The 46,932-nt window shown below is 58.5% G+C and carries 42 protein-coding genes and 3 tRNA genes; 29 read left to right on the plus strand and 16 right to left on the minus strand.

Going from position 1 to position 46,932, the window contains the following annotated elements; genetic code table 11:
- Nucleotides 1-113 precede the first annotated feature (113 nt).
- From cls to ACYQ1A_RS19390, 7 genes are all read left to right on the plus strand, one after another.
- Complete coding sequence (cls, locus tag ACYQ1A_RS19360) at nt 114-1,511, plus strand: cardiolipin synthase (RefSeq protein ID WP_499364780.1); 1,398 nt, start codon at nt 114-116, stop codon at nt 1,509-1,511.
- A gap of 225 nt (nt 1,512-1,736) precedes the next feature.
- Entirely contained in the window at nt 1,737-2,576 is an 840-nt protein-coding gene (locus tag ACYQ1A_RS19365; RefSeq protein ID WP_499364782.1) for a ferritin family protein, read from the plus strand.
- A 1-nt stretch (nt 2,577) separates the two neighbouring features.
- Nucleotides 2,578-3,084 (plus strand): D-glycero-beta-D-manno-heptose 1-phosphate adenylyltransferase, encoded by a 507-nt coding sequence (gene rfaE2, locus ACYQ1A_RS19370; RefSeq protein ID WP_062223137.1) that lies wholly within the window; start codon nt 2,578-2,580, stop codon nt 3,082-3,084.
- Nucleotides 3,068-4,417, plus strand: a complete 1,350-nt coding sequence (locus ACYQ1A_RS19375; RefSeq protein WP_499364787.1) for a mechanosensitive ion channel family protein — start codon at nt 3,068-3,070, stop codon at nt 4,415-4,417. Before rfaE2 ends, ACYQ1A_RS19375 begins: the two co-directional genes overlap by 17 nt.
- 144 nt (nt 4,418-4,561) lie before the next feature.
- Nucleotides 4,562-5,734, plus strand: a complete 1,173-nt coding sequence (locus ACYQ1A_RS19380) for a DesA family fatty acid desaturase (RefSeq protein ID WP_499364790.1) — start codon at nt 4,562-4,564, stop codon at nt 5,732-5,734.
- Between the two features lie 124 nt (nt 5,735-5,858).
- Nucleotides 5,859-6,209, plus strand: coding sequence for a RidA family protein (locus ACYQ1A_RS19385; RefSeq protein ID WP_062223133.1), 351 nt, complete (start codon nt 5,859-5,861; stop codon nt 6,207-6,209).
- A gap of 156 nt (nt 6,210-6,365) precedes the next feature.
- Nucleotides 6,366-7,439 (plus strand): glycoside hydrolase family 18 protein, encoded by a 1,074-nt coding sequence (locus ACYQ1A_RS19390; protein ID WP_062223131.1) that lies wholly within the window; start codon nt 6,366-6,368, stop codon nt 7,437-7,439.
- A gap of 31 nt (nt 7,440-7,470) precedes the next feature.
- On the opposite strand, the gene panS is transcribed toward ACYQ1A_RS19390, so the two are convergent.
- From panS to ACYQ1A_RS19410, 4 genes are all read right to left on the minus strand, one after another.
- Complete coding sequence (gene panS / locus ACYQ1A_RS19395; RefSeq protein ID WP_499364795.1) at nt 7,471-8,400, minus strand: ketopantoate/pantoate/pantothenate transporter PanS; 930 nt, start codon at nt 8,398-8,400, stop codon at nt 7,471-7,473.
- Nucleotides 8,401-8,450: 50 nt separating this feature from the next.
- The gene (sbcB, locus tag ACYQ1A_RS19400) at nt 8,451-9,872 is read right to left on the minus strand and encodes an exodeoxyribonuclease I (RefSeq protein ID WP_499364798.1); all 1,422 of its coding nucleotides are present in this window, start codon (nt 9,870-9,872) and stop codon (nt 8,451-8,453) included.
- A gap of 117 nt (nt 9,873-9,989) precedes the next feature.
- Entirely contained in the window at nt 9,990-10,868 is an 879-nt protein-coding gene (locus ACYQ1A_RS19405) for a pirin family protein (RefSeq protein WP_499364800.1), read from the minus strand.
- A 70-nt stretch (nt 10,869-10,938) separates the two neighbouring features.
- The gene (locus ACYQ1A_RS19410) at nt 10,939-11,805 is read right to left on the minus strand and encodes a pirin family protein (RefSeq protein WP_499364803.1); all 867 of its coding nucleotides are present in this window, start codon (nt 11,803-11,805) and stop codon (nt 10,939-10,941) included.
- A 130-nt stretch (nt 11,806-11,935) separates the two neighbouring features.
- Between ACYQ1A_RS19410 and ACYQ1A_RS19415 the strand changes: the two genes are divergently transcribed.
- Entirely contained in the window at nt 11,936-12,853 is a 918-nt protein-coding gene (locus ACYQ1A_RS19415; protein WP_499364805.1) for a LysR family transcriptional regulator, read from the plus strand.
- Here ACYQ1A_RS19415 and ACYQ1A_RS19420 read toward each other — a convergent pair.
- On the minus strand, nt 12,850-13,920 hold the full coding sequence (locus ACYQ1A_RS19420; RefSeq protein ID WP_499364808.1) for an acyltransferase family protein: 1,071 nt from the start codon (nt 13,918-13,920) through the stop codon (nt 12,850-12,852). The genes ACYQ1A_RS19415 and ACYQ1A_RS19420 overlap by 4 nt on opposite strands.
- 151 nt (nt 13,921-14,071) lie before the next feature.
- Between ACYQ1A_RS19420 and ACYQ1A_RS19425 the strand changes: the two genes are divergently transcribed.
- Nucleotides 14,072-14,488: an SRPBCC family protein gene (locus tag ACYQ1A_RS19425; protein WP_499364810.1), complete on the plus strand. Its 417-nt coding sequence runs from the start codon at nt 14,072-14,074 to the stop codon at nt 14,486-14,488.
- A gap of 41 nt (nt 14,489-14,529) precedes the next feature.
- The gene (locus ACYQ1A_RS19430) at nt 14,530-15,312 is read left to right on the plus strand and encodes a sulfite exporter TauE/SafE family protein (protein ID WP_499364812.1); all 783 of its coding nucleotides are present in this window, start codon (nt 14,530-14,532) and stop codon (nt 15,310-15,312) included.
- 17 nt (nt 15,313-15,329) lie between these two features.
- On the opposite strand, the gene ACYQ1A_RS19435 is transcribed toward ACYQ1A_RS19430, so the two are convergent.
- Nucleotides 15,330-16,421, minus strand: coding sequence for a DUF748 domain-containing protein (locus tag ACYQ1A_RS19435; RefSeq protein WP_499364814.1), 1,092 nt, complete (start codon nt 16,419-16,421; stop codon nt 15,330-15,332).
- Nucleotides 16,422-16,670: 249 nt separating this feature from the next.
- Here ACYQ1A_RS19435 and ACYQ1A_RS19440 point away from each other — a divergent pair, with 249 nt between their 5' ends.
- Both ACYQ1A_RS19440 and ACYQ1A_RS19445 read left to right on the plus strand, forming a co-directional pair.
- Entirely contained in the window at nt 16,671-18,143 is a 1,473-nt protein-coding gene (locus ACYQ1A_RS19440; RefSeq protein WP_062223401.1) for a serine hydrolase domain-containing protein, read from the plus strand.
- Between the two features lie 141 nt (nt 18,144-18,284).
- Entirely contained in the window at nt 18,285-19,952 is a 1,668-nt protein-coding gene (locus ACYQ1A_RS19445) for an aspartyl protease family protein (protein ID WP_499364818.1), read from the plus strand.
- Between the two features lie 6 nt (nt 19,953-19,958).
- On the opposite strand, the gene ACYQ1A_RS19450 is transcribed toward ACYQ1A_RS19445, so the two are convergent.
- Nucleotides 19,959-20,771: a helix-turn-helix transcriptional regulator gene (locus tag ACYQ1A_RS19450; RefSeq protein ID WP_499364821.1), complete on the minus strand. Its 813-nt coding sequence runs from the start codon at nt 20,769-20,771 to the stop codon at nt 19,959-19,961.
- Between the two features lie 209 nt (nt 20,772-20,980).
- On the opposite strand from ACYQ1A_RS19450, the gene ACYQ1A_RS19455 reads away from it, so the two are divergent.
- Genes ACYQ1A_RS19455 through ACYQ1A_RS19470 form a run of 4 tightly spaced genes read left to right on the plus strand, consistent with a single transcriptional unit; the run spans nt 20,981 to nt 26,063 of the window.
- Nucleotides 20,981-22,225: an ABC transporter substrate-binding protein gene (locus tag ACYQ1A_RS19455; RefSeq protein WP_499364823.1), complete on the plus strand. Its 1,245-nt coding sequence runs from the start codon at nt 20,981-20,983 to the stop codon at nt 22,223-22,225.
- Between the two features lie 53 nt (nt 22,226-22,278).
- Entirely contained in the window at nt 22,279-23,163 is an 885-nt protein-coding gene (locus tag ACYQ1A_RS19460; protein ID WP_499364825.1) for a carbohydrate ABC transporter permease, read from the plus strand.
- 17 nt (nt 23,164-23,180) lie between these two features.
- Nucleotides 23,181-24,107: a carbohydrate ABC transporter permease gene (locus ACYQ1A_RS19465; protein WP_499364827.1), complete on the plus strand. Its 927-nt coding sequence runs from the start codon at nt 23,181-23,183 to the stop codon at nt 24,105-24,107.
- A 21-nt stretch (nt 24,108-24,128) separates the two neighbouring features.
- Nucleotides 24,129-26,063, plus strand: coding sequence for a glycoside hydrolase family 127 protein (locus ACYQ1A_RS19470; RefSeq protein ID WP_499364830.1), 1,935 nt, complete (start codon nt 24,129-24,131; stop codon nt 26,061-26,063).
- On the opposite strand, the gene ACYQ1A_RS19475 is transcribed toward ACYQ1A_RS19470, so the two are convergent.
- Entirely contained in the window at nt 26,060-26,956 is an 897-nt protein-coding gene (locus tag ACYQ1A_RS19475) for a LysR substrate-binding domain-containing protein (RefSeq protein WP_499364831.1), read from the minus strand. The two genes, ACYQ1A_RS19470 and ACYQ1A_RS19475, sit on opposite strands and share 4 nt — an antisense overlap.
- Nucleotides 26,957-27,063: 107 nt before the next feature.
- On the opposite strand from ACYQ1A_RS19475, the gene ACYQ1A_RS19480 reads away from it, so the two are divergent.
- The 3 genes from ACYQ1A_RS19480 to ACYQ1A_RS19490 all read left to right on the plus strand — a co-directional run bounded on the left by ACYQ1A_RS19480 (nt 27,064) and on the right by ACYQ1A_RS19490 (nt 31,181).
- The gene (locus tag ACYQ1A_RS19480) at nt 27,064-27,660 is read left to right on the plus strand and encodes a short chain dehydrogenase (RefSeq protein ID WP_499364833.1); all 597 of its coding nucleotides are present in this window, start codon (nt 27,064-27,066) and stop codon (nt 27,658-27,660) included.
- Between the two features lie 721 nt (nt 27,661-28,381).
- Nucleotides 28,382-29,563 (plus strand): glycosyltransferase family 2 protein, encoded by a 1,182-nt coding sequence (locus ACYQ1A_RS19485; protein ID WP_499364835.1) that lies wholly within the window; start codon nt 28,382-28,384, stop codon nt 29,561-29,563.
- Between the two features lie 91 nt (nt 29,564-29,654).
- Nucleotides 29,655-31,181 carry an erythromycin esterase family protein gene (locus ACYQ1A_RS19490; protein ID WP_499364838.1) on the plus strand — a complete coding sequence of 509 codons (1,527 nt, stop codon included), beginning with the start codon at nt 29,655-29,657 and terminating at the stop codon, nt 31,179-31,181.
- 54 nt (nt 31,182-31,235) lie between these two features.
- Here ACYQ1A_RS19490 and ACYQ1A_RS19495 read toward each other — a convergent pair.
- The 3 genes from ACYQ1A_RS19495 to ACYQ1A_RS19505 all read right to left on the minus strand — a co-directional run bounded on the left by ACYQ1A_RS19495 (nt 31,236) and on the right by ACYQ1A_RS19505 (nt 31,590).
- Nucleotides 31,236-31,311, minus strand: a tRNA-His gene (locus tag ACYQ1A_RS19495).
- Nucleotides 31,312-31,385: 74 nt separating this feature from the next.
- A tRNA-Arg gene (locus tag ACYQ1A_RS19500) sits at nt 31,386-31,462 on the minus strand.
- A gap of 54 nt (nt 31,463-31,516) precedes the next feature.
- A tRNA-Pro gene (locus ACYQ1A_RS19505) sits at nt 31,517-31,590 on the minus strand.
- Between the two features lie 117 nt (nt 31,591-31,707).
- On the opposite strand from ACYQ1A_RS19505, the gene folD reads away from it, so the two are divergent.
- From folD to ACYQ1A_RS19555, 10 genes are all read left to right on the plus strand, one after another.
- Nucleotides 31,708-32,562 (plus strand): bifunctional methylenetetrahydrofolate dehydrogenase/methenyltetrahydrofolate cyclohydrolase FolD, encoded by an 855-nt coding sequence (folD, locus tag ACYQ1A_RS19510; RefSeq protein ID WP_499364840.1) that lies wholly within the window; start codon nt 31,708-31,710, stop codon nt 32,560-32,562.
- A 65-nt stretch (nt 32,563-32,627) separates the two neighbouring features.
- Nucleotides 32,628-33,653, plus strand: a complete 1,026-nt coding sequence (locus ACYQ1A_RS19515; RefSeq protein WP_499364844.1) for a quinone-dependent dihydroorotate dehydrogenase — start codon at nt 32,628-32,630, stop codon at nt 33,651-33,653.
- Between the two features lie 194 nt (nt 33,654-33,847).
- The gene (gene rsxA / locus ACYQ1A_RS19520) at nt 33,848-34,429 is read left to right on the plus strand and encodes an electron transport complex subunit RsxA (protein WP_053937652.1); all 582 of its coding nucleotides are present in this window, start codon (nt 33,848-33,850) and stop codon (nt 34,427-34,429) included.
- Nucleotides 34,430-34,439: 10 nt separating this feature from the next.
- A complete protein-coding gene (gene rsxB / locus ACYQ1A_RS19525) occupies nt 34,440-35,012 on the plus strand; it encodes an electron transport complex subunit RsxB (RefSeq protein ID WP_499364854.1) in 573 nt (190 codons plus the stop codon).
- A complete protein-coding gene (gene rsxC, locus ACYQ1A_RS19530) occupies nt 35,009-36,889 on the plus strand; it encodes an electron transport complex subunit RsxC (RefSeq protein ID WP_499364859.1) in 1,881 nt (626 codons plus the stop codon). The genes rsxB and rsxC overlap by 4 nt, the downstream gene beginning before the upstream one ends.
- Before the next feature lie 69 nt (nt 36,890-36,958).
- Nucleotides 36,959-38,002 (plus strand): RnfABCDGE type electron transport complex subunit D, encoded by a 1,044-nt coding sequence (locus ACYQ1A_RS19535; RefSeq protein ID WP_499364861.1) that lies wholly within the window; start codon nt 36,959-36,961, stop codon nt 38,000-38,002.
- Complete coding sequence (rsxG, locus tag ACYQ1A_RS19540; protein WP_499364866.1) at nt 37,999-38,631, plus strand: electron transport complex subunit RsxG; 633 nt, start codon at nt 37,999-38,001, stop codon at nt 38,629-38,631. The genes ACYQ1A_RS19535 and rsxG overlap by 4 nt, the downstream gene beginning before the upstream one ends.
- A complete protein-coding gene (locus ACYQ1A_RS19545; RefSeq protein ID WP_499364871.1) occupies nt 38,628-39,335 on the plus strand; it encodes an electron transport complex subunit E in 708 nt (235 codons plus the stop codon). Before rsxG ends, ACYQ1A_RS19545 begins: the two co-directional genes overlap by 4 nt.
- A gap of 6 nt (nt 39,336-39,341) precedes the next feature.
- A complete protein-coding gene (locus ACYQ1A_RS19550; RefSeq protein ID WP_499364875.1) occupies nt 39,342-39,695 on the plus strand; it encodes a CidA/LrgA family protein in 354 nt (117 codons plus the stop codon).
- Nucleotides 39,692-40,399, plus strand: a complete 708-nt coding sequence (locus ACYQ1A_RS19555) for an LrgB family protein (RefSeq protein WP_499364878.1) — start codon at nt 39,692-39,694, stop codon at nt 40,397-40,399. Before ACYQ1A_RS19550 ends, ACYQ1A_RS19555 begins: the two co-directional genes overlap by 4 nt.
- Nucleotides 40,400-40,405: 6 nt before the next feature.
- On the opposite strand, the gene ACYQ1A_RS19560 is transcribed toward ACYQ1A_RS19555, so the two are convergent.
- The 5 genes from ACYQ1A_RS19560 to recQ all read right to left on the minus strand — a co-directional run bounded on the left by ACYQ1A_RS19560 (nt 40,406) and on the right by recQ (nt 46,720).
- Nucleotides 40,406-41,050, minus strand: coding sequence for a putative metalloprotease CJM1_0395 family protein (locus ACYQ1A_RS19560; protein WP_499364880.1), 645 nt, complete (start codon nt 41,048-41,050; stop codon nt 40,406-40,408).
- A 129-nt stretch (nt 41,051-41,179) separates the two neighbouring features.
- Nucleotides 41,180-43,204, minus strand: a complete 2,025-nt coding sequence (recG, locus tag ACYQ1A_RS19565) for an ATP-dependent DNA helicase RecG (protein WP_499364882.1) — start codon at nt 43,202-43,204, stop codon at nt 41,180-41,182.
- 86 nt (nt 43,205-43,290) lie between these two features.
- On the minus strand, nt 43,291-44,220 hold the full coding sequence (locus ACYQ1A_RS19570; RefSeq protein WP_062224966.1) for a patatin-like phospholipase family protein: 930 nt from the start codon (nt 44,218-44,220) through the stop codon (nt 43,291-43,293).
- The gene (tsaA, locus tag ACYQ1A_RS19575; protein ID WP_062224967.1) at nt 44,217-44,924 is read right to left on the minus strand and encodes a tRNA (N6-threonylcarbamoyladenosine(37)-N6)-methyltransferase TrmO; all 708 of its coding nucleotides are present in this window, start codon (nt 44,922-44,924) and stop codon (nt 44,217-44,219) included. Before tsaA ends, ACYQ1A_RS19570 begins: the two co-directional genes overlap by 4 nt.
- Before the next feature lie 5 nt (nt 44,925-44,929).
- The gene (gene recQ / locus ACYQ1A_RS19580; RefSeq protein ID WP_499364886.1) at nt 44,930-46,720 is read right to left on the minus strand and encodes a DNA helicase RecQ; all 1,791 of its coding nucleotides are present in this window, start codon (nt 46,718-46,720) and stop codon (nt 44,930-44,932) included.
- Nucleotides 46,721-46,932: the final 212 nt, after the last annotated feature.

The following is a 46,932-nucleotide window of genomic DNA, read 5'->3' on the forward strand; positions in this document are numbered from 1 at the left end:
CGCGCCGTGCCGGTGTAGGCCGCAACCCTGCACACAATTCCCTCATATCGCCCAAGCCAGCCTGCAGCCTTGCTGCTAAGCTCACAGCACAATAATTCGACCCGGTTTGCTGTGTGTCTTATACCTCTGCCATCGTCTTGCTTTGGTCGCTCTATCTGATCGCACTTTCGATCATGATCATCTGGCAAAAGCGTGCCCCCGTCGCCACGCTCAGCTGGATCCTGTCGCTGGCCGCGCTGCCTTATATTGGCTTGATCATCTATTACGTATTCGGTCCGCAGAAAATCAAGCGTCGCCGCATGCGCCGGGTCGCCAGCAAGCTGCGCTTGACCGGCGGACTGGCCGCGGCGGCTGCGAATGACATAACGCCTCCGGTTTCCGCCGTCCAGATGGCCAAGCTCGGCACGGCCACTTCATATTTGCCACCGGCGTCCTGCTCCCGTCTGGAAATCCTTGTCGACGGCGGGGCTGCCTTCAGTGCGATCTTCTCGGCAATCGAACAAGCAAAGCACAGCATTCATCTTGAGTACTACATCTACGAGCCCGACCGTATCGGCATGGCCTTGGCTAAGCTCCTGGCGCGCAAAGCGGCTGAGGGCGTAAAGGTGCGACTGCTGATTGACGCCCTGGGCTCCAAGCGGTTGGGCAAAAAGTTTCTGGCGCCGATGCTGACTGCGGGCGTGATGGTTGCCTTTTTCCACCACACTACCTTTCGCAAATTCCGCCCCGTGATCAATATGCGTACTCACCGCAAGATCGTGGTTTGCGATGAGCAAATCGGCTTCACCGGCGGCATCAACATCACCGACGAAGAAGATGAACGCGTTAATCCGCATGCCTACCACGATCTGCATCTTTTGCTGGAAGGGCAGGCGGTAGAACGTTTACAGCAGGTGTTCTGGGAAGACTGGTTTTATACGACCGGCGAACAGCGCCAGGCGACACAAACGCTGGCCGCCACGCCGGGTGAGCAGATTGTGCAGGTGTTGCAGTCTGGGCCGGACAATGAGTTCGCGCCGATTTATCGAACCTATCTGGCCACGATTAATGCGGCGCAGCAGCGGGTCTGGTTGACCACGCCGTATTTTGTGCCGGATGAAGCCGCGATGACGGCACTGACCAGTGCTGCGTTGCGCGGCGTCGACGTGCGTGTGATGGTGCCGCGGAAAAGCGATTCTCATCTGGTAACCTTGGCGGCCCGTTCTTATTTTGAAGAGCTGACCCAGGCAGGCGTGCAGGTGTGGGAATACACCAACCGCATGCTGCATTCCAAGACCTTGGTGGTGGATCGCAGTTACGCCATGATCGGTACGGCTAATTTTGATAATCGCAGCTTCCGGCTTAATTTTGAGGTGAGCGTTTTGGGCTACGGCGAGTATCTGGCGGATCGGCTGGCCGTCGAATTCGAAAAAGACCTGGCGCATTGTGTGCGCGTGAGCCGTCCGCGCAAGATCAGCAAACTGGAAGCGTTTGGTGAAGCCTGCGCGCGCTTGTGTTCACCTTTGTTGTAGCGCCTGTCTGCCCGGCTTTGGGCGGATGGCGGCAGCGTGAATAATGGGACTCCCGGATGTCATGTTCTGCAGGTATCTTTCTTCCCCGCTCCGGTGCACATGACGCTTGCGTTAAAGGTGTTTAAAACAACTTGCTGCAAGCGGCGACTTGCCTGTCTAATTGCCCGGTTTATCTCTGCATCCACAAGTTTATATAACTAACAGCCGCCCCCAGGAGTTGGTCCCATGCTTTATCCTCAACTGTTTGCTGATCTTGAAAAAGCCCGCTGGAGTATGGCGGACGACATTGCCTGGGATCAGTTCGACACCAGTCTGCTCACCGACGAGCAAGCGTTGACGGTAAAGATGAACGCGATAACGGAGTGGTCCGCGTTGCCGGCCACTGAAATGTTCTTGCGTGATAACCGCGATGACTCCGATTTCTCGGCTTTTATGTCGATCTGGTTTTACGAAGAACAAAAGCACTCGCTGGTGCTGATGGAATACCTGCGTCGCTTCCGTCCCGATATGGTACCGACCGAAGAAGAACTGCACGCAGTGCGTTTTGAATTTGATCCGGCGCCGCCGCTGGAAACCCTGATGCTGCATTTCTGTGGCGAGGTCCGCCTGACGCAGTGGTATCGCCGTGCTTCGGAATGGCATACCGAGCCGGTGATCAAGCAAATCTACAAGACGCTTTCCACCGATGAAGCCCGTCATGGTGGCGCGTATCTCAAATACATGAAGCGTTCGATCGAACGCATGGGCGACGAAGCGCGCCTGGCCTTTGCCAAGATCGGCATGCTGATGGCCTCGTCCGCGCGTTCGGGCAAGCCGTTGCATCCGACCAATCTGCACGTTAACAAAGATCTGTTCCCCAATGACACGGTGCAAAGCCGTTTGCCGGATCCGGACTGGCTGGAGCACTGGCTGGATACCCAGATCCAGTTTGGCAAGGAATGGGAAGCGCGAGTGGTAGGTGGCATTCTGCGCAACCTGTCCAGCTTGTTCGGTATGGCCTTCGAGACCGTGACTGATCTGAACCGCTATCGCAAGCAACTGGCCGTGGCCGCAGGGCAGGCCTGAGATGACCGTATACGCCCTGCCGGACTTCGAAAGCAAAATCTGCGCGCCGGAAAATCTGGCGCGCAAACTCGACACTTTGGCGCGGCCTTTGGTGTTCACCAATGGCTGTTTTGATATTCTGCACCGCGGTCATGTCACCTATCTGGCGCAGGCCCGCGCGCAAGGCGCTGCCCTGGTGGTGGCGTTGAATACCGATGCCTCGGTGCGTCGACAGAATAAGGGCGCCGATCGCCCGATCAATCCGCTGGAAATGCGGGCGGCCGTGATCGCCGCGCTGCAGTCGGTGGATCTGGTGACATGGTTCGATGCCGATACACCCTATGATCTGATCATGCAGGTGCGTCCGGACGTGCTGGTGAAGGGCGGCGACTGGACGCCGGACCGTATCGTTGGCAGCGCCGAAGTATTGGGCTGGGGCGGCACGGTGCATTCCATCCCCTTCCTGCACGCCACTTCGACCACGCAGACTTTGCAACGTATACGACTCGCGAATGGATCAACGTCATAGCCTGGTTGTCGCCCTTGTTCTTGATATCAAGCAACATGGCTGGTTAACGCCAGAAATCCTCAGTCAGGCAGGCATTCTGGCGCTGGCCTTTTGTCTTGGCGTGCTAAGCAAGGTGCTGCTCAAGCCTTTGATCCGGCGCGAAGCGTCGCGTCTGGGTTGGCTGGGTGAGGGCGTTCTGCGCATTGTGTTTCCGGTGGCGGCACTGCTGACGGCCAAAATCGGCATGGGCTTGCTGGGCCTGGCATTAACGCCGCCATTCCGCTTGATCGCGGTCGCAGACGTTCTGCTGTTGGCCATGCTCAACATTACCGTGCTCACCTATCTATTAGGGCACGTGTTTCAGGATGCCGCGTGGGTACCGCGCTGGGAGCGGCGCATCGGTGGCATCATCTGGTTGGCCTATGCGCTGCATGTGGTTGGCATCCTGCCCGAAATTGCCGATGCGCTGGATGACCTGAGCTTTCATCTGGGGCACCAACGTATTTCGGTGCTCACCATTCTGCAAGGCGTCGCGTCGATTGCGGCGACCATGCTGGTGGCGATGTGGCTCAGCCGACTGATCGAGCGCCGCTTGATGCAGGCGCGCATGCTGGATGCCAGTTTGCGCGTGATGCTGACCAAGATCTCACAAACGCTGCTGGTGGTGATTGCGGTGGTGGTGGCCTTGCCGCTGGTGGGCGTCGACCCCTCGGTGCTGTCGGTATTTGGCGGCGCCCTAGGGGTGGGCCTGGGTCTCGGGCTACAGAAAATCGCGTCTAATTACGTCTCGGGCTTCATCATCTTGCTGGATCGTTCCATCCGCATGGGGGATATGGTGCAGATTGCCGACCGCCAAGGCGTGGTCACCCGCCTGACTGCTCGCTATATCGTGCTGAAGAGCCTCGACGGCACTGAAGCGCTGGTTCCGAACGACACCTTGGTCACGTCGACGGTAGTTAACCAGTCCTATACTGACCCCAACGTCTTTACCCGCATGACCTTTGCCGTGGGGTATGAATCCGATCTTGACCAGGTCCTGCAGATTCTGGTCGACGCCACCCGCGACATTGAACGCATCGTGCAAGAACCTTCGCCGCGCGGCTATGTCGATTCGTTCGGTGACAGCGCGGTGAACGTTTCGGTGGGCTTCTGGCTCAAAGATCCAGAGAACGGATCAGGCGGGCTTAAGTCTGATATCAATCTCAAGGTGTGGCGCGCGTTTCGCGAACACCAGATCAATATTCCGTTTAACCGGCTGGATGTGGTGCATTTTGAGCCGTCCAGCAAACTGGCGGGCGATGGCAACCTGCAAGGCGTGACTGCGCCGCAGCCATCGGCGCCCTCTGAATTGTGAGTTTTCACAAAGCCTTTTATGGATTACGAACGGTTGTGCTAGAGCCGTCAAAAGCTTGTAATATCCGCCGTGATTCTTGATTTATATAAATATTGTCAGTTGTATCTACGTGGAGAGGTCGAATAGATGGAATGGTTAAACGGCATGATTGATCTGCCTTGGTGGGGTTACATCGTGGTGATGCTGGTGCTTACGCACATCACCATCGCCGGCGTTACGATCTTTCTGCACCGCAACCAGACTCACCGCGGTCTGGATCTGCATCCGATCCCCAGTCATTTCTTCCGCTTCTGGCTGTGGCTGACCACCGGTATGGTCACCAAAGAATGGGTTGCGATTCACCGCAAACACCACGCCCGCTGCGAAACCGAACAAGATCCGCACAGCCCGCAAGTGCTGGGCCTGAAAAAGGTGCTCTCTGAAGGCGCCGAGCTGTATCGCAAAGAATCCAAAAACAAGGAAACCCTGGCCAAGTTTGGCCATGGCACGCCGGACGACTGGCTGGAACGCAATCTGTACACCCCGCGCAGCGTGTGGGGCCCGGTAACGATGGCGATTCTTGACCTGGTGCTGTTTGGCGCCAACGGCATCTGGATCTGGGCGCTGCAAATGGCATGGATTCCGTTCTGGGCCGCCGGTGTGATCAACGGGATTGGCCACTACTTTGGCTACCGTAACTTTGAATGCGAAGACGCTTCGACCAACCTGGTGCCGTGGGGCATCATCATTGGCGGCGAAGAACTGCATAACAACCATCACACCTTTGGTACTTCCGCCAAGTTCTCCAACAAGTGGTGGGAATTTGATCTGGGCTGGATGTACATCCGTATCATGGCGGCATTCAAGCTGGCCAAAGTGCGCAAAGTGGCACCGCGCATGAAGATGGTCGATGGCCATATGGAGCTGGATGAGCAAGCGCTGGCAGCCATTATCGCCAACCGCTACACCATCGCTGCCAACTACGCCAAGTCGCTGAAGCGCACGGTGGGCGAAGAAGTCGACAAACTGCGCGCCAACGCCAGCCTGCCGCACTTTGATTTCAACCCGTCGCGCCAGATGCGCGTGTGGCTGAAGCAAGATGCCAAAGATACGCCGGTGGATGACAAAGCCCATCTGGATACGCTGCTGGCACAGAGCAAGGTGCTGGATCAGGTTTACCAGATGCGCCAGGAACTGACTCGCCTGTGGGAGCGTTCCAGCATGAGCAGTACCGAGCTGTTGAGTCATCTGCAAGACTGGTGCGCCCGTGCCGAAGCCAGTGGCATTGCGGCACTGCAAGAGTTTTCGCATCGTCTGCGCCGCGTGGCTGCAGTCTGAGCGGCGGGTAGTTGATAAAAAAGGCGAGCTAAGGCTCGCCTTTTTTTGTCTCAGGCGTGGGCGAGGGCCGGGTAGCGCACTAAAATAAGCAGGACAGCAAACACACCAACAACGGAGCCCTTTTATGTCCAGCATTCAGCGTCATTACATTGGTCCACGCATGTCCGAGATCGTGGTGCACAACAACACGGTTTATCTGGCTGGGCAGGTTGCAGAAACGCTGGAGCTCGATACGCGCGGCCAGATGCTCGAAGTACTGGGTACCATCGACAAGCTGCTGGCTGAAGTGGGCTCCGAGAAAGGCAAAATACTCAGCGCCACAATTTATTTGCCCGATATCAATGAATACGACGGTATGAACGACGCCTGGTCGCAGTGGGTTGCGCCCGGCCATACGCCCGCGCGCACCACGGTCGAAGCGCGTCTGGCCGACAACCGCTACAAAGTCGAAGTGACGGTAATCGCGGCGCTCTAAGCCGCGCGGCGTGGATCAGGCCGGAGCATTTGGCTCACGTTGCCAACATCGCCCCCTTGCGTTTGCGCACTGGCGATTGGCGGCATAATTGGCCACACCGAAGGCGCTGTGCCCAAGGTCTTGATAGCCCCCTGATCCACCCACCCAGGTCTTGCCATGTCCTCGATACTGCTCGCTTATATTGCCGGCTGGAATGATTGGAGCGGACTGCCGCTCGCCCGCGATGCCCAGCGCCTGACCCATATCTGCTACGCCTTTGCCAACATCCGCGATGGCAAGGTGGTGCTGTTTACCCGGCCGGAAGACACCGGCGACCAGCCACGCCGCGAAGAAGATTTCGCCAGCCTGCGCGCCCTGAAACAACATAACCCGCAGCTCAAATTGCTGATTTCGATTGGCGGCTGGTCGGCCGACGGTTTCTCCGATGCGGCGCTTAGCGCAACAAGCCGCGATATCTTCGCCGATTCGGCCATCGCATTCATGCAGCAACGCGGCTTTGATGGCATTGATCTGGATTGGGAATATCCGTCCAATGACATGGCCAGCATTGTGGCGCGGCCGGAAGACAAACAGAATTTCACGCTGCTGCTGGCTTGCCTGCGGGACAAGCTGGATGCCTTGTCGGATGCGCAAGGCCGCCGTGGCAGTGAGCGTTATCTGCTGACGATTGCGGCGGGTGCGGGCCAGTATTATCTCGACGGCGTGGAAATGGCCGAAGTCGCGCGGCTGTGCGATTTCGTCAATCTGATGACCTACGACTACTACAACGGCTGGGCCCGGCGCGCGGGCCACCATACCAATCTGTTCAATACGCCAGTTGATCCGGAAGGGGATAGCTGCCAGCGCTCGGTCGAGCTATTTGTGGCGGCCGGTTTGCCGGCCTACAAGCTGGTGCTGGGCGCGGCCTTCTATGGCCGGGGCCTGGCGGGAGTGGGTGCTGCGGGTCTGGGCGCGCCGGGCACGCCGCAGAGCAATACCTCGCATGATTACGATGAGATCGTCGGCAAGCTGATTCCCGGTGGCGCACAAACGCATTGGGATGAGGCGGCAAAGGCGCCGTGGCTGCTCGATGGCGACCGCTTTATCAGTTATGAGAATGCAGAGTCATTGCAGCACAAGATCGATTACATCAAGGAGCAAGGTCTGGCCGGGGCATTCTTCTGGGAATACACCCAGGACCACACCGACACCTTGTTGCGCACCTTATGGGAAGGTCTGCGCAAAGACTGAGATTGCCCCGGCCCTGGCCGGGGTTGCTGCTTCAATCTTTGAACAGCGAGCGGGATGTGGGCTTACGCTGCCAATATCCCGCCAGCATGGCGCCGGACAAGTTGTGCCAGACGGAAAACAGCGCGCCCGGCAATGCGGCCAGCGGGCCGAAATACAGTTTGCCCAAGGTGGCCGCCAGTCCGGAATTCTGCATACCCACCTCAATCGCCAAGGTGCGGCAAACCGATTCATCAAAGCCCAGCAAGCGGCCGCCCCAATAACCGCCGAGCAAGCCAAGTGCGTTATGCAGGATCACACCGATGATCACCACGGCACCGACACTGGCGATAAATTTCTGGCTGCCAGCCACCACCGAGCCAATGATGACCACGATGCACAGCATCGACAGCAAAGGCAGGATGGGCTCGAGCTTGCGGACCACCCGGGGAAAGACGCGATAAAGCACCAGCCCGGCCGCGATCGGCGCAATAACGATTTTGAGGATGCTGACCAGCATGCCGACCACGTCGACCGAGATCGATGTATCGATATACAGGCGCGCCAGCAGCGGCGTGGCGACTACGCCCACCACAGTCGATAACGCAGAAATGGTGACCGACAATGCCACGTCGCCGCGCGCCAGATAAATGATCACGTTAGAGGCTGTGCCGCTGGCAACGCTGCCCACCAGCACCATGCCCGCCGTCAACTGCGGCGGCATTTGCAGGGCGTGGGCCAGCAACCATGCCGCCAGCGGCATGACCAGGTAATGCAGCAGGATGCCCGCCGCCACCGGGGCGGGGCGGGTCAGCACGCGCTTGAAGTCGCCAACAGTCAGGGTCAGGCCCATGGCAAACATGATGGCGCCCAGCAATTGCGGCACGTACGGGCCGACCGCGCTGAAGCTGGAGGGCGAAAAATAAGCGGCCACCGAAAACAGGATGGCCCACAGCGGAAACAAAGCGGTGACGCGAGAAATCATGCCAGCTGGTCCGTTATGCAATCTGGAAAAGCAGGCATGCTAACACCGCTTCACCATTCTGGTGCGACGGTTTCGGCATAGTCATACAGGGCTTCGAGGATGCCCGCGGCGCGATCATCAGCAATCTCGGACAAGGTATCGATGGACTCGGCCAGGGTTTCCAGCGTGCGATATCCGCCCTGGCCTTCTATCAAGCGCGCCACGCGCAATTGCTGCCAGCGCGCTTGTTCTTCTGCGCTCAAGGTGTCGGCAAAGTTGCGGGCGCGATAACGGAAGACCAGTTCTTCCAGGCGGCCGTCATCAAAACTGCTGCGCGTGCTGGCCAGTGTCGGGCCATCCATGCCGCGCAGTCGGTCTAGTTCGCGGCGGTCGTTATTGCCGACAAAGCCGCCGTACAAATCTTCGTCTACGTCGACACGGCTGGCGGCGGGGCGAGCAAATACCGCTTTCCAGTCCGGCTTGGGCGCCTCGGCAAACGCGGCCGCATAGCGCAACGCCTGGTCTTTATCGATTTGCCACCGCTCGGCCATGGCGGGCGTCAGCGTGTTGAGGTTGCCGATTACGACGGGTGATTTGTTGATATGGATGGTTTTGATGGGCAGGCGGCTAACGCCTTCCGGCAACTCGGTGGCGCGGGTAAACATCCGCACGCGCAGTTCGTCGCTGCCCAGTCCCACCATCTCGGCCGGATCAAATGCCAGATCCCACACGATCAGTTCGTTCTTGTTGGTGGGATGCCAACCCAGCGGATAGACGATGGCGATGCAGCCACGCTCCACCCCGAACATGCCGGATACGTGCAAAAACGGCTTGGGCTCGGTGCCCAGTTCCACCATCACGCGATCTTTTTTGCGCAAGCTCAGGCAGAAATCAAACAAGCGCGGATTGTGCTGGCGGATCAGACGGGCCAGCGCGATGGTGGCGCGCACGTCCGATACCGCATCGTGTGCGGCCTCGTGCGCCAGGCCGTTGGCGGCGCTCAGATGTTCCAGCCGGAAACTGGTCTTGCCTTCGTCATTGGTGGGCCACTGGATGCCGTCGGGGCGCAGCGCATACGCGGTGCGCACGGTATCGAGCAAATCCCAGCGCCCGCATTCGTTCTGCCATTCGCGCGCATAGGGGTCGAACAGATTGCGCCAGAACAGAAAGCGGGTGACTTCATCATCAAAGCGGATCGAGTTATAACCCGCGCCCACCGTGCCTGGTTGCGCCAGTTCGCGCTCGATAGCGGCGGCAAACTGGTATTCCGGCACGCCGCGCGCCATGGCTTGCTGAGGAGTAATGCCGGTGATCAAGCAGGATTGCGGATCGGGTAGCCAGTCGGGCGTAGGTTGGCAGAATAACTCGACCGGTTCGGCGATTTCATTGAGCTCGGCATCGGTACGAATGCCGGCAAACTGGGCCGGACGATCGCGTCGCGGCACGGCGCCAAAAGTCTCGTAGTCGTGCCAGAAAAAGGTGTTAGCGGCCATGGAAGCGGGCAGGGGCGTGGGCAATCCGGCATTGTAACGTGCCCACGCCGCGCAGCCACACTGCCTGTGGCAATCGCCGCCGGATGTTCGTGCAAGGGCCGCGCAGTGCTACCGGCTTCAGGAATGCGCGCGCACGATGGGCAAGGGCAAGCGTTCGGTTTCGTTCGGCACCTGGCCGACCCGGTCTTCTTGCCACGCCAGTTTGGCGGCTTCGATCAACTCGCGGCGGCTGGCCACGTAGTTCCACCACAAATGTCGCGGCGCATCCAGCGGCGCACCGCCCAGCAACAGCACCGTGCCACCCCCCGCGCTGGTGACGCTGGGCTCATAGCCAGTCTGTAACACGCTGAGGTCGCCGCGATCGAGCGGTTCACCGGCCAGGCTGGCGTCACCTTCAATAAGGCAAAGCGCGCGTTCGGTGGCCGCGGCTGGAATCGTGATCTGGCCGCCCGCCGGGATGCGCATGACTGCATATAACGTTTCGGCAGGAAACCGCACCGGTGATTGCTGCTGCCACAATTGGCCGATCAATACGGTCACATCCACGCCGTCGCGCTCAAACCGTGGCAATGCGCTGGCCGGGTAATGATCAAAATGCGGCTCGCTGGTTTCATGCGACAAGGGCAAAGCCAGCCAGGTCTGCACGCCGTGTATGCGTCCGCCATTGCGCTGGCTTGGCGGGGTACGCTCGGAATGCGCGATGCCGCGGCCCGCGCTCATCAGATTGATATCGCCGGGATAAATCAATTGCTCAGTGCCCAGACTGTCGCGATGCAATTGCTCGCCTTCCAGCAAATAGGTCACCGTGGCCAAGCCTATATGCGGATGAGGTGGCACATTAATGCCCTGGCCGGCACCAAACGCGGCCGGGCCAATATGATCAACAAAAACAAAAGGCCCCACTGCGCGTTGCTGCACGGCGGGCAATAAACGATTAACCGGCAAACCGCCCACGGTTTCGGCGCGGCCTTTAAGTTTTAACACGGGCGTATTCATCGATAGCCTCCCAGCGGACAGAACACAACCCGCCTGCGAGCGGGTTGTGGTTCAAACAGAATAAGGCAGCTTAGAACGTACCGGCCTGGTAATCGGCAAAAGCTTGTTCCAGTTCGGCACGGTTGTTCATAACAAACGGGCCGTATTGCGCGATCGGCTCATTCAGAGGCTTACCGGCAATCAACAACAAGCGGGCCGGTTCTTCCTGGGCGCTGATGCGCACGCCATCAAAATCGCCATTGCCCAAAACGGCCATTTGCGTGCTCTTTACGCCACGATCATCAATCTTGACGCTGCCGCGATAGACATAGATGAACGCATTCACATTTGCCGGCAAAGGCAAATGCGTGGTGATGCCGGCTGGCACACTGATATCCAGATACAGCGGCTCGGTATCTTCTCGCGTTACCGCGCCTGCAGCATCGCCCAGCTGGCCAGCAATCAGCTTTACTTCAACGCCATCAGCCAGTTGGTGCACCGGGATGTCTGCTGCCGGAATATCGCGATACCACGGCGCGATCATCTTGTTTTTGCCGGGCAGGTTCAGCCACAGCTGAAACCCTTCCATCAAGCCATCTTGCTGCTCGGGAATCTCGCTATGAATCAGGCCGCGCCCGGCGGTCATCCATTGCACGCCGCCTTCGCTCAGCAAGCCTTCATTTCCACGGCTATCACGATGGCGCATGCGGCCATTCAGCATATAGGTAACGGTTTCAAAGCCGCGATGCGGGTGGTTGGGAAAGCCGGCGATATAGTCGTCGGGATCATCCGAGCGGAATGCATCCAGCATCAAGAACGGATCAAGCCGACGTTGCAAATCATGTGTTAATACCCGGGTCAATTTAACGCCCGCACCATCGGTGGTGGGGATGCCATTGACCAGGCGTTCAACCTGGCGACTCCGTTGCACAGTGGAAAGATTCAGAAAGCCGGTCATTGCCGTTCTCCTTGTTGGGTTAGGCACACCATCCGATGTGCGTATGCCGAGCATTGTGCCGGTCGACGATATACAAAGAAACTGGCTATATTCTGGCCATCTATATCAATCTATTTGATGAGGCCGGGGCGTGAATCTGGAAAGAATATCGCTGGAGCAATTGCGCGTATTTGCTGCCGTGGCGCAATCGGGCAGTTTTCTGGCGGCCTCGCGCCAGGTTGGCCGTACGCAATCTGCGGTGAGCTACACCATCGCCACGCTGGAATCGCAATTGGGCGTGCAATTGTTTGACCGCAGCCGTTATCGCGCCACGCTCACCGCCACCGGGCAAACCCTGCTGAATGATGCGCGCGGGGTATTGCAACAAGTCGATCAATTGCAGGCACGCGCAGCGGCAATCAGCCATGGGCTGGAGGCTGAATTGGGCCTGGCGGTTGATGTTTATTATCCTTTACCCAGATTGCTGGCCGCGCTGGCGGATTTTCGGACCGAATTCCCCAGCGTGGCGTTCCGTTTATATGTAGAGGCATTGGGCGCGGTGGCCGAACGGGTGCTGGCAGGCAGTGCGCAACTGGGCATTCTGGCCACCTTGCCCGAGTTACCGGCCGGGCTGGAAGGCTACGCTTTGCCGCCGGTCAAAGTGGTCGCCGTGGCCGCACCAACACATCCGCTGGCGCTGCAAGCCGGCCCGATCGAACGCGCCGCGCTGCGCCCGCATACGCAACTGGTGCTCACCGACCGCAGCGCGCTCACCGCAGGCAAAGATTATGCAGTGCTCTCGGACGCCACGTGGCGGCTATCCGATCTGGGCGTGAAACACACCATGCTGTTGGCGGGCATGGGCTGGGGCTTTATGCCGCTGCATTCGATACAGGCTGATCTGGCCAGCGGGCAGTTGATCAGCCTGCCGCTGGCGCTGGTGCCGGAAGGCGGCATGCCGCTGGCGATGCATGTGGCGTGGCGCGCCGGGCAAAGCATCGGTCCGGCGTGGCAATGGTGGAAGGACCGCTTGAATGCGCCGGGCCAGGCCGCGCACCGTTCCGCTTAACCCCCGAAGCTGGCTGCCTTGCGGCGAAACGCTCCGCCTGGCGCGGTGGCGGTTTTCAGATAGCGATTGAGCGGATTTTCGATCAAACGATGAATCACCAAGGCCATGAGCGGGCTGATGATCAGACACAACAAGACCGCAGCGGTAATGCTCAGTACGTTTAACTTGATCAGCAATACGCCCACCGCGGGCACCAGAAACGGATGGAACAGATACAACACATAAGATGCCGCGCCTTGTTCCAGCACGGCTTTGGGTATGCGACTGCCCAGCCAGGGTTCCAGCTGCACCACCCCCAACACGACCAATGCGGCAGGCAAGCCCCATTCAAAGCCGCGCCAGCGGGTATAGGTATGAATGCTCATCAGCAGCGCGATGCCGACAATGACCAGCGCACCCGCGACGGCGGGCCCCAGCCGCGGGCGGGCGGCAAAGCGGGCAATGGCCATGCCATAGATAAACTCGATCAGCAGCGGGCTGGCATAGCTCCAGATGGCGCTACTGCCGCGGATGTCGCTGGCGGCCAGCGCGGTGAGCAGCGCAAAGATCACGCCACAGAACCACAGCGGCGGTCGCTTCAAAAACAGCGCGATGGTAAAGAAAAAATAAAAGAACATCTCGAACTGCAAGGTCCAGCCCACCGTCAACAGCGGCAAGATTTCACCTTGTTCATTCAATGAGGGCAAGAACAGATAGGAGCAAAGCACCCGCAGCGGGTCGACCACGGTGTGCAAGGCCACGGCAGGTACCGCCAGCACCATCGCAATCTTGAGCGTGGTGGCTATCCAGTACATGGGCACGACGCGCAAAATACGCCGCTGCGCAAAAGTCTTCCAGCTCATGGCTTGTCCTTGCGCATTAAAGGACGAGGCAGCCATGACAAAACCACTGATAACAAAGAAGATGTCGACCCCCGACTGGCCATTGAACCAGTAAAGCCCCGGGCCCATGCCCAACATGCGTTCGGTGGCCATCCCGGTGGCGTGGGTGACCACAACCAGCATTGCAGCAAAAAACCGCAACGCTTGAACGCCGTTAAAGACATGCTCGTTCCGCGGCTTGGCCATCGGATTGCTCCTGTGCTTCGTAGTGTATCAGCGATATTCTGCATCAAATCTGTCCCCATAGACAGATGATACTTACGTAGTGCTGATGAGCTGCCTACAAACGTCTCAAAGTGAGATCGGCGTCGCAGCCGATCCAGACCGGAGCATAAAAATGTGGACGCATAAAGAATCCATTGCTGTCGCAGCGTCAGCCGCACGCATCTGGGCATTGTTTGCCGATGTGGCGGGCTGGAAGCACTGGAATGCCGGGATTGCCCGGATCACGCTCGCTGGCCCATTCGCCAGTGGCAGCACGTTTTTGATGGAATTGCCCGACGGCACCCGCTTGAGCAGCACCTTGCTCGATGTGCAACCCGGCGTGGGCTTTACCGATGAAACCGTGATCGAAGGCAACCAGATCCGCGTGCATCACCGTATTTCCGCGCTGCCCGATGGGGGCGCCCTGATCACCTATGCCACCGAGATTGAGGGCCCGCAGGCGGCTGAATTCGGGGCGATGGTGACCGGCGATTTTGCCGAGGTGCTGCAGGCACTGAAGGCCGCCGCCGAACAATCAACGGGAAGCTAGCCTTTGTTGCATTGCATGGATTTCGTCCGGGAGGACGCACGATGTGGCTGGCATTGATACTCGGCGTTGGCGTCGGCGCCATCATGGGCCTGACTGGCGCCGGTGGTGGCATTCTGGCGCTGCCCGCCTTGGTGGTCAGCATGGGCTGGAGCCTGCAGCAGGCCACGCCGGTGGCGTTGATCGCCGTCGCGACCGGGGCCACGCTCGGCACGCTGGAAGGCTGGCGCCGCGGGCTGGTGCGCTATCGCGCGGCCGTGTTGATGGCCGTGTGTGGCATTCCAGCCAGCAGCCTCGGCCTGGCCCTGGCGCGCAGATTCAGCCCCCATCATTTATTACTGCTGTTCGCGCTGGTGCTGGCGGGTGTGGCCGTGCGGCAATGGCGTCAAGCCGGCGGGCGTGCCAGCCAGGCACAGTTTCGCCTTGCCGCGCAGATTGATTCCGATAGCGGTCGCTTTATCTGGAACGTGCCGACCGCGCTGTTGCTGGCCGCAGTAGGCGCACTCACCGGCGTATTGTCCGGGCTGTTGGGCGTGGGGGGCGGCTTTGTGATGGTCCCCTTGCTGCAGCGCTATACCCGCGCGCCGCTGCACGCGGTGATTGCCACGTCGCTGATGGTGATCGCGCTGGTGGGTATCGGCACCGTGCTCAATGCGCTGGTCCACGGCGTGGCTTTGCCGCTGCCGTTCACGCTTTACTTTGTGCTGGCGGTGGCCACCGGCATGCTGGCGGGGCGCTGGCTGGTGCAGCGCTTACGCGCTGAACCGGTTCAGCGCATCTTTGCCCTCTTGCTGGCGCTGGTGGCGCTGTCTTTGTTGTTCAGATAGCGCCATCGCGCAATACGCTAGGGCGTAATCAGGTCCAGCAAGGTATCCGAAGTCTTCTTTACTGCGCTGCCGGCTTTTTCCACCCCGGTCCCTAATACTTTGGGCAATCCGCTCGCCATTTTTTGCGGCAGATTGTCCGTGAGGGCAAATCTGGGCTGGTGCAATGGTCCGCTCACTTCGTAATCGAGGGTAATCTGGCCTTTTTTGTCTTTCAGCGCCGCCAGTTCGGCTTTCTCCGGCAGCCGTAACAACGCCTTGATGGGATGCAGGCCAGGTTCTTTAACCGGCTCCAGATGGCGCAAGGTAAATTGGCCGTGTGCCTTGATCTGCTTTTGTTTGACGGTGGCATCCAGGCTCAAATCAATTACCGCGTTTTTCAGATCAGCAAATGAATTGGTCTTTTTTAATAGATAAGGATCGAGCTGGCTGATATCGACGTTATTCAACAGGGTTTTGCTTTGTGAGTCGCTGCTGGATTTATTGATCCAGCCGTCGAATTTAACCGTGCCGTCGCCATTTTTGCCGGGCAACTTGCCGGTCAGGTTTAACTGGAAGGGTTCAGTAAACGCAGGCGGCTGCAAATTATCGACGGTGGCATGCACTTGCTTGACCACGATTTTGTAGGCCGGTTTGCGTATCGATTCATCAAAGAAGGCCACATCGCCATCATCAAATACCACATGGTCGATTAATTTGGCGCGGCTATTGGGGGCTGCGGCATCGCTATCCGGGCGTTTCAGATTGGGCAATAGCGCGATTTTTTTCTCGGCCGTGCGCCGCACCGCCAGGTAATAGCCGCGTACATCCACTTGCCGGATATGGATCTGCCTGTGCAATAGCGCATCCGGATCAAACTGGAACACCACTTGCCGCGCCCGCAATGTATCACCCTCCGGCCAGTCTTCGGTCGCGCGCAGGCGCACATTGCTCAGCGTAACCGTGGACCAGCCGGTCTCGATCTGCTCAGCGCTGCCGGTGCTGCCTAAAGCTGCAATTACATGCTGTTTCAGCTCCCACAAATAGAAATACCAGGCGCCCGCACCCAATAGCGCAATCACCAATACGCCTATGCCCGTCCCCCATAGCCAACGCCGTCCTCGTGTTGCCACCGCATCCTCACTCTTTGTTTTATCCCCGCAATATTCCGGGCCAACTCTGATATTAGGGCAGGCCGGGCTGATATCGCGCAGATGCGGCAAAGACTGACGGCAAGTTCCGGGCACGACCTACGCGTGCTCGCCAGGCTTGAAAAAAGCCGGCCTGGGTGCCGGGTACGAAAATCCTCGAATAAGGGTTTTGCCTTATAAGAATTACCGACCTATATTGAGCGACATCGCTCTCCGCCACCGCCCTCTACCATGCCGCGTTTATTGCTCAGCCTGCTCGTCGGGCTGCTTTGTGCCTGTGCGCAAGCCATTGAATTGCCCAAAGCGACCCCTGAATCGCAGGGGCTGGATTCGGCGCGTTTGACGCGCATGCTCGATTATCTGCAAAGCAATGGCTTCGATACGGATTGCGTATTGCTGGCGCGCCACGGGCAATTGGTGCTGGAGTCCTATGCGGCGCCGTTTCAGCCGGGCACGGCGCATCAAATCAATTCGGCCGCCAAGAGTTTTACCTCCACACTGGCCGGGCTGGCGATCGCCGAGGGCAAATTATCGCTGGATGACACGGTGGCCAAAGTGCTGCCGCAATACGCCGATATTCCGAATGCCCGCGCCATTACCTTGCGCCAGTTGCTGGGCATGCAATCGGGCGTGTTCTGGAGCGACCTCGGGGACTGGGGGCAGGCGCGCCATAGCGGGGACTGGCAACGGTTTATGTTGCAATTGCCGCGCCCGCCCGAGCTGATCGGAAAATGGAATTACAACAGCGCCGGTTCTGATTTGATCGGCGCCATGGTGGCGCAATCCGTGCATATGCCGCTGGAAGACTATGCCCGGCAAAAGCTGTTTGAGCCATTGGGCTTTGGCAAAGTGGACTGGGATCAAAACGGAAAAGGGCAGGTGGATGGCTCACGCGGCATTTATGCCCAGCCCAAAGATCTGCTGGCTTTTGCTGAATTGTTTCGCCAACACGGCAATCTGGGCGGCAAACAATTAGTGCCACGGCAATGGGTGGACTACGCCACCGCGCCGCTTTATCCAGTCAGCAGCGATAGCCCGCATACCGCGTTTTATGGCGCGCAATGGTGGACCACCCGCAATGGCGACTGGTATGCCGCCGAAGGTGCGGGTGGCCAATATATTGTGGTGCTGCCGCAAGAGGATATTTCGTTGGTGATTGCATCGCGTCGCTATTATCTGAAAGCAGGGCCGATCCCTGATTTTGATGCATTGCTACAGTACTTTATCCGTCCTGCCGCTGCTGCCGCGTTGCCGGATAACCCCGCGGCGCGGGCCGCATTGAATCAACGTATCGCGCAATTGGCGCATCCCGCGCCGGTGGCGGTGCGGCACCCGGCGCAGGAAGCATTACTGGATGGCAAAGCCGTGGGCTCGCCCCAGGCGAATAAAGATTCGTGGCAATTCCGCTTTGGCAGCGATCAGGTTGAAGTGTTACAGATTAAGGGCGGCGCCCAACCGGGTCGCTACACCTTCAAGGCCGCGCTGGATGGCACCTGGCACACCAATACAATTGATGGCCAGCCACAGGCGGCCCGCGCCTTCTGGATTGATGACCATACGCTGGCGCTGGAGCAGGTGTGGCTGCGCAGCGGCATTCCTTTCAATATTCGTTTCGCTTTTAACGGCGATCACGTGCATATCGATGTCAAAGACCAGGCCGCCGGAATCGACGCGGTGGTGCAGGCCGTTAATACGACGTATTGATGGATAAGAATAGCGGGCGCGGCTGCAACATTTTCGGCCGCCGCGGCGCGCTATTTTTGACGAAGTGAGTTGGACTTTCCAGAATTGGGACCGCTGCGTAAACCCGCAACCGCTCACAATCAAAAGAAAGTTATACGACTTATGCCCGCGTTCAAATCCCTGATCAGCCTGTTGCTATTGCTGGCTGCGCTCGCCAGTTTTGCCGGCGCCGCCCCCACGCCATCCGCTTCAGCCCCTGCCGCCAATAGCGAAATTGCACCCGATTTGTATGCTTTGCTGGACCAGGCCGCGGCTGCCATGGGCGTGGCGCATCAAGCCGAATTGCGCGCGATTCATGCCGACGTGGTGCAGCGCGTCGAAGTCGATAAAGACAAGCCATTGGAATACAAAGGCGAGTTGTATGCCGATATCGCCACCGGTTACTACCAACGCAGCTTTGACCTGGATGGCATTCCGTATCGCCAGGGTTTTGATGCGCAAGGCGCGTGGTCGGCCATGGACAACGGGGTCCCCACTTATTATCCCGACGGCAATGTGCTGGTCGAACTTATGGCGTTTGTTTATAGCGGGGCGGCACTGGCGCCCAATGCGCGTATTACCCAGACCTACCAATGGCTGCGTAGCGCGCCGTGTGGCGATAGCGTTTGCGATGTATTGCATCCCCATGGCAAACAAGTACCGGATATTGATATCTGGTTTCGCCGTGACACCCATTTGATTGATCGCGCGGTGTTCCACTTCAAAGGTAAAACGCCGCTGGTTTTCTGGTTGGGTGACTGGGTTGCCGTTAATGGTTATTTTTTGCCGCAAAGCTATAGCTACGCCACTGCGGCCCGGCACTTCAGCTTTAGCGCGCGCTATCAGGCGGCAGAGATCAAGCCGCTGCGCCAATTACAGATGCCCGAGCCCGATGACTGGGCTATTGCCGACGGCGCGGATCATGCGGTAGTGCCCATTACGGTGGCGCACGACATGATCAACATTCCGGTTTCCATAAATGGCAAGCCGGGTTATCACATCCAGCTCGATACCGGCGCTGATCTGGTGCTGAATGAAGACGTGCTCAAAACACTCAAGATCAAGACCAGGCCGTATGGCCAAAGCGGCGGTATGGGCGGCCGCGACGTGGATACCGGTCGTAGCGAGGCGCTGGATTTGAGTATGGGCAATCTGCAACTCAAGCAATGGCACGCCCGCACCATTGATATGGGCCGCTTGAATGCCACCGAGGATGATGCCGAACATTCATTAGGCCTGATCGGTACCGATTTGCTGGCACGTTTTGTGGTGCAAATCGATTTTGATCACAACCAGATGCTGCTGTATCCGCCCCGGCATTTTCATTACAGCGGCAAAGCCAGACCACTGGTTTTATCCGATGCCTTTGAACGCCTGACCGTGGAGGCCAATCTCGAAGGCGAAAAAGGCGTTTATTTGCTCGATACCGGCTATGCCGGCAGCCTGGGCATCAATGCGCCGTATGTGCGGCAACATAATCTGTTTAATCGTTTACGTTGCACGCCCGAGCGCACGCTGTCTGAGGGCATCGGCGGCAACGTATTTGGCCGCCGTGCCACGGTGGATAGCTTTACCCTCGATGGGGTGGTCTTGCCGTCATTGGGCGTAGATTTGCATAGCATGCGCAGCGGCATGGCGGCCGATGACCGCATAGCCGGGCTGGTGGGATTGGGCGTGTTGCATCGTTTTAATCTGATCTTTGATATGCCCCGCCATGAGCTGTATCTGGAAAAAAACAGCCATTTTAATGAGGCCGATCCATTTCCGGTCAGCATGGCCGAAATCATGTAACGCGCACTAGCCGTGATTGATATGTGTGCGGGTATGCAAAAGCCGGAATCCACCTGGCGTCATGCCTTGCAAACGCTTGAACATGCGGCGGAAATAGGCGGTATCGGCAAAGCCGCATTGTTGGGCAATATCGTCGATACCGCTGCGCGTTTCGGCCAATAAGGCGCAGGCGTGGCGGATGCGACGTTCGTTAATGGTGTCGGTAATCGTCTTGCCATATTCGGTGCGAAATACCCGGCCTAAATAATCAGGATTGCAGCGCAATTCGGCCGCAATGGACGAGGCGCTGATTGCATCCTGAAACTTGGTCTGAATCACCACCTCGGCTTTACCGGCGAGGGCGGCGGGGCGGCTATCCGGTGCGCGGGCAGAGACGCCGGACCGGGCCAGTTCACACAGCATCAGCATCAATAACAAACTCAAGGTGGCGGAGCGCGCGCCGAACAATTCCTGATCATCCAGCAGGCGGCGGAACAGGGCGGTCAAGTGATCGGGCCGCGCTACGCTGGCATGTTGGCGTGCGTGCAAAGCGCCGTCTTCGGCCGCCGCGTCGACGGTGAAATGCACCCAATAAAACTTCAGATCACGGCTGGCGCCACGATGGCCACGATGTAGTCGCTCGGGCCATAGCAACAGGGCTTCGCCGGGCCGAACTTCAAACTCGACGCCCGCCTCAGTCAGATACAGCACGCCTTCTTTAACAAAAATCAGCTCGTAAGACGTGAGTTTGCGTTCCGGATGGCGCCAGTTGGCGCTGGCGGCAACAAACAATCCCCCGTTTTGCGCCTGCACGCCCAGTGCCGGATTGAAATGCAACATCGGATGCGTCCTTATTTGCGTCTGAATTGTCCATATTGCGGCGATTCCCGCGCCACTGGGCGCGTCGCGCTGCGATGCACCAAGTCGGAATCGTCCCGTTTTGTGCCGTTTTCGCCGCTGGTGGGTCGGCTTTGGCGCTGTAGTATTGCCGCCAGAACTACATGCCGTCGAGCCCGATGGCACATAACCCTTGAATACGGAGTCTCATCATGAATTTCTCTGGAAGGGCAACGCTGCAACTGGGCGCAAGCCTGCTAATGCTGGCTTCTGCGTGGGCGCAGGCCGATGACAATGTGACGTTCTGGGTGCGGATGCAGGATTCGGCAGTGGCCCAGCCCCTGGTCAAGGCGTGGAACAGCAGCCACAAAGATCAGATCAGCCTGACCGTAATCCCGAATGATGATTTCATTACCAAATTCGGCACCGCGGCTGCATCGGGCAATGTGCCGGATATTCTGGCGGTCGATCTGATTTATGTGCCGCAATTAGCCAAAGCCGGGCAATTGACTGATATCACCGACAAAGCCAAAGCGCTGCCTTATGCCGCCACGTTATCTAAAGCGCATATGCGCCTGGCCAATGCCAATGGCCGCCAATATGCCTTGCCGTTCAGTGCCGAAGGCTCGGTGCTGTTGTACAACAAAGGCCTGTATAAAAAGGCCGGGCTAAACCCCGATAACCCGCCCAAGGATTGGGCCAGCATAGAAGCCAACGCCAAAAAGATCACCGCATTGGGCGGTGGGGTTAAGGGCTTCTATTTCTCCGGCGCGTGCGGTGGCTGCCAGATCTTTACCTTTGCGCCGTATATCTGGGCATCGGGCGGCGATATTCTAAGCGCGGATGGCAAGACGGCAACGCTGGATAAACCGCAAGTCAAAGACGCATTGGCCTTCTATCACCGCATGTGGAGTAGCGGCCAGATTTCCGCCGGTTCCAAAACCGACAATGGCCAGAATTTCATCAATACCTTTTTGACCGGCAAGGTCGGCATGGTCGGCACCGGCGCCTTTGCCATTGGTTTGCTGAAGAAAGAACATCCGGAAATCGACTTCGGCATTACGCCCTTCCCGGGCGAGAAGGGGGGCACTGGCAGTTTTGCTGGCGGCGATTCGATTGCCATTCCCAAGGGCAGCAAACACCCGGATGTGGCTTATCAATTCATGACCTGGTGTTTGAGCGACGCCATCCAGACGGAATACTTTGCCAAAAACGGCAGCATTCCGGTGCGCTCCGATCTGGGCCAGGCCTATTACAAAGATGATCCCCGCCTGAAAATTGCCTTTGATGCCTTCAGCAGTGGTCAGGCGCCCTATAGCGACAAGTTTCCGCAGTTGATCAACGACAATAACGGACCTTGGGCCACGCTGGTGCAAGACGCGGTCTATGGCGGCGACGTGAATGCCGCCGTGCGCAAAGCCCAGACCCGCTTTAATGAAATCCTGAGCAGCAAATAAGCCGCGCCATCCGCCGCCCGCATGGTGCGGGCGGCTTCCCCCGGGGGAGCGTCATGATTGCCAGTATGCGTTTGTCCCAACGCCAGGCCATTGCCGGCGGGCTGTTTGTTGCGCCTTGCCTTGCAATGATTGCAGTGTTCTTTTTTGTGCCGCTGGCAATGACCTTATGGATGTCATTGCATGACTGGCCCTTGTTTGGCCCGCGCAGTTTTAGCGGCCTGGATAATTATGTGCAATTGCTGCACGACGCCTCGTTCTGGGACAGCCTTTGGTTTACCACGCGATACACCCTGCTGGTAACGCCAGCCTTGTTTATTGCCGCATTTATTCTGGCGCTGGTGGTGCAACAACCCGGGCGTTTATCGGGGCTGTTCCGGACTGCGTATTTTTTGCCTGTTGTGATCGGCATGAGCGCGGCCAGTCTGCTTTGGGTCTGGTTGTATAACGATCAGGTCGGCATCTTTAGCGCCGTATTAATGCAACTGCATCTGATCGATGAGCCGGTGCAATGGTTTGATAGTGCCAATAGCGCATTGCTGTCTATTGTCGCCATGGTCACCTGGAAAATGACCGGATTCACCATGGTGTTGTTGCTGGTGGGCATGCAGGCCATTCCGGAAGATTTATATGAAGCCGCGCGAATTGATGGCGCTAATCGCTGGCATCAATTGCGCTATATCACGCTGCCTTTGATGCGCCAGACTTTTGCGCTGGCATTAACGGTTTCGGTAATCGGCTCTTATCTGGCATTTGATCAGTTTTACATCATGACCCATGGCGGGCCGCAAAACAGCACCATTCCGGTGGTGTTCTGGATATATCGCGCCGCATTCACTTATTCCAAAGTCGGCTATGCCTCAGCCATGTCGGTGGTGCTGCTGCTGATATTGATCGTAATGAGTTTTGTGCAGCTGTATTTGCTGCGCAGTGACGATTAAGCCGCAAGGAGATTGCCATGACTCAACCGACGCTTACGCTGGATGATTTTGCGGCGAGCGCGCAGCCAGCCAATTCAGCCCCCGCCGAACCGGCCACGCAAGCCAGCCGCCATTGGCCCTGGGGCCGCATTTTGTTGCTGACCTTTGCCAGTGGCGTGATGCTGTTGTTTCTGTTTCCCATTGTCTGGTCAGTGCTGACTTCGTTTAAACCGGCCGCAGAAGCTTCGGCTTCGCCGCCCACCTTCTGGCCTTCGCATTTCTCCTGGCAGAATTACGCCGCGTTAACCGAAGTGGGTGTCGGCATCGGCCGTTATTTGTGGAACAGCACCTGCGTAACCTTGATGACGGTATTTGGCGTGGTGGTGTTATCGGTATTGGGCGGATATGGTTTCAGCCGTTTCCGTTTTCCCTGCAAAACCCTGATATTTATGCTGGTTTTGGCCACCATGATGATCCCGTTTCAGTCTATTTTGACCCCGTTGTTTATTTTGCTGAATGTGCTGCATTTGCATAATTCATTGTTGGGGCTGGCGCTGGTTTATACCACCTTTCAATTGCCGTTTTCAATTTTCATGATGCGCAATTCCTTTGATTGCGTGCCGCGTGAACTGGAAGAAGCCGCCACGCTGGATGGCTGCAATGTATTCAGCACGCTGCTGCGGGTGATGTTGCCGGTGGTGACGCCGGGCATTGTCACCGTGGCTTTATTTGCCTTCTTTACCGCGTGGAATGAATTGCTGGTGGCCTTGGTGCTGATTACCGATTCCGATCGCTTTACCTTGCCGGTGCTGTTGCAAAGTGCGCAATCGCAATTTATGGGCGGGGTGAATTGGGGCGTGATGCAAGCCGGTATCAGCATCAGCATTCTGCCCTGCGCTTTACTGTTTTTATTGCTGCAACGGTTTTATATCCACGGCTTGATTGCCGGTGCCGTCAAGGCCTGACCCCACTCCAGGAATGTCGCTATGAATCTTCTACAGCAACCCGCAGTCCGTCCGCGCGCCATAGATCTGGCTGGCAGCCCATATGCGCGCTTATTACCGGTCTCCCCGTTGGCCGTTACCTTGGGGGGCCAGTTCTGGGGCCCGCGCCAGGCGCGCAATGCCCGGGTTTCTTTGCTGACGCAATTCGAACAACTGGAAGCATGGGGCAATCTGGACAATTTTCGCCGCTTGCAAAACCCGGATATCGGACCGTTTCGCGGCAAGGTGTTTAACGACACCGACGTCTACAAATGGATCGAAGCCGCAAGTTGGGTTTTGGCGGTCGAACCCTCACCGCGCTTGCAGGAAAAACTGGAGCTGGCGCTGGATTTGATTGAAGCGGCGCAATGCGCCGATGGTTATCTGAATACCTGGTATGCGCTGGAGCGCGCCGATGAGCGCTGGAGCAATCTGCGCGACAATCACGAATTGTATTGCGCCGGGCATTTATTGCAGGCCGCCGTTGCGCACCACCGCACTCAGGGCAACCGGCGGCTGTTGAATGTGGCCATCCGCTTTGCCGATTTGATCTGCGCGGTATTTGGCAGCGTTATCGAAGGCAAGAATCCCGGTATTGATGGGCACGAAGAAATCGAGCTGGCGTTGGTGGAGTTGTATCGCGAAACCGGCAATGCCGCATATTTGCGTCAGGCCGAACATTTTATTGATGCGCGCGGTTATGGCCAGCTTAAAGGCGGCTGGTTTGGCCTGGAATATTTTCAGGATCACGCCCCGTTGCGCAAGCTGGACGCGATGGCGGGCCATGCGGTGCGCGCGCTGTATTACAACTCGGGCGCGGCCGATGTGTTTCTGGAAACCGGCGATCCCTCGTTGTTGCAGACGCTGGAACAATTGTGGCGGCATATGCAGGCGCACCAGATCTATATCTCGGGTGGATTGGGTTCGCGCCATCACGGCGAAGCGCTGGGCGCGGATTACGAATTGCCCAATGCGCAGGCCTATACCGAAACCTGCGCCGCCATTGGCAGCATGATGTGGAACCAGCGCATGTTAGCCGCCACCGGCAATGCGCAATACGCCGATCTGATCGAGCACACGCTATATAACGCCATGCTGCCAGGCTGGTCGCTGGATGGTAAGCGTTATTTTTATGTCAATCCGCTGGCTAATGACGGCAGCCACAGTCGGCAAAACTGGTATGAATGCGCCTGCTGCCCGCCCAATGTGGCGCGCACCATCGCCGCATTGAGTGGATCGGTTTATAGCACCAGCCCCGGCGCCCTCTGGGTGCATTTATATGCCGATAACAGCGCGGATATCGATCTGGATGGCTGGCGCGTGGGTATTGAGCAAAAAACCCGTTATCCATGGGATGGTGATATCGAAATCTGCATCGATGCCAATAGCAGCTTTGATTTGATGCTGCGCATTCCCGCATGGGTGGGCCCGCAAGCCAGCATCAGCATTAACGGCAAGGTAGAGCCGCATGAACTTGAGCCAGGCCAGTATTTAAAACTGCAACGCGCGTGGCAACCGGGGGATCGGATCCGGCTGTCCTTGCCGATGCCGGTGCGGGTAATGCAAAGCCATCCGCATGTATTGGAAAACGCAGGCCGCGTGGCATTAATGCGCGGGCCGCTGCTGTATTGCATCGAGGCCGCCGACCATCCCGGCATCTCATTACTGGATGTCGAAGTGCCGACCCATCACGATAGCGCAGTCGACTGGGAGCCGGAATTGCTTGATGGCGTGGTGGTCTTGCGTTTGCTCGGGCGTTTGCCTGTGCCAGAACGGCGCTGGAACAACGCGCTGTATCAGGAAGTGGCGGGCAGTGGCCGCCAATCCGCACGCGACGTGCAGTTAACGGCCATCCCGTATTACGCCTGGCATAACCGGGCGGCTGGCCCGATGCAGGTCTGGCTTAAACAGGCGGTGCAAGACGTGACTTATGGCTAAAGCCTGCGGGCTTGAATCGGGTGCTGCAGCATAAACGCGACGAAGCTGCTCAATTTGGGGCGCGGCTGATTGTCTGGCAAATACACCAGATGAATCGGTCGCGCTGGCGGCAAATAGTCGGCTAGCACCGCAAGCAATCTGCCGGCGGCAATATCCTCGGCTAACAAAACTTCGGGCTGCAGGATCAGACCGGCGCCACGCAAGGCGGCCAGACGCAATGCATTGCCATCATTGGCGGTAAAACAACTCTGTTGCGGCCACGCTCCTGCGCCGTGCATATCGTTTAATTGCCAGGCATTGCGATTACTCCAGGCCATATGGCTCAGGCAGCGATGCTGCGCCAGGTCGGCTAATGCCTGCGGCGTGCCAAAGCGCGTCAGATATTCCGGCGCCGCGGCTATGACCATGCGATAGGCGCCCAATGGCCGCGCCACTAATTCCTCCGAGCCTAATTCGCCAATGCGGATCGCGATATCAAAGCGCTCCTTGATCAAATCAGCGCGGCTATCGCTCAATACCAGTTCAGCCTGTACCTGCGGCTGGGCGCGCAAATAGTCGGCCAATAAAGGCGCGATGACCCAACTGCCCAAGGTGGTGGGTGCGCTGATGCGCAAGGTGCCTTGTGGCACGGCATGCAGACTTTCTACAGCCAGTTCAGCCCGACGCATTTCTTCAATGACGGTGCGGCAATGGGCAAAGAATGTCGCGCCCGCATCAGTCAGGCTTTGTCGGCGCGTGCTGCGTTGTAACAGGCGCGCGCCCAGATGCGTCTCTAACTGGCGGATATGCTTGCCCACCATCACGGCCGAGATCTCGAATTGCTCTGCCGCTTTGCTCAAACTGCCGCCTTCCACCACCGCGACAAACACCTCCATACAACGCAATCGATCCATGGATTGCAAACTCCTGGTTAGGATTGCGCAAAGTATATCGGCATTTTTCGGTAGCGGCGCCGGCCTGACAATGAGCGCTCCCTATTTCCTGTGAGAGCGCAAACACCATGAAAATCCTGATCATTGGAGCAACCGGTACCGTGGGCAAAGCCGTCAGCGCCGCCCTGGCCAGCCATGAATTAATTCGCGCCGGCAGGAGCTCGGGCGACCATCAAGTCGACATCACCGACGATGCCAGCGTCACCGCCCTGTTTGAGCGGGTGGGCCGGGTGGACGCTATCGTCTCTGCCACCGGCCAGATGCATTTTGGCCCGCTCGCCGAAATGAGCGCCGCGCAATTCGATATCGGCCTGCAACACAAATTGCTTGGCCAGGTCCGCGTGGCATTGATAGGTCAACGCTATTTGAATGCTGGTGGCTCGATCACCTTAACGGGTGGCATCGTTGCGCACGAGCCGATTCGCAATGGCGCTAACGCCAGCAGCGTGAATGCCGCTTTGGAAGGTTTTGTGCGCGGAGCCGCCATCGAATTGGCCAATGGCAGCCGCATCAACGTCATCAGCCCGACCTTGCTGACCGAATCGCGCGAGGCATATGGCCCTGCCTTTCCGGGCTTTGAAACGGTAGCGGCGGCGCGGGTGGCGCAGGCTTATGTGCGTAGCGTGGAAGGGGCGCAAACGGGCCGGGTTTATAACGTCTGGTAAGACCGGTCTAGCGGGCGGCAGCAAGAAGCCAGAGGCCCACGTGGTGCCGTGGGCCTCGTGCACACCATGCATAACGGCATGGCGCTGCGCGTTCTGGCTATCGTTTATGGAAGCCGGTCGCACCGCATCCATACATGGCGCCCATATAGCCGTAGTAAGCGGCCGTGGCGCGCTGCGTTAAACCCGCTGGTGAATTCCGTCCCGCCGGGCCGCCGGTTGCCCCCCCTGCGCCATAGGCGCGGCCGGTCCCGGCGTTATACCCGCCCGCACCACCCAGACCGTGCGCACCGTAGCCACCGCCGTAACTGCCGGCACCGGATAAGCCCGCGCCAGCAACTTTCTCACACTCTGCTGCAGTTAATTCTCGCATTTCGATTGCCCTGTGTTTGTTGGAGAGGATGCCGCGCGCACTGTTTGCGTGGCAGCCTGTTGTAACTGATCCAGCCATGCGGGCGTATGAGAGTATTCGAAAATCCATGGCTGCCAGGTTTACTTTTATTCACGTAATTAAATCTAGGCATATACGATAATTCATCGGATCTTATGTTTCAGTATTCGATTTATATTTTCTAGCAGCGTGCATTCCATTGCATCAGCCGCAGGTGAATGGGCTTTATAGTTTTATCCAAATTGATTGACGTTGCTGACAAGCGCGCACATATTTTTCGTGACGCAAACTTGGTGCTATCTTGCTGCATTTAGTCATCGGGATGCTGCCGCCATGGGCATGGAAAAAAATATCAATTTTGATGGGCATCCCGCGGCGGGCGGCGCATATACGCAGCCATCCATTAGTTTTCTGGTGATTGCACGTGATGAAGCGCGTTGTATCGGCCGGATGATCGAGAGTATTTGCCCGATTGCGAACGAGATCATAATTGTTGATGCCGGATCGATTGATGACACGCTCAAGATTATTAATTCATTCTCTGTGGCACCGATCAAGCTATTCAATTATCCGTGGGCACAAAGCTTTTCCGCCGCCAGAAATTACGCGCTGGCACAAGCGACATGCGAATGGGCGATATTTATCGATGCCGATGAGTATTTGCTGGAAAAGGATAGGCGCTCTCTGTGCCACGAACTGGCAAGGTTAAATGGCTCCCGATTCGACGCGGCGGAAGTACGCATCGCTGATGAAATGCAAGGCGGAACCACTTCGCCACGCATTTTTCGCACCGGTTGCGGCATCGCTTATGTCGGGCGGGTGCATGAATGGCCATTGCTTGAAAGCGGCACCCCGCCGCAAGTGGCAGCAACTTCTATCGTGTTGCAGCACGATGGCTATGCTGCGCCGGTGTTGCTAAGCAAAGCCAAGCTCGCGCGGAATCTGGCACTTTCCCGTTTGCAGTTGCGGGATACGCCCGATGAGGTGCGCTGGCGCTATTTCTTTGCCCGAGATTTGTTTTATTACGCGCGGGAATCTGGCGAGAGTTTTGCCGAGGCGCAAGCAATATTCAATACGCTGCTGCAACAATGGCAATCGCGCCACATAGACCAGGCTGATGCCGAATATATTGCGCTGTCGTATTCAAAACTGGCCGAATTGATATTGCTACAGGGCGATCTGGATCGGGCATTGCAACTGCTACGGCAGATTCCCGATGATATAGCTCCGCAGTATTGCGCCGGGCAGCGCCAGACTCTGGAATATATTTCTGCGCGCGAGCAATACTTGTCCGCGCTTAGCCAGATCAGGGCGGCGCTCGATGCGAATAAGGGCGACCAAGATGATGCAAGCCGACGTTTATATGTACGTTGTCTTGCAGAAACTGGAGATTTAACAGCACTGCAATCCGCCTTGCCCACATTGAGGGTAGAAGAAGCGTCGCTGTTATTTGCCGATTATCGCGCCTGTTCAGAACTGCTGCAGCAAATGGAATACCGGCATGAGCAAATTTAAATTGTGTTTGCTTTGTGCGTTAACACTATTTCTATCTGCGATTCCGGCCTGGTCAGCGGAATGCGCGGATTGGCAGGCTGATTTAAAAAACATGGAATTGCAGCCTGCGGCCGCGCATTGCTATCGCGTACCTCTGACTGCGGGTGCGCTGGTCGAATGGAAAGTTGAAAGTGCCAATAAATATGTGCGTTTAAACCTGTACGGTCCGGACGGCCAGGAAGAGGCGCCCGCAATCAATGGGCTGTTTGAGGATCGATGGCGTATTCAGCGTAAGCGGGTGCCGGCGACGGGTGACTATCAGATTATTGTGTCGAGCTGGGACGGCAGTGCCGCGCACTATGACTTGAATAAAACCATGCACATGAATGATGCCGCGCGTGATTCGCTGGACAGGGATTGGAAGGAATTTCTAAAAACCCATGCCGTGCCGTTGCAGCATCATGACTGGTCGCCCGTGGTGGATTGGGCGCAGGGCAAAACCGTAATCGGAATCGGCGAGGCGACGCACGGGGCGAGAGATTTCTGGGAAATACGCCGCGAACTGGTATTGGCGCTTAATGCCAGCTTGGGCTTGCGCCGCATTGCGCTTGAAGTGCCGTTCTATGCGGGTTTGCAAATGGACCGCTACGTTAACGGGCAACTGGCAGAGCTGGATGAGGTGTTTCGCGACTTCTCGGTTCCGATGTGGCATATGCAAGGCGGTCGAGATTTTTTACGCGCCATCCGTGCGCATAACCTGGTCACCACTGCAGCGGACCGCATCCAGCTGCTGGGTATCGACATTCATCCCAGCGCTGCCGAGTCCCGAATCATGGCGGCGTTTCTCGCGCAAGCGGGCGGGCGCTTGCAGGCGGACGCGGCCATGCTGCTGTCGGACACGGCTGCGGACGAAATCGAGCACCGCTTGCGCGATCCCGATTTTCCGGTTGCGCACTGGGCGGGGTGGGTGAGCGCGGGCCGGGCGCTGCAGCGCGAATTCCTGGCACAGCGGGCGCAGTGGAGCGCGCGCACTTCCGCGCAGGCATGGCAAACCGCGTATCTGCTGCTCTGCGCGCGCATCGCCGCGGCGACGGTGTTTGCATTGCCATTGGACGAGGCGCTCGCGGCGCGCGAGACGTTTATGCAGCAGCAGGTGCTGACGCTGAGCGAGTTCGGCCAGCAAGCCATCGCGCTGCTGACACATGCGGCGCATATCTCGATGACGACCGATTTTTATGCGGGTCCAATGCTCGGCACACGATTGCGGCGTGCCTTGGGCCAACGCTATCTGGCTATCGGGACGGTCTATGACGACGGTTCGCTGTTGGCGCTGGAGCACGACACTGATGCAGCCGGCTGGAGCACTTATGCTTTCGGCCCTGCCTATGAAGAATCGCTATCAGCCTATCTGCGGCGCGGGCCATCGGCTTTTTATGCCTTGTCGATGCACGCCTTGCCAACGCCGCCAGCCACGTCTGTGTTGAACAGCCCGCTGAAAATGCGCATGGTGCCGCTGGATTCCAGCGCTGAGGCGATCAATCGGCAATATGAAGCGGTGCTACCCGCGCGCGATTTTGATGTGCTGATCTTCAAGCAGCACATTACGGCAGATCAGTTAATCGCGGAGCAAGGCGGATGAAGCACATGGCAAAACAAAAAGCCCACTCCGGAGAGTGGGCTTTTTGCGTACTACTGGGGTGGCTGATGGGACTCGAACCCACGACGACAGGAATCACAATCCTGGACTCTACCAACTGAGCTACAGCCACCACAAAACGGTTGGACCAATGCTGGAGCATTCATCCTGAAACTTGCTTGTTCGCCGGTTGTTACACCGCGAATGTGGCGCACCCGACAGGAATCGAACCTGTAACCTACGGCTTAGAAGGCCGTTGCTCTATCCAGTTGAGCTACGGGCACCCGTTCTTGAAGCAGGCTACATGTTGCGTGCCAGTGCACACACTTTAATACGGGTCGGGGCGGTGGGATTCGAACTCACGACCCTCTGGTCCCAAACCAGATGCGCTACCAGACTGCGCTACGCCCCGAAGAGACCGAGACTATAGCGATGAGTCCGCACACCGTCAACCCCGAGATTGAGCCTTGGGGTCTAAAAATGCGAGAATGGCGGCCATTATCTGAACCCGCATTTACGGAGCTGCCGCATGCCCGCACAAATTCTCGATGGCAAGGTCATTTCGCAAGACATCATCCAGCAAGTGCGTGCGCAAGTGGATGCGCGCGTGGCCAGTGGCAAGCGCGCGCCAGCCCTGGCGGTGGTGCTGGTGGGCAGCGACCCGGCGTCGCAGGTTTATGTGGGCAATAAAAAGCGTCAGTGTATTAACGCGGGCATTACCTCGATTGCGCATGATCTGCCTGCCGAAACCACCGAGGCTGATCTGGTGGCGCTGGTGCAACAACTGAATGCAGATGACACGGTCGATGGCATCCTGGTGCAGTTGCCTTTGCCCGCGCATATCAATGCAGAAAAAATCATCGAGCTGATCGACCCCAACAAGGATGTCGACGGCTTTCATCCCTACAACATCGGGCGTCTGGCGCTCAAGATGCCGCTGCTACGGCCATGCACTCCGCGCGGCGTAATGACCTTGCTGGAAAGAACCGGCATTGATCTGGTGGGCAAAGATGCGGTGGTGGTGGGGGCCTCCAATATTGTCGGCCGCCCGCAAGCGCTGGAATTGCTGCTGGCGCGCGCCACCGTCACGGTTTGCCATAGCAAGACGCGTGATCTGGAACAAAAAGTCCGCAACGCCGACGTCGTGGTGGCTGGTGTGGGCATCCCCAATTTTGTGAAGGGCGCGTGGATCAAGCCGGGCGCCATCGTGATTGATGTGGGCATCAACCGCCTGGAAAACGGCAAGCTGTGTGGCGATGTCGAGTTCGATGCCGCCAGCGAAAACGCCGCATGGATCACGCCGGTGCCGGGTGGGGTGGGCCTGATGACCGTGGCTACGCTGATGCAGAACACCTATGACGCTGCCGTAAAACGTCATCCGTAATCCCTCGCCCCGAGCGTTGTTTGCTTGTTTGTTTGTTGACCCAGCCGGACCCGATTGCCAAACCGATGCCTTATCCTCTCGTACGACCTTTGCTCTTTATGCTCAAGCCCGAAACCGCGCACGGCGTGACTTTGGGCTCGCTCGACTTTGCGCACGATCTGGGCGTATTGCGCACGGTATTGCCAGCGCCGGTGGAATGTCCGACCGAGATGATGGGATTGCGCTTTCCTAATCCGGTCGGTCTGGCGGCAGGGCTGGACAAGAATGGCGACCATATCGATGCGCTGGCCGATCTGGGTTTTGGCTTTATTGAAATCGGCACCATCACGCCGCGGCCGCAGCCAGGCAATCCCAAACCACGCATGTTCCGGCTGATTGATTCGCACGCCATCATCAACCGTATGGGCTTCAATAATGAGGGCGTGGACGCGCTGATCGAAAACGTGCGCAAGTCCAATTACAAAGGCGTGCTCGGCATCAATATCGGCAAGAACTTTGATACGCCGATCGAGAACGCGGTGGATGATTACCTGATCTGTCTGGACAAGGTTTACGAATACGCCAGCTATGTGACGGTAAATATCTCGTCGCCCAACACCAAAAACCTGCGCCAGTTGCAGCAGGCCGATGAATTGTCGAATCTGCTGGCAACGCTCAAGCTCAAGCAGGAAATGCTGGCTGACAAACACGGCCGCTATGTGCCGCTGGCGCTGAAGATTGCGCCGGACCTCGACGCACATCAAATCCAGGAAGTGGCAGATCGGCTGGTCAAGCATCAGATCGATGCGGTGATTGCCACCAACACCACGCTGTCGCGCGTGGGCGTTGAGCACCACAAGCATGGTGCGGAAGCCGGTGGTTTGTCGGGCGCGCCGGTGCGGGCCAAATCAACTTCGGTCATCCGTGATCTGGCGGCCGCGCTCAAGGGCGAAGTGCCGATTATTGGTGTGGGCGGTATTGAAAGTGGTGATGATGCGGTCGAAAAAATCCACGCCGGCGCTACGCTGGTCCAGCTCTATAGCGGGCTGATTTATAAAGGCCCCAACCTGGTTGAGGAATGCGCTGAAGCCATTGCGGCAATGCGTTATTAGAACTATTACCAGACAAGGCGGCGGGGTGGCGCAGTACCATCGCTAACCTTTTGATTAATGTGTGTTATTCGGACTATTCGATATGTCATATCGGTTATATGAATAGCTGCACATATCGCTTGCCACGTATATGCAGCGGTTGGATAATCCGCCGCTCAAACTTGTAATTTCATGAATATAGAGACCGGTTCTCAATGGAATTGAATCACTATCTGTTGCTTTTGATCGGTGCCGTGCTGGTCAACAACGTGGTGCTGGTGCGCATCCTGGGCTTGTGCCCGTTTATGGGCGTGTCCAAAAAACTCGAGGCGTCCATCGGCATGGGCATCGCGACGGCATTTGTGCTGACGCTGGGCTCGGGCTCGTCCTGGCTGATTGATCAGCTGCTGGTGGCGTGGCATGTCGAATATCTGCGCACGCTGTCTTTTATTGTGGTGATTGCCGCCATCGTGCAATTCACCGAAATGTTCATCCATAAAACCAGCCCGGTGCTGTATCAGGTGCTGGGTATTTATCTGCCGCTGATCACCACCAATTGCGCCGTGCTGGGCGTGCCGCTGATCAATTCGGTGCAAAAGCACAGCTTTACTGAATCGCTGGTATTCGGTTTTGGCTCGTCGTTTGGTTTCAGCCTGATCCTGATCCTGTTTGCTGCAATCCGCGAACGGCTGGATGGCGCGGATATCCCGGCCCCGTTTAAGGGCACGCCGATTGCCTTTATGACCGCAGGCTTGATGAGCCTGGCGTTCATGGGCTTTTCCGGTCTTGTGAAATAACGGATTACCCATGTTGCTTGCGTTTGTACTTGCTTTAGGAATCATGGCGGCCCTGGCGTTATTGCTGGGCGCCGTACTCGGCTGGGCGGCCATCCGCTACAAAGTCGATGAAGATCCATTGGTCGACAAGATCGACGCCATTCTGCCGCAGACCCAATGCGGTCAATGCGGTTTTCCCGGTTGCAAACCGTATGCCACCGCGATTGCGGGCGATGAGGCCGATATCAATCGCTGCCCACCTGGCGGCGAAGACGGCATCCGCAAACTGGCGGATTTGCTCGGCAAAGAATTCAAACCGCTCAATGCTGAAAACGGCGAAGAAAAGCCCAAGTCATTGGCGGTGGTGGATGAATCCATTTGCATCGGTTGCACCTTGTGCGTGCAGGCCTGTCCGGTGGATGCCATCGTCGGCGCGGCCAAGCACGTGCATACCGTGGTATCCAGCGAATGCACCGGCTGCGAATTGTGCGTGGCGCCGTGCCCGGTGGATTGCATTGATATCGTGCCGGTGGGCGAAACCGTAACCAGCTGGAAATGGCGTTATCCCGTCATTCCGCTCACGCCCGTCAAGGTGGCCGCATGAACGCGCGTGCCGAAGTCAGCAAAGTGATTTTCCCGTTTCATGGCGGCGTGCATCCGCCTGAACACAAAGACGAATCGTCGCAAACCCCGATCGCCGCAATGCCTGTGCCGCGCCAGCTGGTGGTGCCGTTGCATCAGAGCATCGGCAATATCGCCAAGGCGCTGGTGGCGGTGGGCGATACCGTGCTCAAAGGCCAGATGATTGCCGAAGCGGACGGTACGGTTTCTGCCGCCGTACATGCGCCCACCTCCGGGCGTGTAGTGGCCGTCGGCCCGACGCTGGTGCCACACCCGTCCGGCCTGCCCGAGCATTGCGTCACCATCGAAAGCGATGGACAAGATCGCTGGATAGAGCGCAATCGTTTTGACTGGCGCAACGCCGAAGGCCGCATCATTCGCGATTATTTGCGCGATATGGGCGTGGTCGGCCTGGGCGGCGCGGTGTTCCCCTCGCATTTAAAAATCGGCGGCGCACGTGATGGCCTCGATACCCTGGTGATTAACGCCGCCGAATGCGAACCGTATATCACTTGCGATGACTTGCTGATGCGCGAACGCGCGGCGCAAGTGGTGGAAGGCATCAAGATCGTGCAGCACTTGCTGCAAGCGCGCCAGGTGCTGGTGGGCATTGAAGACAACAAGCCGCAAGCCGCTCAGGCAATGCGCGAAGCGCTCAAAAACGCCGCCATTAATTTTCCGGCCGATGTGGTGGTGGTGCCCACGCTGTATCCGTCCGGGGGCGCCAAGCAATTGATTAAATTGCTGACCAATATTGAAGTGCCGTCCGGCGTGCGCTCCACCGATCTGGGCGTGCAATGTTTTAACGTCGCGACCATTTACACGATTTATCGCGCACTCGAACACGCCGAACCGGTAATCAGCCGCGTGGTGACCATTACCGGCAATGTGCAACGCCCCGGTAACGTCGATGCGCTGATTGGTACGCCGATTGCTGATCTGTTGGCTTTTGCCGGTGATAAGCCGGGCTCGCAAGCGTATATCTACGGCGGCCCGATGATGGGCTTTGAATTGCCAGGTACCTCGCTGGGTTTGTCTAAAGCCGGTAACTGCATCATTGCCAAAAACGGCGCGTTGTTCCCCGAAAAGCCGGTGGAAATGCCGTGTATTCGTTGCGGCAAATGTGCCGATGCCTGCCCGGCCGAATTGCAGCCGATGGATTTGTACTGGTTTGGCAAAAGCAAGAATTTTGGCAAGGCACAAGAACGCAATCTGTTTGATTGCATTGAATGCGGCGCCTGCGCCTATGTGTGCCCGTCCAATATTCAGCTGGTCGATTATTTCCGCTTTTCCAAGTCCGAAATCTGGGCCGCAGAAAAAGCCAAAAAAGCCGCCGACCAGGCGCGTGAACGCCACGAATTCCGCCAGTTCCGCGAAGAGCGTGAAAAGCGCGAGAAAGCCGAGCGCGCCGCCGCCAAAGCCGCAGCGCGCACCGAGGCCAGCGGCGGCAATGTGGCAGAAGCCGCCGATGCCGAGCGCGCCGCCAAGATCAAAGCCGCGATGGAACGCGCCGCCGCTAAAAAGGTAGAAGCCGCCGCCGCGCAAACCGCCAGCGACAGCGTTACGCCGATTGATCCGGATGCCGTGAGCGTGCCGATGGGCCAGGCCGTCATCGCACCCACCAGCAATGAAGCGCCGCAAGCTGTCGAATCGGCCGCGCCCGCGCTGGACCCCGAAAAAGCCGAGCGTATCCGCGCCGCCATGGAAAAACGCGCCGCGGAAAAAGCCGCTGCCGAAGCCATGAGTCCGGAAGAAAAAGCGGCGAAAGAGGCCGAGAAAAAAGCCAAGATTGCCGCCGCGATGGAGCGTGCCGCCGCCAAAAAAGCCGAGCAGGCTGCGCAGCAACAACAAGGCAAATAACACTGGGTGCGGCCTGCGCTTTAATCCAGCCCGGGCCGCATGCGGTTACCGCACAACCAAGAAAAAACAATGACGACATCACCGTTCTTTATCAAACCGACGCCACTGCAGGTGGTCATGCTCAAGGTGGCCGCCGCGCTGATCCCGGGCATTGCCACCTATACCTATTTCTTTGGCGTGGGCGTGCTGGTGCAAATCGGCCTGGCCACCGTAGCGGCGCTGGCCACCGAGGCGTTCTGCCTGCGTTTGCGCAATTATCCGATCAAGCCGTTTGTGACCGATGGCTCGGCCATTGTGACGGCCTGGCTGATGGCGCTGTCGTTTCCGCCGCTGGCGCCGTGGTGGATGATTACGCTGGCGGCGATCATGTCGATTGCGCTGGCCAAACATATGTATGGCGGCTTGGGCCAGAACACGTTTAATCCGGCCATGGTCGGCTTTGCCATCATGATTGTGTCTTTCCCGGCGCAAATGTCGCATTGGGCTGCCCCGTTAGGCCTGGCGCCGCAAAGCCTGGATGCCGCCGCGCAATTGCAATGGATCTTTACCGGCCATTTGCCGGCTGGCCTTAACTTTGATGCAGTCGCTTCGGCCACGCCGCTGGATACGGTTAAAACGCAGCTGATGCAGCACACCAATATGCTGACCATCCTGCACGAGAAATTATTTGGCGGCATCGGTGGCATCGGCACCGAATGGATTACCGCGGCGTATTTGCTCGGCGGTTTATATCTGCTGCAACAAAAGCTGATTCCGTGGATTGTGCCGGTCACGTTCCTCGCGGTATTGGGCGGTATGGCGGGCATTTTCTGGCTGGTGGACCCGCAGCATTACACCAGTCCCTTGTTCCATTGGTTTAGTGGCGCGGCGATGCTGGGTGCGTTTTTTATCGTTACCGACCCGGTGACCAGCCCGACCACGCCGTTGGGTCGCATTATTTTTGCCGGGCTGATTGGCCTGCTCACTTATCTGATTCGTGTATTTGGCGGTTATCCGGATGGCGTGGCGTTTGCTGTGCTGATTCTGAATCTGGCCGCACCGTTTATTGATCAATACACGCAGCCCGCAGTATTCGGGCACAAGAATCGTAAAAAAGCCGGAGCCAAAGCATGAAAAGCATGGTGGCCAACGGCGTACGCGGTGCGCTGACTTTGCTGGTGTTTACCACGCTGTTTACCGCGTTGATGGCGGGCACGTATGCCGCCACCAAATCCATCGTCGATAAAAATACGGCCGATGCCGAGCGCGCCTTGATTGCGCAGGTATTGCCCGCAGGCAGCTACGATAACAATCTGCTCGCCGATAAATTGACGCTCAGCCTGGCCGATGCGCGCACGCTGGGCAACGATGAACCGTCGTCGATCTATCTGGCCAAACATGCGGGCAAAGAAACCGGTGCCGTGGTCGAAACCACCGCGCCCGATGGCTACGCGGGCAAGATCAAGCTGCTGGTAGGCATAGCGCCGGATGGCCGCGTACTGGGTGTGCGCGTGGTGCAACACAAAGAAACGCCGGGCCTGGGCGATTATATCGATGCCGCCAAGTCAACCTGGAGCGAGCAATTTACTGGCAAATCGCTGGGCAGCCCCAAGCTGGATGGCTGGAAAGTAAAAAAAGACGGCGGGGTGTTTGATAGCAACGCTGGCGCCACCATCAGCCCGCGCGCCGTGGTCAAGGCCGTGAGCAAGGTACTGGTGTATGTCTCGGCGCACAAGGCGCAGGTATTTGGAGAAGCCGCATGATTACGCAAAGCGAAGTCCGCACCATTAGCCATAACGCGGTCTGGAAACAGAATCCGACCGTAGTGCAAATCCTTGGCATGTGCCCGACGCTGGCAATGACCACCACCTTGGTCAACGGCACCAGCCTGGGCCTGGCTACCGCGCTGGTGATGGCGTGTAGCGGTGGCTGCGTGGCGCTGCTGCGTTCGTTTGTGCCGAATGAATTACGCAACCCGGTGTTTATCCTGATCATCGCGGCCGCCGTCACCATCCTCGATCTGGCCATGAACGCCTATCTACACGCGCTGTACAACGTGCTGGGTATCTTTATTCCGCTGATCGTTACCAACTGCATTGTGCTGGCGCGCTCGGAAGCATTTGCCTCCAAGAACGGCGTGGCGCAATCCACGCTCGATGGTTTCATGATGGGCATCGGTGGCACCGTGGTATTGGCGGTGCTGGGCGGTCTGCGCGAAATCATCGGCAAGGGCACGCTGTTTAGCGGCGTCGATCTGGTATTTGGCGCAGCGGCCAAAGGCTGGGTGCTGCATCTGGTGCCGGCTGATCTCAACTATCAATTTTTGTTTGTGGTGCTGCCGCCGGGCGCGTTTATTGGCTTGGGCTTTCTGGTGGCCGGCAAAGCTGCGCTGGATCGGCGTGCTGACGCCGCGCGCCGTCGCGCGGAAGAAGCCGCTGCCAGCGGCTCCGAAGCGCAAGCGGCCTGACGCGCCGTGTTGTACGGCATCGCAGTGCTGCTGAGCTTTCTGGTGGCGGGCGAAGCCGTCAGCGCTGCATTGCATCTCCCCATGCCCGGCCCTGTGTCGGGCATGTTGCTTTTACTGCTCTGGAGCATGGCGCGCCGCCGCGTGGATGAACGCGTCGCCAAAACCGCGACCAGTCTGCTCAGTTATCTCGGATTATTTTTTCTGCCGGCCGGTGCGGGTTTGCTGGTGCTGGGCGGCGTGTTGCAACAGCACGGCCTCGCGCTGGCCGTCGTGGTTGCCTTGTCGACCCTGATTACGCTACTGGTCACCGCATGGGTGCTGCACTGGCTGTTGCGCCGCCGTTTCCGGAGTGGCGCATGAACGCCGTCTGGACCACGTTGCAGGCACAAGCCGCCACCTGGTTGGCGCTCACCGTGCTGGCATGGCTGCTGGCCGACTGGCTGTATGTACGTTCGGGCCGCCGCGCCATCTGCAATCCGGTGCTGCTGGGCATCGCGTTGGTAATGACGGCGCTATGGGCGTTGCGCGAGCCCTATGCCGATTACTTTAGCCACGTGCGGCTGATTCATTTTCTGCTGGGCCCAGCCACGGTGGCGCTGGCGGTGCCGCTCTATCTCAATATCAATCGGCTGCGCGCACTTGCTTTGCCTTTGTTGCTGGCCTTGGCCATCGGCAGCGTGGTGGGCATCGCGTCGGCTTTGTTGCTGGGGCGCTTGTTCGGACTCGATCACAGCTTGCTGGCCACGCTGGCGCCCAAGTCGGTCACCACGCCGATTGCGATGGCGCTGTCGGCGCAGCACGGCGGCTTGCCCGCGCTGACCGCAGGCATTGTCATCGTGACTGGCGTGTTGTGCGCAGTGGCGGCAGTGCCGTTATTGAATGCGCTTAAATTACGCGACCCGCTGGTGCAGGGGTTTGCGATCGGCATCGCAGGCCACGGTATCGGCACCGCGCGCGCCTTGCAGGTGTCCAGTACAGCGGGTGCGTTTGCCGGTTTGGCGATGGGATTGAATGCGCTGATGACGTCGCTGTTGCTGCCGCTGTTGCTGGCGTGGCTGGGTTAGCCGGGCTTAAGCGCTGGCGCTGAATAGCGACTGGCTGATCTGATCGCTGGGCTGATAAGCACCCGCCACTTGCTGGCCTTTGCTGCCGCGCGCGCTGATCTCGGCTTGGGCTTGTGCTTCCATCGCGCGCGCCTGCGCGGCCACGGCGATATCCTGGCCCGACGGTTGCGACGGCGCTAACGCCGCGGCCTGAATAATCCGCGCCTTGCGGATGGTCTCTTCGGGCGTGCGGCCCGGGCTCACATCGACCGACACATCGCCGCCATTGGCGTATTGCTTGCCATCGGGCCCGGTGGTCATCTTGTAATTGGCGCCGCTGGTGGCCAAGGCGCCGGCCGCAGCCAGATGCGCTTGTTCGTGCGCCCGCGTTTCCTTATCGATTTTGACTAGCTGATCGACCTCGGCTTGTTGCGATTTGCTCAGCGGATCGCCCGTGGGGGTTTTGCCGGTGGTGGCGCTACTGCTGTTGGCGCTGGCTTTGTTGGTGTCGGATGGTGCCGAGCCGGTCGCTTGGGTAGCGCTGTTTGCACTGGCCGGGGCACCCGAGGAGGCACTGCTCGTCGCGCTGCTTTGTTGCGCGCGCGCGGCCGCCACCGTGCTGGCTTGCAGCAGGCTGGTCATTTCGGACGGGTTGGCGGCGGCGGAAATCATGTTGCAATTTTAGTAAAAATTCACGCTTCTGACTCGGGTTTGTCAGCGTGTTATCAGCTTTTGCGCTGCCGTGTGTCGTTTTGTATCGACTGTCGGGCCATTTGCGCCTGCCTCAGCGCCACCTTTGCGTTAAACCTTGAGCAGCATCTCGCGGCCGGGCAGCCAGCGGTCGAGGTGGGCAATCGCGATGGCGGGCTGGGTGGCCAGCAACTGCTCGGCGGTTTCGCGCGCCACGTCGAGCAGATCGGCGTCTTTTTCCAGATCCGCAAAGCGCAGCATCGGCACGCCCGATTGGCGCACGCCGGCCAGTTCGCCGGGGCCACGCAACTCCATGTCCTGGCGCGCAATTTCAAAGCCGTCGGTGTTCTCGTAAATCACCCGCAGGCGTGATTTGGCCAGGTCGCCCAGCGGCGTGCTGTACAGCAACACGCACAAAGACGCGTGCGCGCCACGGCCGACGCGGCCACGCAACTGGTGCAATTGCGCCAGGCCCATGCGCTCGGCGTGCTCGATCACCATCAGGCTGGCATTGGGCACATCCACGCCCACTTCAATCACGGTGGTGGCCACCAACACCTGGATTTCATTCTTGATAAAGCCATCCATCACGGCGGCCTTTTCATCCGGCTTCATGCGGCCATGGATCAGGCCCACGGCAATACCATTCAATTCTTCGGTCAGTTGCGCGTGGGTATCGACCGCGGTCTGCAATTGCAGCGCTTCGGATTCCTCGATCAGCGGGCACACCCAATACACCTGGCGGCCTTCTTCTACCTTGGCGGCGATGCGCTCGGTGACTTCATCGCGGCGCGCATCCGAAATCAGCTTGGTCACAATCGGCGTACGGCCCGGCGGCAGTTCGTCGATGACGCTGACGTCCAGATCGGCGTAGAAGCTCATCGCCAGCGTGCGCGGAATCGGCGTGGCCGACATCATCAGTTGATGCGGGCCATTGCCTTTTTCGCGTAATGCCAGTCGCTGCGCGACGCCAAAGCGATGTTGCTCATCCACGATGGCGAGGCCCAGGTTGGCAAACTCCACCTGGCTCTGAAACAGCGCGTGTGTGCCGACAATCAAGGGCGCAGTACCGAGCGCGGCGTCTTCCAGCGCGGCGCGTTTGGCCTTGGCTTTAAGACTGCCCGCCAGCCACGCCACCCGGATATTCAGCGGCTCCAGCCACGTCGCCAGTTTGCGATAGTGCTGCTCGGCCAGAATTTCGGTCGGGGCCAGCAAGGCCACCTGGTAACCGGCCTCGATGGCATGGCAGGCCGCCAAGGCGGCAACAATGGTCTTGCCTGCGCCCACATCGCCTTGCAGCAAGCGCTGCATCGGATGTGGCTGTGCCAGGTCGTGTTCAATTTCGAGCAGCACGCGTTGCTGCGCGCCGGTCAGGCCGAAGGGCAAACTGGCCAGCAACTTGCGCGCCAGTTCGCCTTTGGGGGCGATCTGCGGCGCGTTTTTTTCGCGCCGTACCGCGCGTGCCATGCGCAGGCTGAGCTGCTGCGCCAGCAACTCATCAAACTTGAGGCGCTGCCACGCCGGATGCGTGCGCTCGGTCAGCTGGATATTCGGAATATCTGGCGTGGGGGCGTGCAGCAGTTTAACGCTGGGGGCAAACGCAGGCAGGCCCAGCGGTTCGAGGATTTCGGGGGGGAGGGTATCGCGCAAGTCGCTGGCAGCCAGCGCCTGATGGATCAGCTTGGCGATCTGATGCTGCGCCATCCCCGCGGTGGTGGGGTACACCGGGCTGAGCGCCTCGCTCAGGCTGTTGTTCTCGCCCACGGTTTTGATCTTGGGATGGACCATTTCGTCGCCCCAAAAGCCGTGGCGGATTTCACCATACAAACGCACGCGGTTGCCCACGGCCAGTTGCTTGGCCTGGCTGGGATAAAAGTGGATCAGCCGCACAATCAGCTTGCCGCTGTCATCGGCCACGCGCGCTACCAGCTGGCGGCGCGGGCGGAATTGCACATCGCAACTGAGCACTTCGCCTTCAACCAGCGAGGGCGCGCCAAACAGGGCGTCGCGGATGGGCACCAGCTGCGTTTCGTCTTCATAACGCAGCGGCAGATGCAACACCAGGTCGAACGGACGCAGCAGGCCCAGTTTGGCCAGCCGCGAGGATACCGCCGGAGTGAGTTGCGCAAAGTCCATATTGAGAACGGCCGTTCTATGTGGCCGCTAATGTACGGGCAAAGCCAGCGCGCTGCAAGCCGCGCGGCTTGCGGGCGCCAGCTGCGTCAGGGCTTGCTGGCTTGCTGTTTCTTCAGTAATTCAACGCGTTTGGCTTCGATGGCTTTGCGGATTTCCGGCAAAGCAGCCAAGGCGGCACGCTCGCCTTCCATGATGGCGATGTTCTTCTGATCAAAATCGGTCGGGCCGATCTTGCCGACATTGGGGCGGATGATGACGTCGGCGCGCGTCATTTCTTGCTGGCCTAGGGTCTGGCCCATGATGGCGATCGATTGGGTGACGATATTGACCATGCCGCCGGGCGCTTTGCCGTTGGCTTTGGCCGAGATATCGACCGCGATGACCACATCAGCGCCGAGCTCACGCGCGGCATCAACCGGCACCGGGCTGACCACGCCGCCGTCCACATAGTGTTTGCCATTGATTACCACCGGCTCGAACACGCCCGGAATGCTGCTGGAGGCCCGTACCGCCATTCCGGTATTGCCACGCACAAACACCGTGCGCTTGCCGGTTTCCAGTTCGGTGGCGACGGCGGCGAAGGGCTTGTTCAGCTTGTCCAGCGTGCGGCCCTTGACCAGTTGATTGACGTAATCCTGCAGTTTCTGGCCTTTGACCAGGCCGCCGGATAGCAGGCTGACATCGCGGATGGCGCCTTCATCCAGCGCAAACGAACTGGTCTGCAAGTCATACGGCCCCATGCCGCTGGCGTACAGGCTGCCCACCACGCTGCCCGCGCTGGTGCCAGCCACCACATCGGGCGTAAAGCCGTTGACTTCGAGCATCTTGATCACGCCGATATGGGCAAAGCCTTTGGCTGCGCCGCCACCCAGGGCCAGGCCGATACGGATTTTGATGGGCGGGGCGACGGTTGCCTGCGGCGGAGGCGTGACAGGGGTTTTAGCGGTGGTACAGGCGGCCAGCAGGGCGGCCAATAGCAAAGGCGCGCACCACAGGCGCGGGGCAAACAAGGTCATAACGAGTCCAGAGATTCAACAAAGGCACTTTGGCCGTCGCAGCGCCATTTGACATCCAGCGTGTACAGGCGGATGCCATAAAGTCGCGCCGGATCATCGGCATAGGCCGGACGCGGGTCTTGCGTCAGCACGTCGACGATCAGTGCGCGTAATTGCGGATATTGCTGTTGCAGCTGGTGGCACTGTTGCTCGGCCAGCTGGCTAAAGACCACCTGCAAACGCGCCGGTTCACCCGACACAAAGCCACTGCGCGCATCCGGTTGGCTTTCGACGTACGGAATATACGGCTTGATATCGAGAATGGGCGTGCCGTCGACCAGATCAACGCCACTGAACGTCAGCACGACGCCCGCGTCGGTCTGCACCGACTGCAATTGCACCAGCGACAAGCCCAGCGGATTCGGGCGGAACGGGGAACGGCAGGCAAACACGCCGATGCGCTGATTGCCGCCCAGGCGCGGCGGGCGCACGGTCGGGCTCCATTGGCCAGCGGTCTGGTGGAACACAAAAGTCAGCCAGACATGGCTGAATTCTTCCAGCCCGCGCACCGCTTCAGCGCGATCGTAGGGCGGCAACAGCTTGAGCACGCCGGTGGCATGCGGGGCGAGGGTGGGCTGGCGCGGAATGCCGAATTTGTCGGCAAACGGCGTTTGCAGAAAGCCTATGGGCTGGAAGGTATAACCCGTCGGGTCAGCGGCAGTCATGGGGTTTATGCGGTGGTCTGATTGGCGATGACGGCGAGGAAATCATCGCCGTATTTTTCAAGCTTGCGATCGCCTACGCCCGAGATCCGTGCCATCTCGTAATGATCAGCCGGGCGCAAGCGCACCATTTCTTTGAGCGTGGCGTCGCCAAAGATCACATAGGCCGGCACGTTCTGCTCGTCGGCCAGCTCTTTGCGCCGCCGCCGCAGCGCGGCCCACAACATCTTGTCTTCGGGTTCGAGGAATTCGGTGCGGTCTTTTTCTTTGACGCGGAATTTTTCGGTGCGGGCGCGCAACTGCAGTTGCGCTTCACCGCGCAAAAACGGCCGCGCCTGGTCGGTGAGCGACAAGCCGCCAAAGCCATCGGCGCTGACTTGCAGCGCGCCTTGCGCCAGCAACTGGCGGTAGATGGCGCGCCAGGTGCTTTCGTCTACGTCTTTGCCGATGCCGAAAGTGGAAAGCTGATCGTGTTTCCAGTCCTGCACTTTGGCGTTGACCTTGCCTTGCAGCACGTCAATCAGATGGCCCACACCAAAACGGTTGCCAGTGCGAAACACGCATGACAGGGCTTTTTGCGCGGCCTCGGTCATATCGGTGAGCGCAGGCGGGTTCAGGCAGTTATCGCAATTGCCACAAGGCTGGATCTGCTCGCCGAAATAGCCCAACAAAGTAACGCGACGGCAGGTGGTGGTTTCGCACAGGCCCAGCATGGCGTCGAGCTTGCGCCGCTCCAGTTGCTTCTGGGTGTCTTCGCTATTGCCTTGCTCGATCATGCCGGTAAGCATGATCACGTCATTAAGCCCGTACGCCATCCAGGCGCTGGCTGGCAGGCCGTCGCGGCCAGCGCGGCCGGTTTCCTGATAATAGTTTTCGATGGATTTGGGCAAATCCAGATGCGCCACAAAGCGTACGTCAGGCTTGTCGATGCCCATGCCAAACGCGATGGTGGCCACCATGACGATGCCTTCTTCGCGCAAAAACAGCTGCTGGTGTTTGGTGCGCGTGGCGGCATCCAGACCCGCATGGTAGGGCAGGGCGCGGATTTCTTTTTCGCGCAGCCAGTTGGCCGTGTCTTCCACCTTTTTGCGCGACATGCAGTACACGATGCCGGCATCGCCTTCGTGCTCGCGCCGCAAAAACGTCAGCAGCTGATCGCGCGCGTTTTTCTTTTCGACGATGGCGTAGCGCAGGTTAGGGCGGTCAAAACTGGTGACAAACTGGCGCGCGGTTTCCAGGCGCAAACGCGTGACAATTTCGCCGCGCGTGGCGTGGTCGGCGGTGGCGGTCAGCGCAATGCGCGGCACGCCAGGAAATTCATCGGCCAGTACCGACAGGCCTAGATATTCCGGGCGGAAATCATGGCCCCATTGCGAGACGCAATGCGCTTCGTCAATGGCAAACAGCGAAATCTGCGCGCGTGCCAGCAGGTTCTTGAACCACGCGGTAACCAGACGCTCGGGTGCCACATACAGCAGTTTGAGTTCGCCGTTAACAAAGGCACGTTCGACTGCGCGGGCTTGTTCGCTATCGAGGGTGGAATTCAGAAAGGCTGCGGCGACGCCGAGTTCTTTGAGGGTATCAACCTGATCCTGCATCAGTGCAATCAGCGGCGAAACCACCACGGCGCAACCGGGCCGGCACAGTGCCGGAATCTGATAACACAACGATTTGCCGCCCCCGGTGGGCATCAGCACCAGCGCATCGCCCCCATCGGTTAGATGCTGCACGATCTCGCCCTGCATGCCGCGAAACGCGCGGTAGCCGAAGACGTGTTCTAACTGTTCAAGGGGGGACATAAAGGCAGCATGGGGGCACGGCGGGAAAGCGGTGATTGTACCTTGTGTTGGGGTGGGGCGGGGATCACGTCGGGCTATTGGAGGAGGGGGGGGCGCTGCGCGTGTGGATGGGTTGTTGTCTGGCTTTGCTGGATCCTGCCACTCTTAATGGCTTTAGCCTGCGGCGCAGGTTTTGATGTTCAGTTTGCGCTGAACAAACCCTTAACCGCTTA

The organism is Silvimonas sp. JCM 19000 (genome assembly GCF_054652575.1).

Coding starts and splice junctions, on each gene's coding strand:
- ACYQ1A_RS19535 (WP_499364861.1), top strand. CDS start 36,959: ATGACGACATCACCGTTCTTTATCAAACCGACGCCACTGCAGGTGGTC.
- tsaA (WP_062224967.1), bottom strand. CDS start 44,924: ATGACTGCCGCTGACCCGACGGGTTATACCTTCCAGCCCATAGGCTTT.
- ACYQ1A_RS19560 (WP_499364880.1), bottom strand. CDS start 41,050: ATGATTTCCGCCGCCGCCAACCCGTCCGAAATGACCAGCCTGCTGCAA.
- recQ (WP_499364886.1), bottom strand. CDS start 46,720: ATGTCCCCCCTTGAACAGTTAGAACACGTCTTCGGCTACCGCGCGTTT.
- ACYQ1A_RS19490 (WP_499364838.1), top strand. CDS start 29,655: ATGGAATTGCAGCCTGCGGCCGCGCATTGCTATCGCGTACCTCTGACT.
- ACYQ1A_RS19410 (WP_499364803.1), bottom strand. CDS start 11,805: ATGACCGGCTTTCTGAATCTTTCCACTGTGCAACGGAGTCGCCAGGTT.
- rsxA (WP_053937652.1), top strand. CDS start 33,848: ATGGAATTGAATCACTATCTGTTGCTTTTGATCGGTGCCGTGCTGGTC.
- ACYQ1A_RS19420 (WP_499364808.1), bottom strand. CDS start 13,920: ATGGCCAAGCCGCGGAACGAGCATGTCTTTAACGGCGTTCAAGCGTTG.
- ACYQ1A_RS19425 (WP_499364810.1), top strand. CDS start 14,072: ATGTGGACGCATAAAGAATCCATTGCTGTCGCAGCGTCAGCCGCACGC.
- rfaE2 (WP_062223137.1), top strand. CDS start 2,578: ATGACCGTATACGCCCTGCCGGACTTCGAAAGCAAAATCTGCGCGCCG.
- folD (WP_499364840.1), top strand. CDS start 31,708: ATGCCCGCACAAATTCTCGATGGCAAGGTCATTTCGCAAGACATCATC.
- ACYQ1A_RS19390 (WP_062223131.1), top strand. CDS start 6,366: ATGTCCTCGATACTGCTCGCTTATATTGCCGGCTGGAATGATTGGAGC.
- ACYQ1A_RS19455 (WP_499364823.1), top strand. CDS start 20,981: ATGAATTTCTCTGGAAGGGCAACGCTGCAACTGGGCGCAAGCCTGCTA.
- ACYQ1A_RS19375 (WP_499364787.1), top strand. CDS start 3,068: ATGGATCAACGTCATAGCCTGGTTGTCGCCCTTGTTCTTGATATCAAG.
- ACYQ1A_RS19465 (WP_499364827.1), top strand. CDS start 23,181: ATGACTCAACCGACGCTTACGCTGGATGATTTTGCGGCGAGCGCGCAG.
- ACYQ1A_RS19480 (WP_499364833.1), top strand. CDS start 27,064: ATGAAAATCCTGATCATTGGAGCAACCGGTACCGTGGGCAAAGCCGTC.
- ACYQ1A_RS19515 (WP_499364844.1), top strand. CDS start 32,628: ATGCCTTATCCTCTCGTACGACCTTTGCTCTTTATGCTCAAGCCCGAA.
- ACYQ1A_RS19440 (WP_062223401.1), top strand. CDS start 16,671: ATGCCGCGTTTATTGCTCAGCCTGCTCGTCGGGCTGCTTTGTGCCTGT.
- ACYQ1A_RS19485 (WP_499364835.1), top strand. CDS start 28,382: ATGGGCATGGAAAAAAATATCAATTTTGATGGGCATCCCGCGGCGGGC.
- ACYQ1A_RS19555 (WP_499364878.1), top strand. CDS start 39,692: ATGAACGCCGTCTGGACCACGTTGCAGGCACAAGCCGCCACCTGGTTG.
- recG (WP_499364882.1), bottom strand. CDS start 43,204: ATGGACTTTGCGCAACTCACTCCGGCGGTATCCTCGCGGCTGGCCAAA.
- ACYQ1A_RS19470 (WP_499364830.1), top strand. CDS start 24,129: ATGAATCTTCTACAGCAACCCGCAGTCCGTCCGCGCGCCATAGATCTG.
- ACYQ1A_RS19460 (WP_499364825.1), top strand. CDS start 22,279: ATGATTGCCAGTATGCGTTTGTCCCAACGCCAGGCCATTGCCGGCGGG.
- ACYQ1A_RS19445 (WP_499364818.1), top strand. CDS start 18,285: ATGCCCGCGTTCAAATCCCTGATCAGCCTGTTGCTATTGCTGGCTGCG.
- rsxC (WP_499364859.1), top strand. CDS start 35,009: ATGAACGCGCGTGCCGAAGTCAGCAAAGTGATTTTCCCGTTTCATGGC.
- sbcB (WP_499364798.1), bottom strand. CDS start 9,872: ATGGCCGCTAACACCTTTTTCTGGCACGACTACGAGACTTTTGGCGCC.
- ACYQ1A_RS19380 (WP_499364790.1), top strand. CDS start 4,562: ATGATTGATCTGCCTTGGTGGGGTTACATCGTGGTGATGCTGGTGCTT.
- ACYQ1A_RS19570 (WP_062224966.1), bottom strand. CDS start 44,220: ATGACCTTGTTTGCCCCGCGCCTGTGGTGCGCGCCTTTGCTATTGGCC.
- ACYQ1A_RS19405 (WP_499364800.1), bottom strand. CDS start 10,868: ATGAATACGCCCGTGTTAAAACTTAAAGGCCGCGCCGAAACCGTGGGC.
- ACYQ1A_RS19430 (WP_499364812.1), top strand. CDS start 14,530: ATGTGGCTGGCATTGATACTCGGCGTTGGCGTCGGCGCCATCATGGGC.
- ACYQ1A_RS19475 (WP_499364831.1), bottom strand. CDS start 26,956: ATGGATCGATTGCGTTGTATGGAGGTGTTTGTCGCGGTGGTGGAAGGC.
- panS (WP_499364795.1), bottom strand. CDS start 8,400: ATGATTTCTCGCGTCACCGCTTTGTTTCCGCTGTGGGCCATCCTGTTT.
- rsxG (WP_499364866.1), top strand. CDS start 37,999: ATGAAAAGCATGGTGGCCAACGGCGTACGCGGTGCGCTGACTTTGCTG.
- ACYQ1A_RS19450 (WP_499364821.1), bottom strand. CDS start 20,771: ATGTTGCATTTCAATCCGGCACTGGGCGTGCAGGCGCAAAACGGGGGA.
- ACYQ1A_RS19545 (WP_499364871.1), top strand. CDS start 38,628: ATGATTACGCAAAGCGAAGTCCGCACCATTAGCCATAACGCGGTCTGG.
- rsxB (WP_499364854.1), top strand. CDS start 34,440: ATGTTGCTTGCGTTTGTACTTGCTTTAGGAATCATGGCGGCCCTGGCG.
- ACYQ1A_RS19385 (WP_062223133.1), top strand. CDS start 5,859: ATGTCCAGCATTCAGCGTCATTACATTGGTCCACGCATGTCCGAGATC.
- ACYQ1A_RS19365 (WP_499364782.1), top strand. CDS start 1,737: ATGCTTTATCCTCAACTGTTTGCTGATCTTGAAAAAGCCCGCTGGAGT.